51 protein-coding genes and 1 pseudogene (2 of these 52 cut by a window edge) are annotated in these 56,461 nt (G+C 73.0%); 21 read left to right on the forward strand and 31 right to left on the reverse strand.

Going from position 1 to position 56,461, the window contains the following annotated elements; genetic code table 11:
- The 5 genes from FHX78_RS30525 to FHX78_RS30545 form a co-directional block, all read right to left on the reverse strand.
- Positions 1-781: the 5' portion of a DUF6777 domain-containing protein gene (locus FHX78_RS30525; protein WP_308439678.1), read on the reverse strand. 593 nt of this gene lie to the left of the window's left edge; 781 of the gene's 1,374 nt are visible here — the first part of the coding sequence; its start codon is at positions 779-781; the stop codon falls past the left edge of the window.
- Between the two features lie 200 nt (positions 782-981).
- Positions 982-1,932, reverse strand: coding sequence for a cytochrome c oxidase assembly protein (locus FHX78_RS30530; RefSeq protein ID WP_145870612.1), 951 nt, complete (start codon positions 1,930-1,932; stop codon positions 982-984).
- Between the two features lie 145 nt (positions 1,933-2,077).
- Entirely contained in the window at positions 2,078-3,103 is a 1,026-nt protein-coding gene (locus FHX78_RS30535; protein ID WP_145870613.1) for a 6-phosphofructokinase, read from the reverse strand.
- A 200-nt stretch (positions 3,104-3,303) separates the two neighbouring features.
- On the reverse strand, positions 3,304-4,032 hold the full coding sequence (locus FHX78_RS30540) for a type 1 glutamine amidotransferase (RefSeq protein ID WP_145870614.1): 729 nt from the start codon (positions 4,030-4,032) through the stop codon (positions 3,304-3,306).
- A 23-nt stretch (positions 4,033-4,055) separates the two neighbouring features.
- Positions 4,056-5,294, reverse strand: coding sequence for a Mur ligase family protein (locus FHX78_RS30545; RefSeq protein WP_145870615.1), 1,239 nt, complete (start codon positions 5,292-5,294; stop codon positions 4,056-4,058).
- A gap of 147 nt (positions 5,295-5,441) precedes the next feature.
- Between FHX78_RS30545 and def the strand changes: the two genes are divergently transcribed.
- The gene (def, locus tag FHX78_RS30550; protein WP_145870616.1) at positions 5,442-5,987 is read left to right on the forward strand and encodes a peptide deformylase; all 546 of its coding nucleotides are present in this window, start codon (positions 5,442-5,444) and stop codon (positions 5,985-5,987) included.
- Between the two features lie 79 nt (positions 5,988-6,066).
- On the opposite strand, the gene FHX78_RS30555 is transcribed toward def, so the two are convergent.
- The gene (locus tag FHX78_RS30555; RefSeq protein ID WP_145870617.1) at positions 6,067-6,708 is read right to left on the reverse strand and encodes a TetR/AcrR family transcriptional regulator; all 642 of its coding nucleotides are present in this window, start codon (positions 6,706-6,708) and stop codon (positions 6,067-6,069) included.
- 172 nt (positions 6,709-6,880) lie between these two features.
- Here FHX78_RS30555 and FHX78_RS30560 point away from each other — a divergent pair, with 172 nt between their 5' ends.
- Together FHX78_RS30560 and FHX78_RS36935 are read left to right on the forward strand one after the other, a co-directional pair.
- Complete coding sequence (locus FHX78_RS30560) at positions 6,881-8,107, forward strand: acyl-CoA dehydrogenase family protein (RefSeq protein ID WP_145870618.1); 1,227 nt, start codon at positions 6,881-6,883, stop codon at positions 8,105-8,107.
- 103 nt (positions 8,108-8,210) lie between these two features.
- Complete coding sequence (locus tag FHX78_RS36935; RefSeq protein WP_167532003.1) at positions 8,211-8,873, forward strand: thiaminase II/PqqC family protein; 663 nt, start codon at positions 8,211-8,213, stop codon at positions 8,871-8,873.
- A gap of 45 nt (positions 8,874-8,918) precedes the next feature.
- Here FHX78_RS36935 and FHX78_RS30570 read toward each other — a convergent pair whose 3' ends face one another.
- From FHX78_RS30570 to FHX78_RS30590, 5 genes are all read right to left on the reverse strand, one after another.
- A complete protein-coding gene (locus FHX78_RS30570) occupies positions 8,919-9,155 on the reverse strand; it encodes a DUF6213 family protein (protein ID WP_142196766.1) in 237 nt (78 codons plus the stop codon).
- Positions 9,156-9,180: 25 nt separating this feature from the next.
- On the reverse strand, positions 9,181-10,566 hold the full coding sequence (locus FHX78_RS30575; RefSeq protein ID WP_145870619.1) for an NADP-dependent succinic semialdehyde dehydrogenase: 1,386 nt from the start codon (positions 10,564-10,566) through the stop codon (positions 9,181-9,183).
- A 77-nt stretch (positions 10,567-10,643) separates the two neighbouring features.
- Entirely contained in the window at positions 10,644-11,108 is a 465-nt protein-coding gene (locus FHX78_RS30580) for an NUDIX hydrolase (RefSeq protein ID WP_145870620.1), read from the reverse strand.
- Positions 11,105-12,643: an ATP-dependent DNA ligase gene (locus FHX78_RS30585; protein ID WP_145870621.1), complete on the reverse strand. Its 1,539-nt coding sequence runs from the start codon at positions 12,641-12,643 to the stop codon at positions 11,105-11,107. Before FHX78_RS30585 ends, FHX78_RS30580 begins: the two co-directional genes overlap by 4 nt.
- 49 nt (positions 12,644-12,692) lie before the next feature.
- The gene (locus FHX78_RS30590; RefSeq protein ID WP_145870622.1) at positions 12,693-13,661 is read right to left on the reverse strand and encodes an NAD(P)/FAD-dependent oxidoreductase; all 969 of its coding nucleotides are present in this window, start codon (positions 13,659-13,661) and stop codon (positions 12,693-12,695) included.
- A 77-nt stretch (positions 13,662-13,738) separates the two neighbouring features.
- Here FHX78_RS30590 and FHX78_RS30595 point away from each other — a divergent pair, with 77 nt between their 5' ends.
- The 6 genes from FHX78_RS30595 to FHX78_RS30620 all read left to right on the forward strand — a co-directional run bounded on the left by FHX78_RS30595 (position 13,739) and on the right by FHX78_RS30620 (position 19,023).
- The gene (locus tag FHX78_RS30595; protein WP_145870623.1) at positions 13,739-14,311 is read left to right on the forward strand and encodes a helix-turn-helix domain-containing protein; all 573 of its coding nucleotides are present in this window, start codon (positions 13,739-13,741) and stop codon (positions 14,309-14,311) included.
- Between the two features lie 117 nt (positions 14,312-14,428).
- Positions 14,429-15,406 (forward strand): NADPH:quinone oxidoreductase family protein, encoded by a 978-nt coding sequence (locus tag FHX78_RS30600; protein WP_145870624.1) that lies wholly within the window; start codon positions 14,429-14,431, stop codon positions 15,404-15,406.
- On the forward strand, positions 15,403-16,584 hold the full coding sequence (locus FHX78_RS30605) for an acyl-CoA dehydrogenase family protein (RefSeq protein ID WP_145870625.1): 1,182 nt from the start codon (positions 15,403-15,405) through the stop codon (positions 16,582-16,584). The genes FHX78_RS30600 and FHX78_RS30605 overlap by 4 nt, the downstream gene beginning before the upstream one ends.
- A complete protein-coding gene (locus FHX78_RS30610; RefSeq protein WP_145870626.1) occupies positions 16,581-17,666 on the forward strand; it encodes an acyl-CoA dehydrogenase family protein in 1,086 nt (361 codons plus the stop codon). Before FHX78_RS30605 ends, FHX78_RS30610 begins: the two co-directional genes overlap by 4 nt.
- A 196-nt stretch (positions 17,667-17,862) precedes the next feature.
- Positions 17,863-18,726, forward strand: coding sequence for a phosphatidylinositol-specific phospholipase C/glycerophosphodiester phosphodiesterase family protein (locus tag FHX78_RS30615; RefSeq protein WP_145870627.1), 864 nt, complete (start codon positions 17,863-17,865; stop codon positions 18,724-18,726).
- A 102-nt stretch (positions 18,727-18,828) separates the two neighbouring features.
- Entirely contained in the window at positions 18,829-19,023 is a 195-nt protein-coding gene (locus FHX78_RS30620; protein WP_145870628.1) for a hypothetical protein, read from the forward strand.
- 22 nt (positions 19,024-19,045) lie between these two features.
- Here FHX78_RS30620 and FHX78_RS30625 read toward each other — a convergent pair whose 3' ends face one another.
- The 3 genes from FHX78_RS30625 to xylB form a co-directional block, all read right to left on the reverse strand.
- Complete coding sequence (locus tag FHX78_RS30625) at positions 19,046-19,441, reverse strand: luciferase domain-containing protein (protein ID WP_145870629.1); 396 nt, start codon at positions 19,439-19,441, stop codon at positions 19,046-19,048.
- Positions 19,442-19,626: 185 nt separating this feature from the next.
- Positions 19,627-20,835 (reverse strand): ROK family transcriptional regulator, encoded by a 1,209-nt coding sequence (locus FHX78_RS30630; RefSeq protein ID WP_145870630.1) that lies wholly within the window; start codon positions 20,833-20,835, stop codon positions 19,627-19,629.
- 67 nt (positions 20,836-20,902) lie between these two features.
- Positions 20,903-22,348 (reverse strand): xylulokinase, encoded by a 1,446-nt coding sequence (gene xylB, locus FHX78_RS30635; RefSeq protein ID WP_145870631.1) that lies wholly within the window; start codon positions 22,346-22,348, stop codon positions 20,903-20,905.
- Positions 22,349-22,462: 114 nt separating this feature from the next.
- Here xylB and xylA point away from each other — a divergent pair, with 114 nt between their 5' ends.
- The gene (xylA, locus tag FHX78_RS30640; protein WP_145870632.1) at positions 22,463-23,629 is read left to right on the forward strand and encodes a xylose isomerase; all 1,167 of its coding nucleotides are present in this window, start codon (positions 22,463-22,465) and stop codon (positions 23,627-23,629) included.
- Between the two features lie 606 nt (positions 23,630-24,235).
- Positions 24,236-24,721 (forward strand): hypothetical protein, encoded by a 486-nt coding sequence (locus FHX78_RS30645; RefSeq protein ID WP_145870633.1) that lies wholly within the window; start codon positions 24,236-24,238, stop codon positions 24,719-24,721.
- A gap of 31 nt (positions 24,722-24,752) precedes the next feature.
- Here FHX78_RS30645 and FHX78_RS30650 read toward each other — a convergent pair whose 3' ends face one another.
- On the reverse strand, positions 24,753-26,027 hold the full coding sequence (locus FHX78_RS30650; RefSeq protein ID WP_145870634.1) for an SWF or SNF family helicase: 1,275 nt from the start codon (positions 26,025-26,027) through the stop codon (positions 24,753-24,755).
- Positions 26,024-28,858, reverse strand: a complete 2,835-nt coding sequence (locus FHX78_RS30655; protein ID WP_229924022.1) for a DEAD/DEAH box helicase — start codon at positions 28,856-28,858, stop codon at positions 26,024-26,026. Before FHX78_RS30655 ends, FHX78_RS30650 begins: the two co-directional genes overlap by 4 nt.
- A 335-nt stretch (positions 28,859-29,193) precedes the next feature.
- On the opposite strand from FHX78_RS30655, the gene FHX78_RS30660 reads away from it, so the two are divergent.
- Positions 29,194-29,376, forward strand: coding sequence for a hypothetical protein (locus FHX78_RS30660; protein ID WP_145870636.1), 183 nt, complete (start codon positions 29,194-29,196; stop codon positions 29,374-29,376).
- Positions 29,377-29,380: 4 nt separating this feature from the next.
- On the opposite strand, the gene FHX78_RS30665 is transcribed toward FHX78_RS30660, so the two are convergent.
- The 3 genes from FHX78_RS30665 to FHX78_RS30675 all read right to left on the reverse strand — a co-directional run bounded on the left by FHX78_RS30665 (position 29,381) and on the right by FHX78_RS30675 (position 32,244).
- Positions 29,381-30,766 (reverse strand): tannase/feruloyl esterase family alpha/beta hydrolase, encoded by a 1,386-nt coding sequence (locus FHX78_RS30665; RefSeq protein WP_145870637.1) that lies wholly within the window; start codon positions 30,764-30,766, stop codon positions 29,381-29,383.
- Between the two features lie 182 nt (positions 30,767-30,948).
- On the reverse strand, positions 30,949-31,812 hold the full coding sequence (locus FHX78_RS30670; protein ID WP_145870638.1) for a hypothetical protein: 864 nt from the start codon (positions 31,810-31,812) through the stop codon (positions 30,949-30,951).
- 135 nt (positions 31,813-31,947) lie between these two features.
- Complete coding sequence (locus tag FHX78_RS30675) at positions 31,948-32,244, reverse strand: hypothetical protein (protein WP_145870639.1); 297 nt, start codon at positions 32,242-32,244, stop codon at positions 31,948-31,950.
- Positions 32,245-32,342: 98 nt separating this feature from the next.
- On the opposite strand from FHX78_RS30675, the gene FHX78_RS30680 reads away from it, so the two are divergent.
- Positions 32,343-33,224, forward strand: a complete 882-nt coding sequence (locus tag FHX78_RS30680; protein ID WP_167531890.1) for an oxygenase MpaB family protein — start codon at positions 32,343-32,345, stop codon at positions 33,222-33,224.
- A gap of 75 nt (positions 33,225-33,299) precedes the next feature.
- On the opposite strand, the gene FHX78_RS30685 is transcribed toward FHX78_RS30680, so the two are convergent.
- Entirely contained in the window at positions 33,300-33,920 is a 621-nt protein-coding gene (locus FHX78_RS30685) for a class I SAM-dependent methyltransferase (protein WP_145870640.1), read from the reverse strand.
- Between the two features lie 298 nt (positions 33,921-34,218).
- Here FHX78_RS30685 and FHX78_RS30690 point away from each other — a divergent pair, with 298 nt between their 5' ends.
- Positions 34,219-34,626, forward strand: coding sequence for a roadblock/LC7 domain-containing protein (locus FHX78_RS30690; protein WP_145870641.1), 408 nt, complete (start codon positions 34,219-34,221; stop codon positions 34,624-34,626).
- A 126-nt stretch (positions 34,627-34,752) separates the two neighbouring features.
- Positions 34,753-35,736, forward strand: coding sequence for a DUF6397 family protein (locus tag FHX78_RS30695; RefSeq protein WP_229924023.1), 984 nt, complete (start codon positions 34,753-34,755; stop codon positions 35,734-35,736).
- 1 nt (position 35,737) lies between these two features.
- Here FHX78_RS30695 and FHX78_RS30700 read toward each other — a convergent pair whose 3' ends face one another.
- Complete coding sequence (locus tag FHX78_RS30700; protein WP_145870642.1) at positions 35,738-36,604, reverse strand: acyl-CoA thioesterase; 867 nt, start codon at positions 36,602-36,604, stop codon at positions 35,738-35,740.
- Positions 36,605-36,623: 19 nt separating this feature from the next.
- A complete protein-coding gene (locus FHX78_RS30705; protein WP_167531891.1) occupies positions 36,624-39,137 on the reverse strand; it encodes a DEAD/DEAH box helicase in 2,514 nt (837 codons plus the stop codon).
- Between the two features lie 145 nt (positions 39,138-39,282).
- Here FHX78_RS30705 and FHX78_RS30710 point away from each other — a divergent pair, with 145 nt between their 5' ends.
- Entirely contained in the window at positions 39,283-40,077 is a 795-nt protein-coding gene (locus FHX78_RS30710) for a metal-dependent hydrolase (RefSeq protein WP_145870644.1), read from the forward strand.
- Between the two features lie 20 nt (positions 40,078-40,097).
- Here FHX78_RS30710 and FHX78_RS30715 read toward each other — a convergent pair whose 3' ends face one another.
- From FHX78_RS30715 to FHX78_RS30735, 5 genes are all read right to left on the reverse strand, one after another.
- Positions 40,098-40,352 carry a type B 50S ribosomal protein L31 gene (locus FHX78_RS30715; RefSeq protein WP_145870645.1) on the reverse strand — a complete coding sequence of 85 codons (255 nt, stop codon included), beginning with the start codon at positions 40,350-40,352 and terminating at the stop codon, positions 40,098-40,100.
- Between the two features lie 51 nt (positions 40,353-40,403).
- Positions 40,404-40,874 (reverse strand): DUF5709 domain-containing protein, encoded by a 471-nt coding sequence (locus tag FHX78_RS30720; RefSeq protein ID WP_145870646.1) that lies wholly within the window; start codon positions 40,872-40,874, stop codon positions 40,404-40,406.
- 354 nt (positions 40,875-41,228) lie between these two features.
- Positions 41,229-43,010, reverse strand: a complete 1,782-nt coding sequence (locus tag FHX78_RS30725; protein ID WP_145870647.1) for an ABC transporter ATP-binding protein — start codon at positions 43,008-43,010, stop codon at positions 41,229-41,231.
- Positions 43,007-44,929: an ABC transporter ATP-binding protein gene (locus tag FHX78_RS30730; protein ID WP_145870648.1), complete on the reverse strand. Its 1,923-nt coding sequence runs from the start codon at positions 44,927-44,929 to the stop codon at positions 43,007-43,009. The genes FHX78_RS30725 and FHX78_RS30730 overlap by 4 nt, the downstream gene beginning before the upstream one ends.
- Positions 44,930-45,300: 371 nt before the next feature.
- Complete coding sequence (locus FHX78_RS30735) at positions 45,301-45,765, reverse strand: MarR family winged helix-turn-helix transcriptional regulator (RefSeq protein WP_145870649.1); 465 nt, start codon at positions 45,763-45,765, stop codon at positions 45,301-45,303.
- Positions 45,766-45,870: 105 nt separating this feature from the next.
- Between FHX78_RS30735 and FHX78_RS30740 the strand changes: the two genes are divergently transcribed.
- Positions 45,871-47,673, forward strand: coding sequence for an ABC transporter ATP-binding protein (locus FHX78_RS30740; protein ID WP_145870650.1), 1,803 nt, complete (start codon positions 45,871-45,873; stop codon positions 47,671-47,673).
- A gap of 43 nt (positions 47,674-47,716) precedes the next feature.
- Entirely contained in the window at positions 47,717-48,559 is an 843-nt protein-coding gene (gene mltG / locus FHX78_RS30745) for an endolytic transglycosylase MltG (protein WP_145870651.1), read from the forward strand.
- Between the two features lie 25 nt (positions 48,560-48,584).
- On the opposite strand, the gene FHX78_RS30750 is transcribed toward mltG, so the two are convergent.
- Positions 48,585-49,661, reverse strand: coding sequence for an NAD(P)-binding domain-containing protein (locus FHX78_RS30750; RefSeq protein WP_145870652.1), 1,077 nt, complete (start codon positions 49,659-49,661; stop codon positions 48,585-48,587).
- Between the two features lie 116 nt (positions 49,662-49,777).
- Here FHX78_RS30750 and FHX78_RS30755 point away from each other — a divergent pair, with 116 nt between their 5' ends.
- A complete protein-coding gene (locus FHX78_RS30755; protein ID WP_145870653.1) occupies positions 49,778-50,200 on the forward strand; it encodes a secondary thiamine-phosphate synthase enzyme YjbQ in 423 nt (140 codons plus the stop codon).
- Between the two features lie 20 nt (positions 50,201-50,220).
- On the opposite strand, the pseudogene FHX78_RS30760 reads toward FHX78_RS30755, so the two are convergent.
- Positions 50,221-50,337, reverse strand: a pseudogene (locus FHX78_RS30760) (IS5/IS1182 family transposase); the annotation flags it as partial.
- Between the two features lie 299 nt (positions 50,338-50,636).
- Positions 50,637-51,497 carry an enoyl-CoA hydratase/isomerase family protein gene (locus FHX78_RS30765; RefSeq protein WP_145870654.1) on the reverse strand — a complete coding sequence of 287 codons (861 nt, stop codon included), beginning with the start codon at positions 51,495-51,497 and terminating at the stop codon, positions 50,637-50,639.
- Between the two features lie 153 nt (positions 51,498-51,650).
- On the opposite strand from FHX78_RS30765, the gene FHX78_RS30770 reads away from it, so the two are divergent.
- Both FHX78_RS30770 and FHX78_RS30775 read left to right on the forward strand, forming a co-directional pair.
- A complete protein-coding gene (locus FHX78_RS30770) occupies positions 51,651-52,268 on the forward strand; it encodes a TetR family transcriptional regulator (protein ID WP_145870655.1) in 618 nt (205 codons plus the stop codon).
- A 634-nt stretch (positions 52,269-52,902) separates the two neighbouring features.
- Complete coding sequence (locus FHX78_RS30775; RefSeq protein ID WP_145870656.1) at positions 52,903-55,002, forward strand: TerD family protein; 2,100 nt, start codon at positions 52,903-52,905, stop codon at positions 55,000-55,002.
- Positions 55,003-55,075: 73 nt separating this feature from the next.
- Here the strand turns inward: FHX78_RS30775 and FHX78_RS30780 are convergent, their stop codons facing one another.
- On the reverse strand, positions 55,076-56,461 hold the 3' portion of the coding sequence (locus FHX78_RS30780; protein WP_229924024.1) for a helix-turn-helix transcriptional regulator. 1,284 nt of this gene lie beyond the right edge of the window; only the last 1,386 of its 2,670 coding nucleotides appear in the window; its start codon lies beyond the right edge, outside the window; the stop codon is at positions 55,076-55,078.

Below are 56,461 nucleotides of genomic sequence, written 5' to 3' on the forward strand. Positions count from 1 at the left end.
CGGACCCCGTGACCCGCGCACCGTCCGGTGGAAGGTCCTGCCCCTCGTGGGCGACCGCCAGTCCCCGCCCGGCCAGCCGCCGGCTCGCCTCACCGAACGTGGTCCCGGTGAGCTGTGGCACCGCCCGGCGCCGCCGTGTGTCGAAGGCGGAGTCCTCCTCGCCCGACGTGCCCACGGGCCGCTCGACACCCCGGCCGGGATCCTCCACGTCGACGAGGGCGATGCGCTCCAGTTTCCGGGACGCGGGCCGGACCACGACGACCTCGGAACGGTCGTAGCCCTTCCATTTCTCGTTCCCGTCGTCGAACGTGACGGAAATCCTGCTCTTGTCCCCCTCGAAGGGCCGCAGTGGATTCCCGCACGAACACTTCACCGCCGGCAGCCCCTGCTCATCGACCAGAATCGCGATTCCCGCCTGGAGCAGCGCATTGAAGGGAACAGCCTTTCCCTTTTTGTAGTCGTGATTCCTCACGAGCGTGTCGTGACGCAGGAGAACAGGAGTGAGCCGGTCGAGATACGCCGGTATCCCCGCGGTGCTCAGGTCCAGTGCCTCCGCCCACGCCCGCGCCTTGCGGTCGTTGCGCGGGTCGGTGAGATAGCGCTTCAGCCGCTCGACGTCGCAGACCGCGGCCTCCTCGGTGCCTCCGTACAGCCCCGGCGTGTCTCCCTGCTGCAGGCCTCCGCGGGCCGGCCGCGACCGCACGGCGGCGTCCCGTCCCAGTCCGCTGCTCTCGTCGAAGAAGGGCGCCAGGGAAGCGGTTCCCGCGGCGACCGCCTGCACATCGAACAAAGGTGTGGCCGATTCGCAACCGCTGACGACCAGAACCGACAACGACAGGACGGCGATCTTCCGAATTACCGTTTTCCCCGCCCTGCGCACAGATGAACGAACTTCCATCACCGCTCCCCCCGGCGGTCCCCTTGACGCATCATGCTACTGGAGGAAAATGCCCGTTCAAGGGGATACGGGAAACAGTGAATTCAGTTCCCGCGTGCGTGCAGTGAGGCCAGATAGGCGTTGTACGCCTCGAGTTCCCGGTCGCCGTCCCGCTCGGCGGCGCGATCCGTGCGTTTGGCCTGCCGCTGGTCCGAGGCGTACCACTGGAACAGCAGCGCGAGCAGCACCAGCACGGAGGGGACCTCGCTGAACGCCCAGGCGATCCCGCCCGCCGCGTTCTGGTCGGACAGCGCGTCGACGGCGAGTGAGGCGGGCGGGTTCTCGAACGTCGTGACCATCGGGGCCGACGCCATCATCAGCGCGATGCCGAAGAACGCGTGGAACGGCATGCCCGCGAACAGTTCCAGCATCCGCATCAGATACCCCGGCCGGTGCGGGCCCGGGTCCACGCCCATGATCGGCCAGAAGAAGACCAGGCCGACGGCGAGGAAGTGCACCATCATCGCGATGTGCCCGACCCCGGAGCCCATCAGGAAGTCGAACAGCGGGGTGAAGTACAGGCCGTACAGGCTCGCGATGAACAGCGGGATGGTGAACACCGGGTGGGTGACGATCCGCATGTAGCGGCTGTGCAGCAGCATCAGCAGCAGTTCGCGCGGCCCCTTGCGGCCCCTCCCGGCCGGCGGCAGCGCGCGCAGGGCCAGGGTGATCGGGGCGCCGAGCAGGATCAGGATGGGCGACACCATGCTGATCACCATGTGCTGCACCATGTGCACGCTGAACATGACCATGCCGTAGTCGTTCAGCTTGGTGCACATCATGAGCCCGATGCTCAGCACACCGGTGAAGAACGCGATGGTCCGGCCCACCGGCCACTTGTCGCCCCGCCGTACCAGGCGCGCCACGCCCCAGCCGTAGAGGGCCAGCCCCAGCAGGCAGGCGACGAGGAAGAACGGGTCCGTCGACCAGGCGAGCCCTCGCCCCAGCGTGAACGGCGGCAGATCCATGGTCATGCCGTGCCCGCTGTGATCCATCCGCCGGCTCCAATGTCGTGCAGTTCGTACGCGATCCGTGCGCCCTCAGCGTACGACCGACCCCGGTCACAGCGGTGACCGGGGTCGGGGAAGCACGGCCGTCGCGTGGACTGCCGGGAACCGGGCCCTCAGCGGCGCCGCGGGATCACAGCACGCACTCCGCCTCCGCGTACCGCGCGTCCGGCACCGTCTTCAGCGTCTCCACGGCCTCCGCGAGGGACACCATCACGATGTCCGTGCCCCGCAGCGCGGTCATCCGGCCGAACTCCCCCCGGTGCACCGCCTCCACCGCGTGCCACCCGAACCGCGTCGCCAGCACCCGGTCGTACGCCGTGGGCGTCCCGCCCCGCTGCACGTGCCCGAGGATCACCGGACGCGCCTCCTTGCCGAGCCGCGCCTCCAGCTCCAGGGAGAGCTGCCGGGCGATCCCGGCGAACCGCTCGTGGCCGTAGACGTCCTTGCCGCCCTCGTCGAAGTCCATCGTCCCGGGCTTGGGCTTGGCACCCTCCGCGGCCACCACGATCGCGAACCGCTTGCCGGCCGAGAACCGCTCGCCGACCTTCGCGGTCAGCTCGTCGATGTCGAAGGGGCGTTCGGGCACGACGACGGCGTGCGCGCCGGCCGCCATGCCGGAGTGCAGCGCGATCCAGCCGGTGTGACGGCCCATGACCTCCACGATCAGCACGCGCTGGTGGGACTCGGCGGTGGTCTTCAGCCGGTCCAGGGCCTCGGTCGCCACGCCGACGGCCGTGTCGAAACCGAAGGTGACGTCCGTGACCGCGATGTCGTTGTCGATGGTCTTCGGCACGCCCACTATCGGCAGGCCGTTGTCCGACAGCAGCCGGGCCGCCTTCAGCGTGCCCTCCCCGCCGATCGGGATGATCGCGTCGAGGCCCAGCTCCGCCACGTGGCCCCTGGCCCGCTCCACACCGTCCCGCAGGTGCTCGGGACGCACCCGGGAGGAGCCGAGGATGGTGCCGCCGCGGGCGAGGATGCCGCTCACCGCGTCGAGGTCGAGCTTGAGGTAGTCGCACTCCAGGAGGCCCTTCCACCCGTCCCGGAAGCCGATGACCTCGTCGCCGTGGTCGACGACGGCGCGGTGCACGACGGACCGGATGACGGCGTTCAGGCCGGGGCAGTCGCCGCCGGACGTGAGGACACCAATGCGCATAGCCCGAAACAACCTTCTCGATGTGGGCCGGGACCGGACCGCGCTGTCCGGCTCGATCCCCGCCACCCTAGCGGCATCCGGGGCCCGCAACGCACCCCGCGTCCGCCTGCTGGACGACCCCGCTCACCTGTGCGGAGCAGCCGTCAGACGGGCCGGTTACGCCCGTCCGACGGCCGGGTGTCCACAGGGCCGCGGGTGCCTCAGGCGGGCTGCTGCGCCGCCGCGATGCGCTCGTCGCGCAGCGCCTCGTACCAGCGGTCGTCGGTCGGCGGCAGCGCGTTGACGTCGAGCGCCAGCTTCAGCAGCAGGTCCGCGATCAGCGGGTTGCGGGCGAGCACGGGACCGTGCATGTACGTGCCGAAGACGGTGTCGTTGAACGCGCCCTCGGTGCCGTCCCCGGTGCCGTTGCCGTTGCCGAAGCGGACCTGGGCGAGCGGGCGGGCGGTGGGGCCCAGGTGGGTGACGCCCTGGTGGTTCTCGAACCCGGTCAGCGGGGGCAGGCCGAGCCGCGGGTCGATGTCGCCCAGCACGTCGCCCACGCACCGCTCGCCCTCACCGCGCACCGAGACCACGTCGAGCAGTCCGAGGCCGGGCTCGCGCTGGCCGAGGTCGTTGATGAACTCGTGGCCGAGGATCTGGTAGCCGGCGCACACGGAGAAGACGATCGCGCCGTTCTCCACCGCCCGGTGCAGACCGCCGTCGCGGCGCAGCCGCTCCGCGGCCAGCCGCTGCGGACGGTCCTCGCCGCCGCCGATCAGGTAGATGTCGCCGGAGGTCGGGATCGGCTGGTCGCTGCGCACGTCGAGCCGCGCCACGTCCAGACCGCGCTGCCGCGCGCGGCGCTCCACGACGAGCACGTTGCCCTGGTCGCCGTACGTGCTGAGCAGGTCCGGATAGATCCAGACGACCCGCAGCTGGTTGTCGCTCACTTCAAGTCCCCTGAGTGTCGTGGTCAGTTGCCGACGCGGCGGCGCAGGTCCTGGAACGCGGTGTAGTTGGCGATGACCTCGATCCGGCCCGGCGGGCACAGCTGCACCGCCTGGTCGAGGTTCTCGCACACCTGGAAGTGCTGGTTGGCGACCTCCAGGCGGACCGCGAGGTCCAGCTTCCGGTCCCCGACGACGCAGATCGGGTGGCCGGTCAGCCGCGTGTAGTCGACGTCCCACAGCCAGGAGGTGTCGGTGCCGTCGGCGGAGCGCGCGTTCACCGAGAGGATCACCGGGGTCGGCGGCGGGTCGATCAGCGAGAACGTCTCGAGCCAGCCCGCGGGGTTCTTGGCGAGCAGCAGCCGCAGGTCACGGCCCTCGAACTGGACGACGTCATAGCGGCCGGCCACGGCCTGCACCTGGTACATGCGCTCCAGGGCGACCTGCGGCGGCACGCCGAAGACGGCGGCGACGGCCGCGGAGCTCGCGGCGTTGGCCTTGTTGGCGCGGCCCGGCAGCTGGAGGTGGATCGGCCAGGCGGAGCCGTGCGGGTCGAGCACGTGGTCGCCGGAGAGCGCCCAGCTCGGGGTCGGCCGGCGGAAGCCGCACTCGCCGCAGAACCAGTCGTCGCCCGGGCGCTGCATCACACCGCCGCAGGACGGGCACGACCAGGCGTCGTCCTTCCACATCTGCCCGGCGGCGACCCAGATCACATTCGGCGAGGACGACGCGGCCCACACCACCAGCGGGTCGTCGGCGTTGGCGACGACGACCGCCTTGGAGCCGGCCAGTCCCTCGCGCCAGTTCTCCGCGAGCATGCGGGTCTCGGCGGCGCGGTCGAGCTGGTCGCGGGAGAGGTTCAGCAGCGCGATGCACTTGGGGTCGGTGTCGCGGGCCACACCGGCCAGGTACTTCTCGTCGACCTCGATGACGCCGAACTTGGCGTCGGAGCCCCCGGCGAGCGCCGAGGTGATGCCGGCCGGCATGTTGGCGCCGAGGGCGTTGGAGACGACGGGACCCGCGGCCCGCAGGGCCTCGGCGATGAGCCGCGTCGTGGTGGTCTTGCCGTTGGTCGCCGAGACCAGGACGCAGTCCAGGTTCTGCGCCAGCCTCGCCAGGAGATCGGGGTCGAGTTTGAGCGCCACCCGGCCGCCGATCACCGAACCGCTGCCGCGCCCGGCGGCGCGGGATGCCGCTGCGACCGCCTTGCCCGCGGTCACGGCCAGCTTGGCCCGCGGCGTGAGCGGGTCCGAGTTGCCTGCCATCAGTTCTCGATCCTCCTTGCGTACGCGCCGCGTCTGTGCCTGACGGCCACGTGGTGTGGACCTCAGCCTATCGAGATCCATTCGCACTCCTGAACCGCGGCACCACCGTGAGACGGGCGTTGCTGGAAGGACCGTACTCTTGCCGCCATGCGACACGGCTCCATCCCCGGCGTCCACGGACGTGTGCGGCCCCTCACTCTGCTCGGCGACCCGGTGCTGCACGCGCCCTGCCGGGAGGTCACCGACTTCGGTCCTGAACTGGCGCGACTGGTGGAGGACTTGTTCGCGACGATGTACGCGGCGCAGGGGGTGGGCCTGGCCGCGAACCAGGTGGGTGTGCCGCTCAGGGTCTTCGTGTACGACTGTCCGGACGACGAGGACGTCCGGCACCGGGGCCATGTGGTGAACCCGAGGCCGGCCGAGACGGACGGGGTGGTGGTGCGCGGCCCGGAGGGCTGTCTGTCGCTGCCGGGCCTGGAGGCGGGGACGGAGCGGTACGACCACGCCGTGGTCGAGGGCTTCACGGTGACCGGCGAACCGGTCACCGTCCACGGGACCGGTTTCTTCGCCCGGTGTTTGCAGCACGAGTGCGACCACCTGGAGGGGCGGATCTACGCCGACCGGCTGACGGGGTGGCGGCACCGCAGGCTCATGCGCCGGGCCGGCCGTGCTTCCTGGAACCGGCGGGACTGACCGGCGCGGAACCGTGCGGGCCGGGCTTTCCGGGCCGGTCCGGCGCGATCGGTCCGCGGGAGGAGGGAGCCGGCGGCTCTCAGAACCCCGGTCCGCCGACCTTGTCGCCCGCCGCCGCGAGCCGCCCCCACAGCAGGTCGGCCAGGCTGCGCACCAGCTCGGCGCGGGAGCAGGGCCGTTCGCCGAGCCACCAGTCGCCGGCCGCGTGCATCATGCCGACGATGCCGTGCCCCCACACCCGGGCCAGCTGCTGGCTGCCGGGGCCGAGGTCCAGCCGGTCCTCGATCACCTGGGCCAGCTCCTCGCCCATGCGGCGCAGCAGCGGTGCGGAGTGCTTGCCGACGTCGAAGCCCTGGTCGCTCTGCGACCCCTCCGCCGGGTGCATCAGGAACCGGTACACCTGCGGGCGGGCCTCGATCGCCGAGAGGTAGGTGTCCAGGGTGGCCTCCACCCGCTCGCGCCGCTCCGCCGGGGCGTCCAGCGCGGCGCGCAGCGAGTCCAGCAGCGCGTCGGTGTGCCTCTTGGCCAGAGCGGCGTAGAGTCCTCCCTTGTCACCGAAGTGCCGGTAGAGGATCGGCTTGGTGATGCCGGCCTCGGCGGCGATCGCGTTCATCGAGGCCTGCGGGCCGTCGCGCAGCACCACGCGGTCGGCGGCCTCCAGCAGTTCGCGCCGGCGTCGGTCGGCGGACCGCTGCTGATCGGTCCGCTGTGTGGTCTCCATGAGCTCTCCCCACCCGTGCTGATTCGGTGACGCCTGCGCAAACTAACACTGAAGTCGCCCCGGTCCTCGAACGGGATGCCGACCGGTCCTGGGGAGTTGACTTTTCCTACCCACCAGTAACAGACTCGTGTTACCGCAAGTAACATGCACGTGCGCCGCCGCTGGAGGGGACATGGCCGAGTTCACCATGGAGCTCAACGACGAGCAGAAGGAGGTCCGGGACTGGTTGCACGGCTTCGCCGCCGATGTGATCCGCCCCGCGGCCGCCGAATGGGACGAGCGCGAGGAGACTCCCTGGCCGGTCATCCAGGAGGCCGCCAAGGTCGGCATCTACTCCCTGGACTTCTACGCCCAGCAGTACTTCGACGCAAGCGGTCTCGGCATCCCCATGGCGATGGAGGAGCTGTTCTGGGGCGACGCGGGCATCGCCCTGTCGATCGTCGGCACCGGCCTCGCCGCCGTCGGCGTCCTCGCCAACGGCACCGAGGAGCAGATCGGCACCTGGATCCCCCAGATGTACGGCGACGCCACCGACGTCAAGGTCGCGGCGTTCTGCTCCTCCGAGCCCGACGCCGGCTCCGACGTGGCCTCCATGCGCACCCGCGCGGTGTACGACGAGGCCAAGGACGAGTGGGTGATCAACGGCACCAAGACCTGGGCGACCAACGGCGGCATCGCCAACGTCCACGTCGTGGTCGCGGTCGTCGACCCGGACCTCGGCTCCAAGGGCCACGCCTCCTTCATCATCCCGCCGGGCACCCCCGGCCTCGCCCAGGGCCAGAAGTTCAAGAAGCACGGCATCCGCGCCTCCCACACCGCCGAGGTCGTCCTCGACCACGTGCGCGTCCCCGGCTCCTGCCTGCTCGGCGGCAAGGAGAAGCTGGACGAGCGCCTCGCCCGCGCCCGCGAGAAGGCCAGGAAGGGCGGCGAGCGCGTGAAGAACGCCGCGATGGCCACCTTCGAGGCGTCCCGCCCCGCCGTCGGCGCCATGGCGGTGGGCACCGCCCGCGCGGCGTACGAGGTCGCCCTCGACTACGCGACCACGCGCGAGCAGTTCGGCCGCCCGATCATCGACAACCAGGGCGTCGCCTTCCAGCTCGCCGACATGCGCACCCAGATCGACGCCGCCCGCCTGCTGGTGTGGCGCGCCTCGTGGATGGCGATCAACGGCAAGCCGTTCACGGCGGCCGAGGGCTCGATGTCCAAGCTGTTCGCCAGCGAGACGGCCAAGAAGGTCACCGCCCAGGCGATACAGATCCTCGGCGGCAACGGCTACACCCGCGAATACCCGGTCGAGCGCATGCACCGCGACGCCGCCATCTACACCATCTTCGAGGGCACGAGCGAGATCCAGCGCCTGGTGATCGCCCGCACCCTGTCGGGCATGCCCATCCGCTGAGGCGGCCCCCGGAGACGACCCGGCGGTGCGGGCGGCACCGCCGGGTTATCCGCGCCCCGCTCCCGGGAAGCCCTCGTGTGTGACCGACGCGACGGAGGACCCGATGACCCGCACCGCCCGGGAACTGCTGGAGACGACCACGCGGGAACTCGCCCCCGACCCGCGTTCCAACCCCCTCGTCCCCCTGATCGCCCGGGGCGAGGCGGACCGGGCCACCCTGGCCGCGCTCGCCCTGGAACAGCGGTGGGTGATCCCGGCGGACCGGACCGCCTTCCTGCACCTGGCCGAACGGTCGGCGGCCGCACCGGAGACCGCCGCGTACTTCACCGCCCTCGCCGACGGCGAGGCCCTGGCGGCGGGACACCTGGAGGTGTTCGCGGCGGCGTGCGGCGTGGACGCGACCCGCGCGGAGGCCTACGACCCCCTGCCCGGCTGCCAGTCCTACCCCGCCTACGTCGCCTGGCTGGCGCTCAACGCCGAACCCGCCGACATCGTCCTCGCCCTGACCGCCAACTTCTCGGCCTGGGGCGGCTACTGCGCGACGATCGCCGGGGCCCTGCGCACCCACTACGGCTTCACGGACGAGGCCTGCGCGTTCTTCGACTTCTTCGCGGAACCGGCCCCCGGCCTGGACGACGCGGGCGTCAAGGCGGTGCGGGCGGCCCTGGACGAGGGACGCCTCGACGAGCACCGCGCCCAGCGGTACGCCCGCTTGCTCCAGCGCTACGAGGCGATGTTCTGGTCGGCGCTGCGGGAACACCCGTAGGGGCGCGGGGAACCGCGCGATCGACCACGACGGACCGGCAGCCCGTTACGGCGCGCCCCCGCTGCTGTGGGCGATGCACGCCACGTCGATCCGATCGGCGAGCTTCGCCAGCTCGATGGTCAGCGCGGCCACCGTGTCCTCGTCGAGCCCTTCCTCCCCGGCCTCGACGAGCCGCACCCACCGCCCGCCCACCGTGCGGAGCAGCTTGCTGACATCGGCCGCGGCCACTTGCAGGGTCCCGCGGTCGTCGACGATCAGGGGGAGAGTCACTTCGCGGTTCACAGTCGGGATCGTATCCGCGCGGGCCTCACGCACCCTGCCAAACCGTGGTGATGTTGCAGAACTCGCGGATTCCGTGCCCGGACAGCTCACGCCCGTACCCGGACCGCTTGACCCCGCCGAACGGGAAGGCCGGGTGGGACGCCGTCATCCCGTTCACGTACACGCTGCCCGCCTCCAGGTCCCGGACGAACCGTTCGACCTCGGCCTCCTCCCGCGTCCAGACGTTGGAACTGAGGCCGAAGGAGGTGTCGTTGGCGATCAGCACCGCCTCGTCCAGGTCCGCCGCGCGGTAGAGCGTGGCGACCGGGCCGAAGGCCTCCTCCCGGTGGATGCGCATCTCCCGGCCGATTCCGGCCAGGACGGTCGGCGGATAGAACCAGCCGGGCCCGTCGGGGCGCTCGCCGCCGCACAGCACGGTGGCGCCGGCCCGCACCGCGTCGTCGACCAGTTCCTCCAGGTCGGCCCGGCCCCGTTCGCTGGAGAGCGGGCCGACGTCCGTCTCCTCGTCCATCGGGTCGCCGACCTTCAGCGCCCTCATGCCCTCCGTGAAGCGTTCGGCGAAGGCGTCGTAGACGTCCGTGTGCACGATGAACCGCTTGGCGGCGATGCAGGACTGCCCCGTGTTCTGGACCCGCGCGGTCACCGCGACCTCGGCGGCCCGGTCCAGGTCGGCGGAGGGCATCACCACGTAGGGGTCGCTGCCGCCCAGTTCCAGCACCGTCTTCTTGACCATCTCACCGGCGGTGGAGGCGACCGCGCGCCCCGCGGGCTCGCTCCCGGTGAGGGTGGCCGCCTTCACCCGCTCGTCCCGCAGGATCTCGTCGACCGCGGCGGAACCGATGAGCAGTGTCTGGAAACAGCCCTCGGTGAAGCCCGCCCGGTGGAACAGGTCCTCCAGGTACAGGGCGGTCTGCGGCACGTTCGAGGCGTGCTTGAGCAGGCCCACGTTGCCCGCCATCAGCGCCGGCGCCGCGAACCGCACCACCTGCCACAGCGGGAAGTTCCACGGCATCACGGCGAGCACCGGGCCCAGCGGCCGGTAGCGCACCAGGACCCGGGAGGCGCCGGAGTCCTTCACGTCGGCGGCGTCGGGCTCCTCGTCGGCGAGGAGGTCCGCCGCGTGATCGGCGTACCAGTGCATCGCCTTGGCGCACTTCGCGGCCTCCGCGCGGGCCTGCTTGACCGGCTTGCCCATCTCCGTGGTGATCACCCGGCCGATGGTGTCCCGGTCCTCGTCGAGGATGTCGGCGGCCCGGTGCATCAGGCGGGCCCGCTCCTCGAAGGTCGTCGTCCGGTACGTGCGGAACGTGGCCTCCGCGAGCTGGATCCGGTGCCCGATCTCCTCCTCGTCCATGGGGTGGTACGTCTTGACGGTCTCGCCGGTCGCCGGATTCACCGTGGCGATGTGCATCGCTGACCTCCCTGGGGACGGGCTGTGCCTTCCGACCTTCCCGCGCGCCGGTGGGCGGCGCAACGCGGGAGGTCTCCTCAGGGCGAGTGCTCCGCCAGCCGGTCGAGAAACGCGGCCTGCGCGGAGACGATCACTTCCCGGGCCCGGTCCAGGGGGAACCACGCGACCCGGTCCAGTTCCGGGAACTCCTGGATCCGTCCCGACTTCGGCGGCCACTCCATCGCGAACGTGCCGGGGACCACCGTCGCCGGGTCGAGGTCCGCCTCGACCGCCCAGGCCGTCACGGTCTTCCCGCCGGACTGCCGGACCTCCCCGAGCGGCACCGCCTCCCCGTCCGGCGGCGCCAGCCCCAGCTCCTCCCGGAACTCGCGGCGCGCCGCCTCCCAGGCCGGCTCGCCGGGGTCGTACTCACCCTTGGGCACGGTCCACGCCCCGGTCTCCCGCCGCGCGAAGAACGGGCCGCCCATATGACCGAGCAACACCTCCACGCCCCGGCCGGTGTGCCGGAACAACAGCAGTCCCGCGCTCCGGGAGCCCCTCACGGCCGTACCTCGGGGTGCGCGGCGAGCAGGGTCTCCACCGTGTCCGCCTCCTCGGGGCGCTTGTCCTCGCGGTAGCGGATCACACGGGCGAAGCGCAGGGTGACACCGGCCGGGTAGCGGGTGGAGCGCTGGAGGCCGTCGTAGGCGATCTCCACCACGAGTTCGGGGCGCACGGTCACGACGTAGCCGCTCTCGTCGACCGCCAGGTCCCGCAGCCGTTCGGTCTGCCAGGCCAGCATCGCGTCGGTCATGCCCTTGAAGGTCTTGCCGAGCATGGCGAAACCGCCGTCGGCGGTGCGGGCGCCCAGATGCAGGTTGGAGAGCTTCCCGGTGCGGCGGCCGTGGCCCCACTCCGCGGCCAGCACCACCAGGTCGAGCGTGTGCACCGGCTTCACCTTCAGCCACGAGGCGCCGCGCCGGCCCGCGCTGTAGGGGGCGTCCAGGCCCTTGACCACGACGCCCTCGTGGCCGCGCGCCAGGGTCTCGGCGAGGAACTCCTCCGCCGCGCTCACGTCGCCGGGACCCGACACCACGGTGCGGCGCACCCGCATCGGCTCCGGCACCAGCCGGGCCAGTTCCGCGTGCCGCTCGGTGAACGGCAGGTCCAGCAGGTCGCGGCCGTCCACGGACAGCGCGTCGAAGAAGACCGGGGAGACGGGGACCTCCCGGGCGGCCGTCGCCACGTCCGCCCGCGAGCCGACCCGCCCGGCGGTCTCCTGGAAGGAGCGGGGACGGCCCTCCTCGTCGAAGGAGATGACCTCCCCGTCCAGGATGAACCGCTCGCCCCGCAGCCGGAGGGCCGCCGCCGTCACCTCCGGCAGCCGGCCGGTGATGTCGTCGAGGGTGCGGGTGTGCACGCGTACCGTGTCGCCGTCGCGGTGGACCTGGACGCGGATGCCGTCGAGTTTCTCCTCGACCGCGCAGCTCCCCAGCTTCTCGACCGCCTCCGCGACCGAGGAGGCGCTGTGCGCCAGCATCGGCAGCACCGGGCGGCCGACGGTCAGCCGGAACCGCTCCAGCGCCGCGGGACCGTCCGCGAGCAGCGCCCCGGCCACCGTCTGCAGGGAGCCGGCCAGCATCACCGCCCGCCGCACGTCGGCGGGCGGCGCCCCCGTGGCCTGCGCCAGCCCCTCCACGGCGACCGCGTCGAGGGCGCCCTGGCGGACCTCGCCGGTGAGCAGACCCGACAGGAACCGCTGCTCGTCCTCGGTGGCCGCGCCCAGCAGCTCGCCGACCAGCCGGGCCCGCTCGGCCTGGGACCCCGGACCGGACACCTTGCCGAGCGCGGTGAGCAGGGCGTCGACCTCGCGCACGGTCAGGGACGGCTCGGCGGCCGGGGCGACCGGACGGCTCAGCACCTTCCAGCCCACGCCGATCCGCCCCTGCGGCAGCCGGCCCGCCAGATACGGGATGACGACCGGCACGTCGTCCGCCTCCGCCTCCCGGAACAGTCCGGCGAGCAGCGCGATCTTCCGGGTGCGCGCCGAGGTGGCGGCGACCTCCTGGGACACACGGGCCAGCCGGGACAGCAGCATGCAGCCATGGTGCTACGGAGGCGGCCGCTCCACACCCCGGCCGGACGGCTCAGTCGCCGACCGCGGCGTCCAGACGGCTCATCAGCAGGTCGCCGACGATCGCGGTCGCGGCGCGGTAGCCGCCGCTCGCCGCGTGCACGACCTGCTCGGCGAAGCCGATCGCGTTGCCCGCCGCCCAGACGCCGGGCACCGTGGTCAGGCCCGTGGGGTCGACGACCGGGTACGCGCCGAACGGCGTCTCGTTCAGTTCGGCGCCCAGCCGTTCCAGCAGGCCCGTCTGCGGCACCGGGCGCGGCCCGACGAAGAGCACGGAACGGGCGTGCGTGGTGCCGTCGGCCAGCCGCACCCCGGTGAGCCGGTCGTCGTCGGTGACCAGCTCAGCGACCTCCCCGGGGACGACGCCGACGCCGGCGGCGGCCAGCCTGCGCAGGTCCTGGTCGGACAGCTCCTCCTCGGCGACCCGGTGCAGGAAGAGGGTGACGTCCTTCGACCACTGGGACACCATCAGCGCCTGGTGCACGCTCATCGCGCTCGACGCGAGCACGCCGAAGGGCTCGTCGCGCACCTCCCAGCCGTGGCAGAACGGGCAGTGCAGCACATCGCGCCCGAACCGCTCGGCGACCCCGGGGACCTCCGGCAGTTCGTCCTTCAGCCCGGTGGCGACGATCAGCCGCCGGGCGCGCACGGGCCGGCCCGCGTCCAGGACGACGGTGAAGTCCCCGTCCCCGGTGACCTCCGTGACCCGGTCCCGGACGAGCTCGACGCCGTAGCCCGCGATCTCCTCCCGGCCCAGCGCCAGGAACTCGGCCGGGGACATCCCGTCCCGGGAGAGATAGCCCTGCATGTGGGACGAGGGCGCGTTGCGCGGCTCGCCCGCGTCGACCACCAGGGTGCGCAGCCGGGCCCGGCCGAGCACCAGGGCGGCGGACAGGCCCGCCGCTCCGCCGCCGACGACCACCACGTCGTAGCTCTCGTCCCCGGTCCGCCCGAGGTCTTCGTTCCTGCCGGTCTCGTTCATCGTGACCACCTCCACCACGACGGTCGCCCAGGAGCTGCCGGATTGACAAACAACTTTGCCGGTTCTGCAATACCGGTATGACGACGGACGACGTTCTCGCGGAAGTGGGCCCCCGGCTGCGGCGGATCAGGAAGGAGCGGGAGGTGACCCTCGCCGCGCTGTCGGAGGCGACCGGCATCTCCGTCAGCACCCTCTCGCGGCTGGAGTCCGGACTGCGCAAGCCCAGCCTGGAGCTGCTGCTGCCGATCGCGCAGGCCCACCAGGTGCCCCTGGACGAACTGGTCGGCGCGCCGCCGGTCGGTGATCCGCGCGTACGGGCCGAGCCGGTCCAGCGCTACGGCCGCACCCACTGGCCGCTCACCCGGCAGCCCGGCGGGCTCCAGGCGTTCAAGGTGCTCGAACCCCAGCGCAAGCTGGAGCCGGAGCCGCGCGTCCACGAGGGGTACGAGTGGCTGTACGTGCTGGCCGGGAAGCTGCGCCTGGTGCTCGGTGAGCACGACGTGGTGCTGACGGCGGGGGAGGCCGCCGAGTTCGACACCCGCGTGCCGCACTGGTTCGGCTCGACGGGCGAGGGCCCCGTGGAGTTCCTCAGCCTGTTCGGCCCGCAGGGGGAGCGGATGCACGTGAGGGCGCGGCCCCGGCAGGGATGACCGGGGCGTCCGGCGGGCGTGACGTGCGCGACGGTTCCCCGATCAGCAAGCGACCGCTTAGTATGCGGTGGACCCGGTCAGGCGAACACGACGTTCACACCCCCGTGGAGGCCCCGCATGCAGGCATGGCAAGTGCACGAGCTCGGCGAGCCGGGCGAGGTGATGCGCCGCGCGGAGGTGGCACCGCCGACGCCCGGCGAGGGGCAGGTCCTGCTCAGGGTGCGCGCCGCCAACATCAACTTCCCGGACGCGCTGATGTGCCGGGGCCAGTACCAGGTCCGGCCGCCGCTGCCGTTCACGCCGGGCGTGGAGATCTGCGGCGAGACCGAGGACGGGCGCCGCGTGATCGCCAACCCGGTACTGCCGCACGGCGGTTTCGCCGAGTACGCCGTCGCCGACGCCGCCGCGCTGCTGCCCGCCCCGGACGCACTGGACGACGCCGAGGCCGCCGCCCTGCACATCGGCTACCAGACCGGCTGGTTCGGCCTGCACCGCCGGGCCGCTCTGGAGGCCGGCGAGACCCTGCTGGTGCACGCCGCCGCGGGCGGGGTCGGCAGCGCGGCCGTGCAGCTCGGCAAGGCCGCGGGCGCCACCGTCATCGGTGTGACCGGCGGCGCCGACAAGGCGGCCGTCGCCCGCGCACTGGGCTGCGACGTGGTGATCGACCGGCGCGAACAGGACGTCGTCGCCGCGGTGAAGGAGGCCACCGGCGGCCGGGGCGCCGACGTGATCTACGACCCCGTCGGCGGCCAGGCCTACGCCCAGTCCGCCAAGGCGGTCGCCTTCGAGGGCCGGATCGTCGTCGTCGGCTTCGCCAGCGGATCGATCCCCAGCCCGGCGCTGAACCACGCCCTGGTGAAGAACTACTCGATCCTCGGCCTGCACTGGGGCCTCTACAACACCAGGAACCCGAAGCTGGTCCAGCACTGCCACGAACAGCTCACCGGCCTCGCCGCCCGGGGCGCGATCAAACCGCTGGTGAGCGAGCGCGTCCCGCTCGCCGAAGCCGCGGCCGCCGTCCAGCGGGTCGCCGACGGGGCCACCACCGGGCGCGTCGCCGTGCTGCCCGGCCCGGAGAACGAAGCCGCCGCATGACCGACGCCGCCGAACTGCGCCGCCGCACCCAGGAGTTCCTGGCCGCGCACCCGCCCGCCGGCACCGCCCGCCCGGACTTCCTGAGCGCCCGCTTCGACGCCGGACTCGCCTGGGTGCACTTCCCCCCGGGGCTCGGCGGACTCGACGCGCCGCGCTCCCTCCAGGCTGTCGTGGACGCCGAGTTGGAGGCCGCCGACGCCCCCGACAACGACCCGCGGCGCATCGGCATCGGGCTGGGCATGGCCGCCCCCACCATCCTCCAGTACGGCACCGAGGAGCAGAAGCGGCGCTTCCTCAAGCCCCTATGGACCGGCGAGGAGGTCTGGTGCCAGCTGTTCAGCGAGCCGGGCGCCGGCTCCGACCTGGCCGCGCTCGGCACCCGCGCCGTACGCGAGGGCGACCACTGGGTGGTCAACGGGCAGAAGGTGTGGACCTCCAGCGCCCACCTCGCCCGCTGGGCCATCCTCATCGCCCGTACCGACCCGGACGTGCCCAAGCACCGGGGCATCACCTACTTCCTCTGCGACATGACCGACCCCGGGGTCGAGGTGCGGCCCCTGCGCCAGATCACCGGCGAGGCCGAGTTCAACGAGGTCTTCCTCACCGACGTCCGCATCCCCGACTCCCGCCGCCTCGGCGAGGTCGGCGACGGCTGGCGGGTCGCCCAGACCACGCTCAACAACGAACGCGTCGCCATCGGCGGCATGCGGCTGCCCCGCGAGGGCGGCATGATCGGCCCGGTCTCCAGGACCTGGCGCGAACGCCCGGAACTGCGCACCCACCACCTGCACCAGCGGCTCCTGAAGCTCTGGGTCGAGGCGGAGGTCGCCCGGCTCACCGGCGAACGCCTGCGCCAGCAGCTCGTCGCCGGACAGCCCGGCCCCGAGGGCGCCGGCATGAAGCTCGCCTTCGCCCGCCTCAACCAGGAGATCAGCGGCCTGGAAGTGGAACTCCGCAGCGAGGAGGGCCTGTTGTACGACGACTGGACCATGCGCCGCCCCGAACTGGTCGACTTCACCGGGCGCGACGCCGGCTACCGGTACCTGCGTTCCAAGGGCAACAGCATCGAGGGCGGGACCAGCGAGGTCCTGCTGAACATCGTCGCCGAGCGCGTCCTGGGCCTCCCGGCCGAGCCGCGCACCGACAAGGACGTCGCCTGGAAGGACCTGGCCCGATGAGCACACAGCCCGACCTGCTGTACTCGGAGGAGGAAGAGGCGCTGCGCGCCGCCGTCCGGGACCTGCTCACCGACCACTGCGACGCGGCCGGGGTGATCGCCCGCACCGAGACGGACACCCCGCACGACCGCTCCCTGTGGAAGGCGCTCACCGACGGCATGGGCCTGGCCGGCCTGCTGGTCCCCGAGGACCGGGGCGGCCAGGGCGCGACCCACCGCGAAGCCGCCGTCGTCCTGGAGGAACTGGGACGCGCCGTCGCCCCGGTGCCGTATCTCACCAGTGCCGTGGTGGCCACCGAGGCGCTGCTGGCCTTCGAGGACGCCGGTGAGCTGGTCGACGCGCTGGCCTCCGGGCGCACCGTCGGGGCGCTCGCCGTCGGGCTGCACACCGCTCCCGGCGCCGCGTTCACCACCGTACGGCTGGAGGACGGGGCGCTGCACGGGGAGCTGACCGGCATCGCGGACGCCGCCGCGGCCGACGTCCTGCTGGTGCCGGCCGACGACGGCGGGCTGTACGCCGTCGAGGCCGGAGCGGTCACCGTCACCCCGCAGACGTCCCTCGACCTCACCCGGCCCCTGGCCCGGGTCGCCCTCGACGGCGCACCGGGACGCCGTCTGGGCGACGCCGGACCGGCCGTGCGGCGCGCCCTGCGGGCCGGCGCCGGACTCCTCGCCTCCGAACAGCTCGGCGTGGCCGACTGGTGCCTGACCGGGACCGTCCGCCACCTCAAGGACCGCAAGCAGTTCAACCGCCCCGTCGGCGGCTTCCAGGCGCTCAAGCACCGGCTCGCCCAACTGTGGCTGGAGGTCGTCCATCTGCGCGCCGCCGCGCGGGCCGCCGCCGACGCACTGGCGACCGGGGAGGACACCGACGTGACGGTGACCGTCGCGCAGGCCTACGCCGCGTCCGTGGCGGTCCGCGCCGCCGAGGAGGCCCTGCAACTGCACGGCGGCACCGGCATGACCTGGGAACACCCGGTGCACCTCTACCTCAAGCGCGCCAAGGCCGACTCGATCGCCTACGGCACGGCGGGCGCGCACCGGGAGGCGCTGGCCGCGCTGGTGGACCTGCGGGCCCCCTGACGCGGCGCCCCGGCACACCGGACCGAACAGCCGGAGAAGCCCGCCCCTCCGGGGGCGGGCCTTTTCGTGCCGGCACGCGACGGGAAGTGAACGCCCGACGGCGGATCGGCCAACTCACCGCACGGCCCCGCTCCTTCGGCGCCCGTGGACCCCATACTCACTGGGGTCCCGTACGGCACATCCAGGGAGGCAGAGCATGGCCCTCACCACCCGTCGCAGAGCCCTCACCACCCTCGGCGCCGCCCTCGCCGGCTCCGTCGCCCTGCCCACGGCCCAGGCGCTGGCCGGCGAACAGAGGCACCGCCCCCGCCCGTTGTGGCGCGCCCACGCCCACAACGACTACGAGCACCCCCGCCCCCTCCTCGACGCCCTCGACCACCGCTTCGGCAGCGTCGAGGCGGACATCTTCCTGGTCGGCGACCAACTCCTCGTCGCCCACGACCCCGAGGACCTCGACCCGTCCCGCACCCTGGAGTCGCTGTACCTCGACCCGCTCGCCGCCCGGGTCCGCGCCCACCACGGCTCCGTCCACCGCGGGGACCGCAGGCCGCTCCAGCTGCTGGTCGACCTCAAGACCGAGGGCGCGTCCACCTACCTCGAACTCGACCGCCACCTGCGCCGGTACCGGGGCCTGTTCACCACCTACGCGCACGGCAGGGTGCTGCCCGGCCCGGTCACCGTCGTCGTCTCCGGCGACCGCGCGGCCCGCGTGCCCATGGAGGCCCAGCGGGTGCGCCGCGCCTTCTACGACGGCCGCCTCGCCGACCTCGGCGGCCCCGCGCCGGCCGCGTTCATCCCGCTGATCAGCGACAACTGGACGCTCAACTTCACCTGGCGGGGCGCCGGCGCCTTCCCCGACGCCGAGCGCCGCAAGCTGCGCGGCATCGTCGACGGCGCGCACGCTCGCGGGCAGCGCGTACGGTTCTGGGCCACCCCGGACCAGCCGGGCCCCGAGCGCGACGCCCTGTGGGCCGAACTCGTCGCGGCGGACGTCGACCACCTCAACACCGACGACCTCGCGGGACTCGAATCCTTCCTCGACTCCCATCGGCGGGCGTGACACCACACGTTCGGCGGACAGCTCAGCAGCCCGGACGGACCCTCCGCTGCGCCACACTTGCGGCCGAACGCCGCGAAACGGATGTGGCGGAGGAGGACGACGATGGCGATTTCCATCTCTGTGGTGCTGCTACTGGCGCTCCTGGCGGTGATCTTCCTGCGCAACGGCGGGCTGAAGATCTCCCACGCGCTGGTCTGTCTGCTGCTCGGCTTCTACCTGGCCAGCACCAGCATCGCGCCCACGATCCACAGCGGCCTCACGGCGACCGCCGAGATCGTCGGCAGTCTGCGGCCGTGAGGCCACCGCGGTGACCGAGGGGTCAGCGGTCGGTCACCGCGTCGCGCGGCAGCACCGTGACGCGGTGGAAGTTGCACCCGGCCGGTGCGGACAGGGCGGACGGGAGCCGGTTCTGGTGGGCCTTGAGGGCGACGCTCACCAGGCTCAGCAACAGGTCCACGTCGGTGGCGCAGTCCAGATGCACCGTCACCCAGCACGACCCCGGCACCAGCTGGATCGCACTCGACCCGCCCAGGTCGTAGTGGAAACGCTGGATCGCGCGGTGGGTGAGGTGGAGGTCCACGTCCCGCGGTGAGTGGAAGTGGACGATCTCGTCACGGCTGCTGCGGAGCGCCTGCCCCGTACCGCAACCGGCCGGACAGGCCGTGAGATCGGGCCATGTGAGCAGTCGCTCCATGGCTCGCTGCGCCGGTGTCATGCACTCATCGTCGCCTGCTTACCGTGCGGCCACCAGGAGTTGGACGATTTGTAATCGACCGGTGAGGTTCCGTCGGGGATTCGTCGCCGTCGCCCCCGCCGCAGCACGATCATGTCACGGCGGCCGGCGCGGCGACGGCCTCGAACGGCGGCGGGATCCGCGCGACACCGCCCGGCCGGTCCCGCTCAGTCCCGCTCGGCCACCGCCGCCGGGTCGTCCAGCACGCCCCGCACCACCGAGTGCGCCGCACCCAGCAGCGGGCCCTCGGGGCCCAGCGCCGACACGGACACCGGACAGGCCGGCCCCGCCGTACGCCGGGCCAGTTCGGACCGCAGCGAGGGCAGCAGCCAGGGCGCGAGCCCGGACAGGGCGCCGCCCAGCACCACGCCCTCCGGGTCCAGCAGGTTCACCGCCCCGGTCAGGGCGATCCCCAGCGCCGTCCCCGCGTCGTGCAGGGCGCGTCGCACCTCGGCGTCGCCCTGCTCCGCGCGGCCCGCGAGGAGACCGACGCGGTCCTCGCCCGGCTCCAGTCCGGCCGCGCGCAGCACCGCCTCCTCACCGGCGTACTGCTCCAGGCAGCCCCGTCCGCCGCAGGCGCAGGGGGGCCCGTCGGGGTGGACCGGGACATGGCCCAGCTCGCCCGCGAAGCCGCGGTTGCCGTGCAGCAGCCGCCCGTCCACGACGACCGCGGCACCGATGCCGATCTCGGCCGACACATGGAGGAAGTCACGGGGCGTGTCCTCACCGAGCCACAGTTCGGCCAGGGCGCCGAAGTTGGCCTCGTTGGCCACGGTGAGCGGGAACCGCGCCGGGAGCAGCTCCCCGAGGTCGGTGTCCTGCCAGCCGAGGTTCGGGGCGCGTACGACGGTCCGGGCGTCGCGCGCCACCAGACCCGGTACGGCCACGGCGAGTCCGGCGGGCCACAGGCCCTCGCCCTCCGCCTCGGCGACGACCCGGTGGGTCAGCTCGGTGAGTTCGCCGAGCACCGGTGCGGGGGAGCGGTCCCGGTTGGGCACGTGCCGTACCGCCCGGGCCCGGACCCGGCCGCGCAGGTCGACCGCGCAGACCGCGAGGTGGTCGACGCCGACCTCGGCGCCGATCCCCGCCGGGCCGCGCCCGCTGACGGCCAGCGCCGAACCGGGACGGCCCACCCGTCCGGGCCGCTCGGGCCCCAGCTCCTCCAGCAGACCCGAGCGGATGAGCTCGTCCACCAGCGTGGAGACCGCCGCCCGGGTCAGTCCGATGCGCGAGGCGACGGCGGCCCGGGACAGCGGCCCCTCGGCGCTGACGGTGTGCATCACCCGCGAGAGGTTGCGGCGTCGCATGCCCTGCTGGGTGTCGGGCAGTGCGCGCCCCGGGCCGGCCGGGCGGGCCTTGTGCGGCGGTGCGCTCATTCCTCCGTCATTCCTCGGTCTCGGCCGGTCTCACGTGTCCGCGTCACCGCGGCCACGTGTCCCGCCGTCAGTCGGTGTCCGTGCCGCGCTCCAGCAGCGGGGCCGCGTCGGAGAGTACCCCGGCGAGCCTGGCCAGCGTCTCCTCGTCCCGCTCCACCGCGTCCAGCACCGGACCGGCCGCCGTGTCCCAGCGCCGGGCGACCGCCGCCGGGTCCTCCCCGGTGAGCAGCCCGGCCGCCTGCGCCGCCGCGCCGAGCGCCACCAACTCCCTGGCCTCCGGCACCTGTACGGGCCGGCCCGACAGCCGCCGCACGGTCTGCTGCCAGGCCGTGCCGCGGGCGCCGCCGCCGATCAGCAGCAGGGGCGCCGCCGGGTCGGCGTCCGCGTCGACGACGAGGTCGAGCGCGGCCAGCAGGGAGTACACGGCGCCGTCGTAGGCGGCCTGGAGCAGCTGGCCGCCGGTGGTGTCGTGGCGCAGTCCGTGCAGCAGGCCGGAGGAGCGGGGGAGGTTCGGGGTGCGCTCGCCGTCCAGGAAGGGCAGCAGCGTGACGCCCCGGCCGGGCTCGACGGCCTCGCGGTCCAGCCCGAGCAGGGTCGCCACCCGGTCGACGGCGAGGGTGCAGTTGAGGGTGCAGGCCAGCGGCAGCCAGTCGCCGCGCGCGTCGGCGAAGCCGGCCACCGTGCCGGTCGGGTCGGCCGGCCTGTGCCGCGACACCGCGTACACGGTGCCCGAGGTGCCGAGGCTCATCACCGGCGTGCCGGGACGCACTCCGAGGCCCAGCGCGGCGGCGGCGTTGTCACCCGTGCCGCACGCCACCAGGGTGCCCTTGGAGAACGGCAGGTCGTGGCTGTCGCGCACGGTCCCGGCCACCTCGCCGGGCCGTACCACGCGGGGCAGCAGCGCCGGGTCGAGTCCCACGTGCGCCAGCGTCTCCTCGTCGTACGACTCCGTCCCCGACGCCCACCAGCCGGTGCCGGAGGCGTCGCCGCGGTCGGTCGTGCCCTGCCCGGTGAGGCGTTCGGTGAGGTAGTCGTGGGGGAGGCGGACGGCCCTGGTGGCGCGGACCGCCTCCGGCTCGTGCTCGGCCAGCCAGGCCCACTTGGTGACCGTGAAGGACGCGGCGGGCACACTGCCGGTGCGCTCGGCCCAGGCCTTGGCGCCGCCCAGTTCCTCGATCAGCCGGCGGGACTGGGGCGCCGAGCGCACGTCGTTCCACAGCAGGGCCGGGCGGACCGGCTCGCCGTGCCCGTCCAGCGTGACCAGGCCGTGCTGCTGGCCGCCGATTGACACGGCGGCGGCCTCGTGCGCCGGCTCGCCGCACTGGCGCAGCGCCTCGCACAGGGCGTCCCACCACTGGCGCGGATCGCTCTCCCGGCCCGCCCCCGAGGTCACCGTGTGCGGCGCCTGGCCGCTCGCGACGATCCTGCCGGTGGCCACGTCGACGACCAGCGCCTTGGTGGACTGGGTGGATGTGTCCACGCCGACGACGAGCGGACCCTCGGCTGCTGACATCGGTTTCTCCCTTTTCCGCGGCTCAGCGGGGTGTGTCTCTTCCCTGGAATGCTCCTGCATACTAATTTGTAAAGCGCAATGACGAAATAGTCTCAGCGAGCAAGGAGCCGCGGCATGAACTATCAGCCCACCCCCGAGGACAAGTTCACCTTCGGACTGTGGACCGTCGGCTGGCAGGGACGGGACCCCTTCGGTGACGCCACCCGGCGCGCCCTCGACCCGGTCGAGTCGGTGCGGCGCCTGGCCGAGCTGGGCGCCCACGGCGTCACCTTCCACGACGACGACCTCATCCCCTTCGGCTCGAGCGACAGCGAGCGCGAGGAGCACGTCAAGCGGTTCCGGCAGGCGCTGGACGACACCGGCATGAAGGTGCCGATGGCCACCACCAACCTGTTCACGCACCCGGTGTTCAAGGACGGCGGCTTCACCGCCAACGACCGCGACGTGCGCCGCTACGCGCTGCGCAAGACCATCCGCAACATCGACCTCGCGGTCGAGCTCGGCGCGGAGACCTACGTGGCCTGGGGCGGCCGCGAGGGTGCCGAGTCCGGCGGCGCCAAGGACGTGCGGGACGCCCTCGACCGCATGAAGGAGGCCTTCGACCTGCTCGGCGAGTACGTCACCTCCCAGGGCTACGACATCCGCTTCGCCATCGAGCCCAAGCCGAACGAGCCGCGCGGCGACATCCTCCTGCCGACCGTCGGCCACGCCCTGGCCTTCATCGAGCGGCTGGAGCGCCCCGAGCTGTACGGCGTGAACCCCGAGGTCGGCCACGAGCAGATGGCCGGGCTGAACTTCCCGCACGGCATCGCCCAGGCGCTGTGGGCGGGCAAGCTGTTCCACATCGACCTCAACGGCCAGAACGGCATCAAGTACGACCAGGACCTCCGCTTCGGCGCGGGCGACCTGCGCGCCGCGTTCTGGCTGGTGGACCTGCTGGAGTCGGCCGGCTACGAGGGCCCGCGGCACTTCGACTTCAAGCCGCCGCGGACCGAGGACTTCGACGGCGTGTGGGCCTCGGCGGCCGGCTGCATGCGCAACTACCTGATCCTCAAGGAGCGCGCGGCCGCCTTCCGCGCGGACCCGGAGGTGCAGGAGGCGCTGCGCGCCGCCCGTCTGGACCAGCTGGCCCAGCCCACGGCGGCCGACGGTCTCCAGGCGCTGCTCGACGACCGGTCCGCGTTCGAGGACTTCGACGTCGACGCGGCCGCCGCGCGGGGCATGGCCTTCGAGCACCTCGACCAGCTGGCGATGGACCACCTGCTGGGCGCCCGCGGCTGAACCCCCACCGCGCGGAGCACGGCCGACCGGCGGGAACACCGGTCCGGCCGTGCCGCGTGGGGGCGGGGGGCGTCAGGGGTGCGGCGTCCGTTCCGCTGCGTTCGCCGCGCCGCGCCGCCACCTCGCAGGCGTCGGGCTCGCCGGGCCGTGCCGGGGCCCGGTCCCGGGCCGGGCTGCGCGGTGGCCGGAGCCGGTGAGGTGAGGTGACCGCAGCCGGTCCGGTGGGGGGCCGGACGGCGCACCACGACTGGCCTGCGGCTGCCGGCATGGCGACCCGCGCGGCGCTCGTGCGGGTCTCGTGCGGGTCTCGTCCGGTGGGCGCCGGTGCCGTGAGCCGCGCTTGCGCGCTTCCCGCTTCCCGCTCGTGCGCTTCCCGCTCGTGCGCTTCCCGCTCGTGCGCTTCCCGCTCGTGCGCTTCCGCGCGTGCTGTCGTGTTGTCGCGCGGCGGGCGTGTCTGCGCGCGGAGTGGGGCGGCGGCGTCTCTGCGCGCCGAGTGACGCGATGGACGTGCTCCGCGTGGAGTGCTGCGGAATCGTGGCGTCCGTGCGCCGGCTCCGTACCAAGCCCCGCGCGGCGCCCTCGCGTCGGGCCGGGGACGCGGTGACCATGGCCATGCCACCCGTACCGCCTCCGCCCCCGGCCGGCCCGCCGGGCGACACGCCGCCCCCGGGCGGCCACTCAGGACCGCCCTCCTACGGCGACGCTCCGCCGCCCCCGCCCTCGGGCCCGCCGGGCGACCGAGGCGGCCCGGGAGGGGGCCCCGGCAGGCGCAGGCTCCTGCTCGTCCTGCTCGCCGTGATCGCGGCCGTCGTCGCCGTCTCCCTCGTCGTGCTGAGGGCGACGGGCGACGACGACCCGGACAGGGAACCCACCGAGACCGGCACCAGCAGGGGATCCCCGGACCCGTCGCTGGGCATCCCCTCCGAGCTGCCCAGCGGTCTGCCGAGCAGGCTGCCGTCCGGCCTCCCGACGGAACTCCCGTCCGAACTGCCGTCCGGTTTCCCCACCGAGCTGCCGAGCGGGCTGCCCAGCAACCTGCCGAGCGGCCTCGAATCGCTCCTGCCGTCCCTCGGGGACGTCGACCTGCCCTGACGAGCAGGCCGCCCGGCGCGCCCCGGTCCGCCTACTCCCCGGAGGCGCGCTCGGCGGACGCGAGGGCCGTCGCCGGATCCTGGGCGGGGCCACCCGCCGGGAGCCAGCGGCCGCGCTCCTTGCGGTACGGCCACCAGCGGCCGTCGCGGTCCAGCCGCAACTGAACGGGCGCGGCGACGGCCGTCCAGCGGTTGGCCCGGGACCGCAGCACCGGTCGTTCGTCCTCGGCCCAGGCCGATCCCAGGGCGGCACGCGCGCGTGCCAGGTCCTCGCCCCGCACCGTCCACTCCTCGTCGAGCACGTCCAGCGCCGCCGCACCACCGTGCCGCCAGGCCCGTACGGCCACGGCCAAGCCCTCCCGGCCACGTCCCGACCCCTCGGCGAGCCGGTCCGCCACCGCGCGCCCGGGTTCCCCGGCGGCCAGTCGCACCGCGTCCCGCGCCACCGTCGGCTCCGGCTCCACGGGGTGGTGCTCGTGTCCCTCCCGCAGCGCCTCCGCCAGGAGGAGGCGGGCCCGCGCGGCGGTGCGCGCCGTCAGGAACTCCAGCGCCGGCGGATCGACCCCGGCGGCCGGCTCCGCTTCCGTGTCCAGCGACGGCGCGACGCCCGGCGCCCCCGGGAGCGCCGGGGCGGCGGGCAGCGACGGCAGGATGTCGCCCGCCGCGTACGCCTCGGCCGCGTCCACGCCCTCGGCGTCCCCCGCTCCGGGCCGCCCGTGCGGCCCGTCACCGTGCGTCTGCAGCGCTTCCAGCAGGTCGCGCTCCCCGCGCCCCCGCATCAGCAGCAGGACGAACGGATCCTGGTCCAGCAGCCGGGCCACCTGATAGCAGAGCGCCGCCGTGTGACCGCAGTGGTCCCAGACCCCGCAGTCGCACTCGGGCTCCAGGTCGCCCAAACCCGGCAGCAGTTCCACACCGGCCAGTTCCGCGTCCTCGACCAGATGCGTCGGCATCTCGCGGTCGAGCAACGCCGCGACGTGCCCGGCCCGTTCCACGGCCATCGACAGGAACCGGTCCCACTGCTCCCCGGACAGCTCCTGCAGCAGCACATCCGCGCGGTGGGCCGTGCCGTCCCGGTCCTGTACGACCGCCGTGATCCGCCCCGGCCGCACCGACACCGCTCCCACCGCTCCCGCGCGGGCGAGCCTGCGGCCCGCCTTGAGCTGGCCCGAGTCCAGCGCCGTGCCCTCCAGGGCCGTCAGCCAGGCCCGTCCCCACCAGGTCGCGGCGAAACCGCGTCCCCGCGCGGGGGGCAGCGCGGCGAAGGTGCGCTCCGCTCCGGCCCTGTCACCGTCGTGGCGTGTCATCGCAGTCCTCCTCGCAGTTCGACCAGGTCCGCCAGTTCCGTGTCGGTCAGCTCCGTGAACGCGGACTCACCCGCGCCCAGCACCGCGTCGGCCAGCTTCCGCTTGCGGACCAGCAGTTCGGCGATGCGGTCCTCGACGGTCCCCTCGGCGACGATGCGGTGCACCTGCACCGGCCGGGTCTGACCGATCCGGTACGCGCGGTCCGTCGCCTGTGCCTCGACGGCGGGGTTCCACCAGCGGTCGTAGTGCACGACGTGCTCCGCGCGGGTGAGGTTCAACCCGGTGCCCGCCGCCTTCAGCGACAGCAGGAACACCGGAACCTCCCCGTCCTGGAAGCGCCGCACCATCGCCTCGCGTTCGGCGACCGGGGTGCCGCCGTGCAGGAACTGCGACGGTACGCCCCGCGCGGTCAGATGCCGCTCCAGCAGCCGGGCCATCCGCACGTACTGCGTGAACACCAGCACACCGGCCTGCTCGGTGAGCACCGTGTCGAGCAGTTCGTCCAGCAGCTCCAGCTTCCCGGACCGCCCCGCGACCACCGGCCGCTCCTCCTTGAGGTACTGCGCCGGGTGGTTGCAGATCTGCTTCAGGCCGGTCAGCAGCTTCACGATCAGTCCGCGCCGCGCCATGCTGTCCGCGCCGGAGATCTCCTCCAGCGCCTCGCGCACCACCGCCTCGTACAGCGCCGTCTGCTCCGCGGTGAGCGACACGGCGTGGTCGGTCTCCGTCTTCGGCGGCAGCTCGGGCGCGATGCCCGGGTCGGACTTGCGGCGGCGCAGCAGGAACGGCCGGACCAGCCGGGCCAGGCGCTCCGCGGCGGCCGGGTCCTGTCCGCCCTCGACGGCGTCCGCGTACCGCCTGCGGAAGGTGCCCAGCCCGCCCAGCAGACCGGGAGTCGTCCAGTCGAGGATCGCCCACAGCTCCGACAGGTTGTTCTCGACCGGCGTGCCGGTGAGCGCCACGCGCGCGCGGGCGCCGATGGACCGCAGCTGCCGCGCGGTCGACGAGTACGGGTTCTTCACGTGCTGGGCCTCGTCGGTGACGACCATGCCCCAGGGGACCTCGGCGAGCCGGGCGGCGTCCAGCCGCATGGTGCCGTACGTGGTGAGCACGACCTCGCCGTCGGCGAGGTCGTCCAGCGAGCGCCGTCCGCCGTGGAAGCGGCGCACCGGGGTGCCGGGCGCGAACCGTTCGATCTCCCGCTGCCAGTTGCCCATCAGTGACGTCGGGCAGACCACGAGGGTGGGTCCCGCCGACGCGGGATCGGTCCGGCGGTGCAGATGCAGGGCGATCAGGGTGATGGTCTTGCCGAGTCCCATGTCGTCGGCGAGACAGCAGCCGAGGCCCAGGGAGGTCATCCGGGCCAGCCAGTTCAGGCCGCGCCGCTGGTAGTCCCGCAGTGTGGCGGCGAGGGCGGCGGGCTGTTCGACCGGCTCCTGCTCCTCGGGGTCCGCGAGCCGGTCCCGCAGGGTCGCCAGCCATCCGGTGGGCCGCACCTCGATCCGGCTTCCGTCGACCTCCACGGAGCCGGTCAGGGCCGCACCGAGCGCGTCCACGGGCGTGATTTTGTGATCCTGGCGGGCGCGGGCCCGGGCCAGTTCACGAGGATCGACCAGGACCCACTGGTCGCGCAGCCGCACGAGGGGGCGGTTCGCCTCGGCCAGCCGGTCCAGCTCCTCGCGGGTGAGGCGTCCCTCGCCCAGGGCGAACCACCAGTCGAAGGCGAGCAGCGCGTCGGCGGACAGGAACGACGGTCCCTGGGCGAAGCCGGCCCGCCCGGATCCCGGCTCGTCGTCGGCCGGACCGACCTCCGCGCGGGTGGTGAGTTCGCGGATCAGCTCCTTGGGCCAGTGGACGTCGACGCCCGCGCCGGCGAGCACCCGGCCGGCATCGCCGAGGAGTTCGGCGACCTCCTCCTCCGCCAGGTCGACCGCGTCCGGCACGGCCGCCGACAACAGCGGGGCGAGCGGCGCCCAGGCCCGCGCCGCGCGGCGCAGCACGAGCAGGGCGTCCATCCGCGCGGCGGAGCCGAAGTCCGTCTCCGAGGCCCCGGACCACACGTCGGCGGCGTCCGCGACGAGGGCGGTGTCGTGCACGCCGTGCATCTGGAGCACGGCCCGGAACGACACGTCGGCGCCGTCGGACATGCCGTCGGATGTGCCGTCGGATGTGCCTGACGCCGCGTCCGTCAGGCCGTGCACCTCGATCCGCAGCGACAGCCGTACTCCCGCGTCGTGGCCCGCAGCGATGTCGGCGGCCCAGGGCCGCAGTCCGGGCAGCCGGTGCGGCTCCGGCACCGCGAAGGCCGGGCCCCCGGTGACCAGGTGGGCGGCGGGGGAGCGCGGGAGGGTGTCGGCCACCGCGTCGAGGAAGGCGCGCAGCAGCCGTTCGGGGTCGGGCAGACGGGGTGGTCCGGTGCCGTCCAGCGGTACGGCGTGCGCTTCCGGCGGCATGGCGGCGGCCAGCCGGCGGACCGCCTCGATGTCCTCCGCGTCCAGCGGGCCGATGCGCCAGGCGTCGTGGTCGGCGGGGGACAGACCGGGCAGCAGCAGCCCTCGCGCCACCAGGTGCAGGGCCTGCACGGCGGCGGCGCCCCAGAACCGTGCCGCGCGATGCCCGGCACCGTCCGCCCGCGCACGCGTGAGGACCGGCAGCGCGGCGTGCACCGGCAGCAGGGCGGCGGGCACGCGCACCGCCTCGACCCCCTCGTCGCCGGGCACCACGACGGCCAGGTGGCCGGCCGTCGCCGTGTCGGTGAGGGGCGGAGCGGAACCGTCGGGCCGCCAGAAGGCGACCCGGCCGGTGCGGGCGGGGTCACCGGGGACGAACACCGCCGGACAGCGGGCCAGTTCGGAGTGGGCTCGGGAGGACGCCGGGGGAGGGATCTGCTCAGCGATGACAAGTCCTCAAACTTGACTAGTGAAGCCGGAGTCGCCGAGAGTACCGCATGACCGGCGCCGCCGGGTGTGCCATCGCTGTGAGCTGCGTCACTATGGAGGCGCATCCCTGAGCCCTGCCCCGGAGGGTCCGACGGGCGGACGGACTCCGCCGGACACCTTAGGGGTCACACCTCAGGGACGGCTCAGGGTCGCGGTCCGGAACCGCCGCGAGCGCGGGCCCGTTTCCACGACAGAGAGCGGCAGTGGCCGCGAAGGAGGCGACACCGATGTCGAAGAAAGCCAAGATCGCCGCGGGGGGTGTGGCGGCCGGACTCGTCCTGCTCATCTGGCTGCCCTGGTGGGCCGCGCTGCTGATAGTCCTGGGAGTCCCGGCCGCCGCGTACCTCGCCCTGGACCCCGCACAGCGGCGCAGGCTGCGCCGCGTCTCGCGCAAGGAGCTGGGCCGCTGAGGCGCTACCGCGTCACTGCCTCACCCGCGTCCAGCGCGCAGGAGTTGACCACATCGCCTTCCGCGGGCCGGCCGATCGTCCGGTCCGCGGGCGGCGCCTCTCCGCGCTCCACCCACGTGACCAGGGCGTCGAAGGCCGAGCGGTAGCAGGGCAGGATCGGCCGCAGGTGCTCCGGATAGGCGTCGTACAGCCCGTCGACGTGCGTGCCGTCCTGCACCGTGTAGTAGCGGTGCAGCGCCCCGCGCCCGCTCGCCTCGATCATGCGGTCGTACACGTCGGAGTCGGTGGCCTTGGGCAGCAGCGCGTCCAGATCACCGTGCAGGGTGATCATCGGCCGCCCGATGCGGCCGGTGAGCGCCACCCGTTCCACCGCCCGGTGCACGGACGCGGGGCGCGAGGCGTAGTCGTAGGAGGCGTCGGAGGGACAGGGCGCCAGGATCTGTTCCGTCGTCGAGCCCGCGGACGGACCGGGGCAAGCGGGGTCGTGGGCCGGGTCGAACTCGGCGCGGTAGATCTTCTGCGTGACGCCCCAGTACGCCCTCTCGTGGTACGGCCACAGGAACTCGGATCCGCGCGCGAAGCCCGCCGCGTACATGTCCTCGTCGGTCGCCGCACCGAACATGCGGGCCACCGCCACCGGCAGGGAGGTGAGCGGCTGGCGTCCGTCGGCGGCCCACAGGGTGCCCTCCCAGTCCACGCCGCCGTCGTACAGGTCGGGACGGTTCTCCAGCTGCCAGCGCGTGAGGTAACCGCCGTTGGACACGCCGGTCATGTAGGTGCGGCGCGGGGTGTGTCCGTAGCGGAGGGCCACCGCACGCTGGGCGGCCTCGGTGAGCTGCGTGGTCCGGGTGTGCCACTCGGCGACCGCGTCACCGGGGCGGTTCCCGTCACGGTAGAAGTCGACGCCGTTGTTGCCCTTGTCGGTCGCCGCGTAGGCGTAACCGAGCGCCAGCACCTGGTCGGAGATCGCCTTGTCGGTCGCGTACTGCTTGCGGTTGCCGGGCGCGCCGGTGACGACCAGCCCGCCGTTCCAGCGGTCCGGCAGGCGGATCACGAACTGGGCGTCATGCCGCCAGCCATGGGTGTCGTTGAAGCCGGAGGAGTCCGGGAAGTAGCCGTCGACCTGCATCCCGGGCACACCGGACGGCGACCGGGTGGCCGCGGCGGTCAGCCCCGTCTGGTCGGACAGGTCGGTGTACGGGGTCCCGGCCAGCCCCGTGGTGGTCAGATCGTCCAGGCAGACACTGCGCTGATGGGCGGCGCCGGGCACACGCACCCGGTCCTGGCGCGCGCAGTGGCCGTCCCCGGCCGCGCCGGCCGGAGTCGGAGCGGAGAGGACGGCCGCGGCGAGGACGGCGACGAGCAGGGGAACGCCACGGGAGGGGCGCATGACGGCCTCCGGAAGGACGGACGGCGGACAACGGGCAGGGGTCGAGCGTGGAGCTGCCCCATGGTGAGGGCCCGACCTTGCCGTCATCGATGGGCTGGCGCCATATGGATCAGTGCCCCCACGTGGAGTCACAGCACACGCTAATGACCATTACCCCTGCCCCCGCCGGAGGCCGCGCGTGCTCAGAGCGGCCGTACGGCCATCCGGGCGAGCGCCTCGAGCAGACCGGGCAGCTCCGGCCCACGCCCCACCGGGAGGACTTCGCCGGGCTCCTCGTCGAGCAGCACGAACGCGATGTCGTCCGTCCGGGCGACCAGCGACCAGCCCGGACCGTCGGCCCGCAGGGTGCGCGCGCCGCCGGGAGCGAAGGACGAGCGGACCCGGCCGAGCGGCGGCGGGGACGCCACGTAGGCGCGTGCCTCCGCCAGCGCCCGCCGGATGCCGCTGTGGCCGCCCGGCGCCCCGCCTTCCCGCCTCTCGCCGTCCCCCTCCGCGCGGTCCCCGGTGCCGCCCGGCTCCCCGGCGGCACCGCGCGGCGCCGGGAACGTCGAGTCGTCGACCCGCTCCCGCCAGACCGCCCACTGCAGGGCTATCTCGTCGGCCCCCAGACGGCGCTGCGCCGGACCCCACACACCGGTGTCGGGCGGTGTCAGCGGGGGCCCGGCCGCGGCCTCGGGGCCGGGATCGTGCGGCGCGGGCACGTTCGGCGCCGCGACGGCCACCGACAGGGGCCAGCCGGGCAGCGCGGCGACGACCGTACGCTCGTCCGGCGACAGATCGTGCTCCATGCCGCAGTCCCAGGACGCGATCGCGACGGCGACCAGCGAGACGTCGTCGACGACGACCGTCCACCGTGCGCCCTCGCCGTCCTGGCCGAGCACCAGTCCGTACCCGTCGGCCGTGGGCGGAAGACCGAGCGCCGAGCACGCCTCCGCGTAGTCGTCGCCCAGCACGCTCGGAAACTGCGCCGGCGTCAGCAGCGCCGCCGTGAGCACATAGAGCGCATCGTCCGCGGCGGCGACGGCCTCCTCATCCGTCCCGGCCATCCCAGCCTCCCCATCGGTTCGTCCAACGGCGCGCACCCTATGCCGACCCCGAGCCCCTTGTCACGACCCCCAGGCCGCACCCGGAGCTGCGGCTTTCCGGCCGGAGGGGGCGAACCGGCCCCGTCGGCGGACGGTTCAGGCGGCCGGCAGCCCCAGCAGGGCCCGCGCGACCGCCCCCGGGGACTCGTCCCGCTCCCGCGCGAGCGCGACGACCGCCCGGCACGCCAGCTCGTTCACCCCGAACGACAGCGCCTCCGGCGACACCCAGCCGGTCACCTCCTCGATCCGGTCCTGATCGTCCTCCGCGCAGGCCGAGACGTAGGCCGCCGCGGCCTCGAACAGATTGTGCGGACGCTCCCGCGGCCCGGCCCCCTTCCCCGTGCGCAGACTGCCGAGCACCGCGCTCCCGATCCCCCGAACCCTTCCCCACATACGGTCCACCTTCCCCCTGGGCGATCGACGTCGCCGACCGTTCATCTCCTGCCGCACAACGTAGAGTTGTGTCCTCGGCGGCAGAAGGGGGCGGCACGGTGCGGCGCTTCGAACGGCTGGAACGGATCCGGAGCATGGACCCCTACCGGCAGGCCACGGAGATCTACCGGCTCAGCTCCGCCTACGAGTTCCCCTGGGACTTCACGCGCTCCCTCGAACTGGCCCTCTACCGCACCTACGCCGTGCCCCGGATCGGCCGGCTGCTCGCCGAGACGGCCGAGCTCACCGACCGGTCCCAGAAGCGCTACGACGACACCTCCCTGCTCCTGGACGCCGTCGTCGAGCACGGATTCGGCAGTGATCAGGGCCGGACCGCGATCCGCCGCATCAACCGCATGCACCACGCCTACGACATCCCCGACGACGACATGCGCTACGTCCTGTGCACGTTCGTGGTGATGCCCAGGCGGTGGATCGACGCCTACGGGTGGCGCAGGCTGTCACGTCACGAGATCGTCGCCAGTGTCGTGCACTACCAGTCCCTCGGGCGGCACATGGGCATCAAGGACATCCCCCGGACCTACGAAGAGTTCGAAAGCTGCCTGGACGCCTACGAAGAGGCCCACTTCGACTGGGACGAGGGCGCGCGGCGGGTGTCGGACGCGACGCTCGACCTCATGGCCTCCTGGTATCCGCGCCCGCTCGCCCCCCTGCTGCGCACCGCCACGCTCGCCCTGCTCGACGAACCCCTGCTGCGCGCCTTCCGCTACACCTCGCCGGGCGCGGGCACGCGCGCGTGGGTCCGCGGCGCGGTACGCCTGCGGGGGCGCGCCGTCCGTCTGCTGCCGCCCCGCCGCTCCCCGCACTTCGCCCGGCAGAACCGGGAGATCAAGAGCTACCCGAACGGCTACCGGATCGGCGACCTGGGCACCCACCCCGTCCCGGGACTGCGGGGCTGCCCGGTGCGGCACACGGACTGAGACCCCGGACCCCGGACCGTCCGGCGCCGGACGCCGGGGACCCGGCGCGCGTGTCCGGCGGGCCCTCCGGGCGGCTCAGCCCTCGTGCACGGCCAGCGCCAGGAAACGGTCCTGCTCGTCGGTGTAAGACGTCATCCGCCACCCCGAGCGGGTCAGCAGCGCACGGAGGTTCGGCTCCGCGCGGAGGTCGTCCGGCGTGAGCGTGCGGCCCTGCCGGGCGGCGAGCGCCGCCCGCCCGATCGGATGGAACAGCGCGAGGACGCCGCCGGGCCGCACCACCCGCGCGATCTCCCGGAGATCGCCGGCCGGATCGGGCAGATGCGCGATCAGGCCCGCCGCGAACACGGCGTCCAGCGAGGACGAGCGCAGCGGCAGCGCGGCGACATCGGCCAGCAGCAGCGCACCGTCTCGGTCCCGTCCGGCCCGTGCCGCCTCCTCCAGCATGGCCGGGGTGAGATCGGCGCCCAGGACCACGCCCGAGGGGCCGACGGCCGCGCGCAGCGCGGGCAGCGCCCGCCCCGTCCCGCACCCCGCGTCGAGCACCCGGTCACCCTCGCGCAGCCCGAGCTCGGCGACCGCGGCCGCGTAGGCCGGGCCGTCGTCGGGGAAACGGCGGTCCCAGTCGGCGGCACGCGCGGTGAAGAACTCCCGGACGTGGGTGTGGTCGTCTGTGCGGTCGTCGCTCATGCTCCGCATGATCCCTCACCGGCACGGGGTACGCCGCCGTGCGCGCTTCCGGACCGGCGCGCCGAGCGAACCGCCCGCCCGCCCGCACGCACGCCGCCCGCCCGCACGCCGCCCGGCGTGCGCGACGCCGTGGAATGAGCGCGGGAGGGCCACTCGCACCCTCTTCCTCGGTCATCTTCCGTGCCATGGCCCCCATCCTCCTTGCCCGGCGCCCGGTCGTGGGGAAGGCTGACGCGGGGGGCCCTCCCGCCAGGAGGGGACACCACACGGGGCACACCACGGGGAAGACCAGGGGGAGATTCACGACATGGCGCAGAAGCAGGGACTCGACTGGCTGCTGGACGACCTGACCCAGCGCGTCGAACACGTACGGCATGCGCTGGTCCTGTCCAACGACGGACTGGTGACGGGCGCGAGTACGGGACTGCGCCGCGAGGACGCGGAACACCTCGCCGCCGTGTCGTCCGGACTGCACAGCCTGGCCAAGGGATCGGGGCGGCACTTCGGCGCGGGCGGGGTCCGCCAGACCATGATCGAATTCGATGACGCGGTGCTCTTCGTCACCGCCGCCGGCGCCGGCAGTTGCCTGTGCGTGCTCAGCGGCGCCGAGGCCGACATCGGCCGGATCGCGTACGAGATGACGCTCCTGGTCAACCGGGTCGGCGAGCACCTGGACGTGGACGCCCGCAGAGCGAAGTCCGACACGGAGCTCTGACCTGCGTTTTCACCCTCTCCCGAGGAGTTGTCCACAGGCTCGCCATGGACGGTGACCAAGCGGCTACGGTCTTGTTCCAGCGGGCGCAACCGGCGCCGCCGCCCACACTCCACGGGGGAGACGAGCATGCCCGGACACCGGACCACCACGCACCAGACCACCACGGACCAGACCACCACGCACCACACCGAAACGCACCACACCGGCACGTACGACGCCACCGTCACGGTTCCCGCCGAGGGTGCCGCGGCGGACCGTGACACCTGGGTCACGACGGGCCGCGCGGCCCGCGAACTGGGTCTGAAGCGCACGGAGTTCGACCTCGCCGTGCAGCTCGGACGCATCCGCGCGGCCCCCGACGGGGGAGGAGGCCGGCGGGTGGAGCGAGCCGAGATCGAGCGGCTCCGCGCCGGACCGGGCTTCCCCGAATCGCTGCGCCGGAGCGTGCGGGCCCTGGGCACCACGGAGGGCGCGGCCCTCATGGAGGTGACGAAGACCCGGTTCACCCGCCTGGCGCGGCTGGGCCTGCTCGTGCCCGTGACGTTCTACCCGAACCGCTACCGCGCCGTGGTCTGGCTCTATCTCGCCGAGGAGCTACGGCTGTTCGCGGCCGACGACAGGAACGCCCCGTTGCTGACCGGGCGTACGCCCGAGGGGCTCCGCAGCCAGCTCGACGCCGGCGTCGACCTGCGTCCGCGCAACTGGCGTGCCCGGCACCTGGGTTTCCTGCTCCGCCAGGCCGAAGACCCCTGGGCGCGTGCCGGGGCCGTGGCGTCGCTGCTCGACCCGCTCCATGTGTCGCAGGTCGTCCAGGACCCCTACGACCGCTCCCACCTGAACAGGTTCCGCCGGCCGGCGCCCTCCCACGGGGCCCCGGGGTCACCGGCCGCCCACATCGCGGAAGAGCTGACGACGGCGCGGGACGCGGACGAGATCGCCTGGTTGCAGGCGGATCTGACCCGGCTGACGGACGAGGCACGGCACCACCGGCCGGCACCCCGCCCCGCCCCTCGCCGCCCCGCCCCGGCTCATCGCACGCCCCGGGCCGCCGAGCCCGCCCGCCGGACGTCCCGTGGCCTGCTCGGCCGGTGGCGCCGCAGAGACCGGTGACCTACAGCGCCCGGAACAACCCCTCCTGGACGACGGACACCAGCATCCGCCCCTCCAGGTCGTAGATCCGGCCCCGGGCCAGGCCCCGGCCACCCGTGGCGATCGGCGACTCCTGGTCGTACAGGAACCACTCGTCCGCCCGGAACGGGCGGTGGAACCACATGGCGTGGTCCAGCGACGCCATGTCGAAGCCGCGCGGACCCCACAGCGGTTCCACCGGGATCCGCACGGCGTCCAGGAGGGTCATGTCACTGGCGTAGGTCAGGGCGCAGGTGTGGACGAGCGGATCGTCACCGAGCGGGCCGACCGCGCGCATCCACACCGCGCTGCGCGGCTCGGCGCCCTCGACCTCCGCGGGATCCCAGCGCAGCCGGTCCACATAGCGGATGTCGAAGGGCTGGCGGCGCGCCATCCGCTCCAACTGCTCCGGCAGCGCGCCCAGGTGCTCACGGATCTCCTCCGTGACCGTCGGCAGCGACTCCGGGTCCGGGACCTCGCGGGCCGGCGGCAGCTGGTGTTCGAAACTCCCCTGTTCAGGCTGGTGGAAGGAGGCGGTGAGATTGAAGATCGTGCGGCCCTGCTGCACCGCGGTGACCCGCCGGGTCGTGAACGACCGGCCGTCCCGCACCCGTTCGACCTGGTACACGATCGGCACCCCGGGCCTGCCGGGGCGCAGGAAGTACGCGTGCAGCGAGTGCACGGGGCGGTCGCCCTCCGTGGTGCGGCCGGCGGCGACCAGGGCCTGGCCGGCGACCTGGCCGCCGAAGACCCGCTGGAGGGATTCCTGCGGGCTGCGGCCACGGAAGATGTTGACCTCGATCTGCTCCAGGTCGAGCAGGTCGACGAGGCTCTCGGCCGGGTTCGTCATGGGTGGCGTTCTCCTGTGCTCACAACTGGCCGACGTCGGTGACACGGACGACCGCGCGGCCCTCCGCGTCGGAGGCGGTGAGATCGACTTCGGCGCTGATGCCCCAGTCGTGGTCGCCGTTCGGGTCGTCGAAGATCTGCCGGACCCGCCACAGCCCGTTGTCCGGCTGCTCCTCGATCAGCAGCAGCTTCGGCCCGCGGGCGTCGGGGCCGGTACCGAGCTCCTCGTACTCGTCCCAGTACCTGTCCATTGCCTCGCCCCAGGCACCGGCGTCCCAGCCGGCCTCGGCGTCCAGTTCGCCCAGCTCCTCCACCTGGTCCAGGGCGGCGAGCTCGACCCGGCGGAACATGGCGTTGCGGACCAGCACCCGGAAGGCGCGCGCGTTGGCGGTGACCGGCTTGACCTGGTCGGCCTTCTCCTGCGCCTCCTCGGCGGTCATCTCCTCCGGATTGGCCAGCTGCTCCCACTCGTCGAGGAGGCTGGAGTCGACCTGGCGCACCATCTCGCCCAGCCAGGCGATCAGATCCTCCAGGTCCTCCGACTTCAGGTCGTCCGGGATGGTGTGTTCCAGCGCCTTGTAGGCGCTGGCGAGGTACCGCAGCACGATGCCCTCGGTGCGGGCCAGCTCGTAGTGGGACACCAGCTCCGTGAAGGACATCGCCCGCTCGTACATGTCCCGCACCACGGACTTCGGCGACAGCGGATGATCACCGACCCAGGGGTGGCTCTTGCGGTAGGTGTCGTACGCGTGGAAGAGCAGCTCCTCCAGCGGCTTGGGGTAGGTGACGTCCTGGAGGCGCTCCATGCGCTCCTCGTACTCCACGCCGTCGGCCTTCATCGCGGCGACGGCCTCACCACGCGCCTTGTTCTGCTGGGCGGCGAGGATCTGGCGCGGGTCGTCCAGCGTGGACTCCACGACGGACACCATGTCCAGCGCGTACGACGGCGACTCGGGCTCCAGCAGTTCGAACGCGGCGAGCGCGAACGTGGACAGCGGCTGGTTCAGCGCGAAGTCCTGCTGGAGGTCCACGGTGAGGCGGACGATGCGGCCCTCGGCGTCCGGCCGGTCGAGCTTCTCGACGATGCCGCCGTCCAGCAGCGAGCGGTAGATGGCGATCGCCCGCCGGATGTGCCGCAGCTGCTGCTTGCGCGGCTCGTGGTTGTCCTCCAGCAGCCGTCGCATCGCCTCGAAGGCGTTGCCGGGCCGGGCGATCACCGACAGCAGCATGGTGTGTGTGACCCGGAAACGGGAGGTCAGCGGCTCCGGCTCGGAGACGATGAGCTTCTCGAAGGTCTGCTCGGTCCAGCCGACGAAGCCCTCGGGCGCCTTCTTGCGCACGACCTTGCGGCGCTTCTTCGGGTCGTCGCCGGCCTTGGCGAGCGCCTTCTCGTTCTCGATGACGTGCTCGGGGGCCTGGGCCACCACGAAGCCCTCGGTGTCGAAGCCGGCGCGTCCGGCGCGGCCCGCGATCTGGTGGAACTCACGGGCCCGCAGGGTGCGCACGCGGTTGCCGTCGTACTTGGTCAGGGCCGTGAACAGCACCGTGCGGATGGGCACGTTGACGCCCACGCCGAGGGTGTCGGTGCCGCAGATGACCTTCAGCAGACCCGCCTGCGCGAGCTTCTCCACCAGCCGCCGGTACTTCGGCAGCATGCCGGCGTGGTGCACACCGATGCCGTGCCGGACGTAGCGGGACAGGTTGCGGCCGAACTTGGTGGTGAAGCGGAAGTTGCCGATGAGTTCGGCGATCCTGTCCTTCTCCTCGCGCGTGCACATGTTGATGCTCATCAGCGCCTGCGCCCGCTCCACCGCCTGCGCCTGCGTGAAGTGCACGATGTAGACGGGGGCCTGGCGGGCGCCCAGCAGTTCGGTGAGCGTCTCGGTGAGCGGTGTGTACCGGTACTCGTAGGACAGCGGAACGGGCCGGGTCGCCGAGCGGACCACGGCGGTGGGGCGGCCGGTGCGGCGGGCCAGGTCCTTCTCGAAGAACGAGACGTCGCCGAGCGTCGCCGACATCAGCACGAACTGCGCCTGCGGCAGCTCCAGCAGGGGGATCTGCCAGGCCCAGCCGCGGTCCCCTTCCGCGTAGAAGTGGAACTCGTCCATCACGACCTGGCCCACGTCGGCGTCCTTGCCGTCGCGCAGCGCGATCGACGCCAGCACCTCGGCGGTGCAGCAGATGACCGGGGCGTCGGCGTTGACGGACGCGTCGCCGGTGAGCATGCCGACGTTCTCGGTGCCGAAGATCTTGCACAGCTCGAAGAACTTCTCCGAGACCAGGGCCTTGATCGGTGCCGTGTAGAAGGTGACCTCGTCGCGCGCGAGGGCGGCGAAGTGGGCGCCCGCCGCGATCATGCTCTTGCCGGAGCCCGTGGGCGTCGACACGATCACGTTCGCCCCCGAGACCGCCTCGATCAGCGCCTCCTCCTGGTGGGGATAGAGCGTGAGACCGCGTTCCCGGGCCCACGACTCGAAGGCTTCGTACAGGGCGTCGGGGTCGGCGGTCGGCGGCAGCTGATCGATGAGGGTCACGCCCCCATCTTGCCTGTCCGCCCGCCCGATGCGGGAATCGGCTGCGGGCACGAAGATCGTGAACGCTACGCTGTGTCGCCGGCGGAGCGCCAACGCGCCCGGTCAACTGGACAGCGGCGAACGAGGAATGGGGCGGGCAACGGCCATGATGGGACCAGCACACTCACTGTCGGGCGCCGCGGCCTGGCTCGGGGTCGGTGCGGCGACGGCCGCGGCCGGGCACCCGATGCCCTGGCCGGTCCTCGTGGCCGGCGCCCTGATCTGCGCGGGCGCAGCCCTCGCCCCGGACCTGGACCACAAGGCGGCCACGATCTCGCGGGCCTTCGGGCCGTTGTCCCGCTGGCTGTGCGAGATCGTCGACAAGCTGTCCTACGCCGTCTACAAGGCCACCAGGAAGCAGGGCGACCCGCGCCGCTCCGGCGGGCACCGCACGCTCACCCACACCTGGCTGTGGGCCGTCCTGATCGGCGCCGGCACCGCGGCCCTGGCGATCTCCGGCGGCCGCTGGGCGGTGCTGGCCATCCTCTTCGTACACATGGTGCTGGCCATCGAGGGCTTGCTGTGGCGTGCCACCCGCGGCTCCAGCAGCGACGTCCTGGTGTGGCTGCTGGCGGCGGCCAGCGCCTGGATCCTCGCGGGGGTGCTGGACAAGCCGGGCAACGGCTCGGACTGGCTGTTCACGGCGCCGGGCCAGGAGTACCTGTGGCTGGGGCTGCCGGTCGTGCTGGGCGCGCTGGTCCACGACATCGGGGACGCGCTGACCGTCTCGGGCTGCCCGATCCTGTGGCCGATACCGGTGGGCCGCAAGCGCTGGTACCCGATCGGCCCGCCGAAGGGGATGCGGTTCCGGGCGGGCAGCTGGGTGGAGCTGAAGGTGCTGATGCCCGCGTTCATGCTGCTGGGCGGGGTGGGCTGCGCGGCGGCGCTCAACGTGATCTGAGGGACGCGCGCGCCGGGGACTCAGCCGGAGCCCTCGCCGCCGTACCGGCGCTCGAAGCGGGCCACGCGGCCTTCCGTGTCCACGGTCCGGGCCTTGCCCGTGTAGAAGGGGTGGCTCTCCGAGGAGATCTCCACGTCCACCACCGGGTAGGTCTCGCCGTCGTCCCACTCGATGGTCCGGTCACTGCTCGCGGTGGACCGGGTGAGGAAGGCGTAACCGGCGGCGCGGTCGCGGAAGACGACCGGGTGGTACTCGGGGTGCTTGTCCTGCTGCATGGGTGCTCCTCGGGCGGCTCGGTCCGGCGCTCAGCGGGGGAAGCGGCGGGGTCAGCCGGGCAGGGTGTCCTCGTCGACGACGTGCATCGCGGCCTCCTCGGCGGAGGCGGCCCCGCCGTCGATGCCGACGTCCGTGGCGACCAGGGCCTCCTCCTCGTCCTCGTGCGCCCCCTCGTCGGGTGCGACCAGCCGTCCGGAGCGTGCGGCGCCGACCTCGTTGTCCAGGAGTTCCCCGTCGGTGCCGGAGGAATCGCCGAGACCGTCACCGTCGGAGGCGGCGGCGTCCGGAAGCTCCTCGGCGAGCCGCTGGTCCAGCGTTTCGCCCTCGTGACGCTCCGCCGCCGTCACGCCGTAGTGCTCCACGGCCCAGGGCCGCTCGGGAGGGGACCAGCCCCGGTCCAGGGGGTCGGCGACGCCGTCGTTCTCGAGGGTGTCCTCGGCGTCGAGCAGTCCGGCGTCGTCCTGGATCTCGGACGCGTCGGGCTGGTAGACGTCGTCTCCCCAACCGTCGGCGCTGTTCACGGGTACCTCCAGAGGGTGGGGCCGGGCCCGTTCCCGGCGCGGCCCGTGCCGGGCCGTCCGCACGGGGCACTGGCGCCGCCCGTACCCGATACGGCGGGATCCCGGGCGTTCCCCGAGCCGGTGCCTGACTCCAGCCTTCCACCCGATCTCCCCACCGCGCAACGGCACGACTCGGCGGGTGCTCCCACGCCCCACCGCACCCCGGTCGGCGCCCCGCACCCCGATCGGGCGGCAGCCGGCGGGGCCGCGCAGGGGCGGCGCGGGGGCCGCGCGGGGGCGACGTGCCCGACGGGGGAGCGGCCGACCGCCCCCGCCTCCCGAACGGCGGCGGGAACGGCCGGACCCACCCCGGGCTCACCCGTGCCAGGACCGCCACAGTGCCGCGTACGCCCCGCCCGCCGCGACCAGCTCGTCATGGCTGCCGAGTTCGCTGATGCGGCCGTTCTCCACGACGGCGATGACGTCCGCGTCGTGGGCGGTGTGCAGACGGTGGGCGATGGCGACGACGGTCCGGCCGTCCAGGACACGCGCCAGGGAGCGTTCCAGGTGACGGGCCGCACGCGGGTCGAGCAGCGAGGTCGCTTCGTCCAGGACCAGCGTGTGCGGGTCGGCCAGCACCAGCCGGGCCAGCGCGATCTGCTGCGCCTGGGCCGGGGTGAGGGCGAACCCGCCGGACCCGACCTCGGTGTCGAGGCCGTCGTCGAGTGCGCGGGCCCAGCCGTCCGCGTCGACCGCCCCGAGCGCCGCCCACAGCTCCGCGTCCTCGGCGTTCGTCCGGGCGAGCCGCAGATTGTCGCGCAGGGAGCCCACGAAGACGTGGTGCTCCTGGTTGACCAGGGCCACGTGCGACCGGACCCGTTCCGCCGTCATCCGCGACAGCTCGGCGTCGCCGAGGGTGACGCGGCCGTCCCGGGGCGCGTAGATCCCGGCGAGCAGCCGGCCCAGGGTGGACTTGCCCGCGCCCGAGGGGCCGACCAGCGCCAGCCGGGTCCCGGGGGCGACCTCGAGGGACACCTTGCGCAGGACGTCGACGCCCTCCTGGTAGCCGAAGTGCACCTGGTCCGCGTGCACCCGACGCCCGTCGGGGGTCAGACCGGCGTCTCCGGCGTCGGGCTCGATGTCCCGGACCCCGACCAGCCGGGCCAGCGACACCTGCGCCACCTGCAACTCGTCGTACCAGCGCAGGATCAGTCCCACCGGGTCGACGAGCATCTGGGCGATCAGCGCACCCGTCGTCAGCTGGCCGACTCCGATCCAGCCCTCCAGGACGAACACACCGCCGATCATCAGCACCGAGCCGAGCACGGTGACGTGGGTGATGTCCACGACGGGGATGAGGACCGACCGCAGCCAGAGCGTGTAGCGCTCCCAGGCCGTCCACTCCCTGACCCGCTGGTCCGACAGGGCCACGCGACGCGCGCCGAGGCGGTGTGCCTCCACGGTCCGCCCCGCGTCCACCGTCTCGGCGAGCGCGGCGGCCACGGCGGCGTACCCGGCGGCCTCCGAGCGGTAGGCGGAGGGCGCCCGCCGGAAGTACCAGCGGCAGCCGACGACCAGCAGCGGCACCGCTACCAGCACGGCCGCCGCCAGCTCCGGCGCCGTGACGACCAGCCCGCCCATCAGCAGCACCACCCACACCATGCCGATGGCCAGCTGCGGCACGGCCTCGCGCATCGCGTTGCCGAGCCGGTCGATGTCGGTGGTGATCCGCGACAGCAGGTCGCCCGTGCCCGCCCGCTCCAGGACGCCCGGCGGCAGCCCGACCGACCGCACCAGGAAGTCCTCGCGCAGATCGGCCAGCATCCGCTCGCCGAGCATCGCCCCGCGCAGCCGCACCTGCCGGACGAACGCCGCCTGGACGCCCAGCGCGAGCAGGAACAGTACGGCGGTGAGCCCCAGGTGCAGCTCACGCTCCTTCTCCGAGACCCGTTCCACCAGCCCGCCCAGCAGGTGCGGGCCCACCATCGAGGCGACCACGGCGATGGTGTTCACCGTGATCAGCAGCAGGAAGGCCCGGCGGTGCCGCCGCAGCAGCTCCCCCACGTAGGCACGCACGGTCGCGGGCGCGCCCACGGGCAGGGTGCTGGCCGCGGTCGGGGCCGCCGGGTCGTACGCCGGTGGCGCCACGCCGATCATGCTGTCTCCTCGATCTCTTCCAGCTCTTCCAGGTCTTCCAACTCGTCCAGGCGGTGCAGGACCTCGTCGTCGCGCAGTGCGCCGTCGTCCAGGGCCTTGCTCGCGCGCAGTGCGCCGTCGTCGTTCAGGGTCTTGCTTCCGCGCAGTGCGCCGTCCGCGTCCGGTACCTCGGTCGGCGACGCCGCCTCGTCCTCGGTCTCGCGTGTCACCACGGCCCGGTACCGGGGCTCGGTGCGCACCAGTTCGCGATGGCCGCCGACCGCCGCGACGGTGTCGCCGTCCAGGAACACCACCCGGTCGGCGCGGTCCAGCAGCAGGGGCGAGGAGGTGAACACCACCGTGGTGCGCCGTGCCCGCAACGCGCGCACGCCCCCGGCGACACGGGCCTCGGTGTGCGAGTCGACGGCGGAGGTCGGCTCGTCCAGGACGAGCACCTCGGGATCGGTGACCAGCGACCGGGCCAGCGCGAGCCGCTGGCGCTGGCCGCCGGACAGGGACCGCCCGCGTTCGGTGATCCGGGCGTCCATCGGGTCGTCGGTGTCCAGTGCGACCTGTACCAGTGCCGCCAGTACGTCCCCGCACTGTGCCGCGTCCAGCGCGTCGCGCGGGTCGACCGCTCCGGAGGCGGGCACGTCGAGCAGTTCGCGCAGGGTGCCCGAGAGCAACACCGGATCCTTGTCCTGCACGAGGACGGCGCCGCGGGCGGAGTCCAGGGGCAGTTCGTCCAGGGGCACCCCGCCGAGCAGCACCGAGGGGCCCTCGTGCGCGGCGTGCCCGCCGAGCCGTTCGGCCAGCCGCCCCGCCGCGTCCGGATCACCGCAGACCACGGCGGTGAGCAGGCCCGCGGGGGCGAGCAGACCCGTCGCCGGGTCGTACAGGTCACCGGTCGGGGCCTCGGCGTCACGTGCGCCAGCGGCGTCGGTGTTCCGGTCCAGCGACAGCACGCGCGCGGCCCGTTTGGCGGACGGGCGCGAGAAGGAGTACGCCATGGCGATCTCCTCGAAGTGACGCAGGGGGTACCCCAGCACCATCACCGAGCTGTAGACGGTGACCAGTTCACCGACGGTGATCCGGCCCTCGCGGGCGAGGTGGACGCCGTACCAGACCACCGTGATCAGCAGGAGGCCCGGCAGCAGCACCTGGATGGCGGCGATCAGGGCCCACATCCGCGCGCTGCGCACGGCGGCGTGGCGGACCTCCTGGGAGGCGCGGCGGTAGCGGTCGAGGAACAGCTCCTCGCCACCGATGCCGCGCAGCACGCGCAGTCCGGCGACGGTGTCCGAGGCGAGTTCGGTGGCCCGTCCGGCCTTCTCGCGCTGCGTGTCGGCCCGCCGGGTGGCCCGGGGCAGCAGGGGCAGCACCGCGATGGCGAGCACGGGCAGGCCCGTGGCGACGACGACCCCGAGCGCGGGCTGGTAGACGACCAGGCCGACGCAGACCAGCACGATGGTGATCGCGGCGGCGGTGAACCGCGACAGGGCCTCGACGAACCAGCCGATCTTCTCGACGTCTCCGGTGGAGACGGCCACGACCTCGCCGGCGGCCACCCGCCGGGTCAGCGCGGAGCCCAGCGTCGCGGCCTTGCGGGCCAGCAGTTGCTGGACGCGGGCGGCGGCGGTGATCCAGTTGGTGACGGCGGCGCGGTGCAGGAAGCCGTCGCCGACCGCGTTGCCGACGCAGGCCAGCGCCAGCAGGCCGCCGGCCAGTGCGAGCCGGCCGCCGGAGCGGTCGACGGCGGCCTGGACGGCGACACCGACGCAGAACGGCAGTGAGGCGACGGAGGCGAAGTGCAGCAGGCCCCACGCCAACGACTTGAGCTGTCCGGACAGTTGGTTGCGGAAGAGCCACCACAGGAAGCGGGGACCCGAGCGGGCGTCGGGCACGCCCGGGTCGGGGTACGGAAGGTCTTGAATCTGCATGGCGTCCCAGTGGCTCGGATCAGCGGATCAGCGGATCAGGGATGGCGGACGGGCGGACCAGGGAGGCTGCGGCGAGAGCGCGGGAGAAGGGGGGAGGAGGGGACTGAGGGCATGCCTGCGGGCCGTCCGCGGACGGAATCAGCAAACCGTGACAGGTTGACGCCGCCACGCAGAGGGAGGCAAACGGTTTTCCCCGGCACCGAACGAAACCGGCGGCACCGGCCACCGGTACGTCACCTCACACGAGTCACCCGGAACCCCGCACCGGTGACCGGAAGCCTCAGGCATGTCCCCCGGAGCCCCGGACCGGTTCCCGCAACCTCACTCCGGCCCCTCGTCACTCACACCGGCCCCTCGTCACCTCACACCGGTCACCCGGGATTCTCACCGCACGGTGTGGCGGCCGCCCCGTCGACCAGGCTGTTCAGCAAATCGCCCAGGACCGCGCGCTGTTCGTCCCCCAGCGGGGCCAGGATCTCCTCCGCGGCGGAGCGGCGCGCGGTGCGCAGTTCCCGCAGGGCCGCGCGTCCGTCGTCGGTGAGCTCGATCCGGATGACCCGCCGATTGGCGGGATCCGGCACCCGCCGCACCTTGCCGTTCGCCTCCAGCCCGTCGACCAGGGTGGTCACGGCCCGGGGGACCACCTCGAGCCGCTCCGCCAGATCGGCCATCCGGGGCGGCGAGCCGTAGTGCGTCAGCGTGCGCAGCAGCCGTGACTGAGCGGGCGTGATACCGAGCTCGCGCCGCTCCAGATGGCGCTTCTGGATGCGATGCACCCGGCGCGTGAGCCGAAGCAACTGCTCGGCCAGCAGGCCGTCGGGATCGGGGGCGGTCATACGGGAACAATATCAGGATGCCGTTCATTGTGAGTATAGGTAACAATGAGCTAGGCTCCGCTCGCCCTCGGGTCACCGCCCGGGGTATCCGTTCCGAAGGAGACCATGCACCCGTACCACCAACCCGACTGGATCCCGCCCACCCCCGCGAAGGAACAACCGCGGCAGGTGCGGCGCATCCTGAAGCTCTTCCGCCCCTACCGCGGCCGCCTCGCGATCGTCGGCCTGCTCGTCGGAGCCGCGTCGCTGGTCTCGGTCGCCACACCGTTCCTGCTGAAGGCGATCCTCGACGTCGCGATCCCCGAGGGCCGCACCGGGCTGCTCAGCCTGCTCGCGCTCGGCATGATCCTCAGCGCCGTCCTCACCAGTGTCTTCGGTGTGCTGCAGACCCTGATCTCGACGACCGTCGGCCAGCGCGTCATGCACGACCTGCGCACCGCCGTCTACGGTCGGCTCCAGCGCATGTCGCTCGCCTTCTTCACCCGCACCCGCACCGGCGAGGTCCAGTCCCGCATCGCCAACGACATCGGCGGCATGCAGGCCACCGTGACCTCGACGGCGACCTCCCTGGTCTCCAACCTCACGAGCGTGGTCGCCACTGTCGTGGCGATGCTCGCGCTCGACTGGCGGCTGACCGTCGTGTCGCTGGTCCTGCTGCCCGTGTTCGTCTGGGTCAGCCGCCGCGTGGGCAACGAGCGCAAGAAGATCACCACCCAGCGCCAGAAGCAGATGGCCGCCATGGCCGCCACCGTCACCGAGTCGCTCTCGGTCAGCGGCATCCTGCTCGGCCGCACCATGGGCCGCTCCGACTCCCTGACCGGCGCCTTCGCCGACGAGTCCGAGCGTCTGGTCGACCTGGAGGTGCGCTCGAACATGGCGGGCCGCTGGCGCATGGCGGTCATCACGATCGTCATGGCCGCCATGCCGGCCGTCATCTACTGGACGGCCGGCATGGCCCTGCAGACGGGCGGTCCCGAGGTCTCCATCGGCACCATCGTCGCCTTCGTCTCGCTCCAGCAGGGCCTGTTCCGCCCGGCCGTGAGCCTGCTGTCCACCGGCGTCCAGATCCAGACCTCGCTCGCGCTCTTCCAGCGCATCTTCGAGTACCTGGACCTGCCGATCGACATCACCGAACGCGCGGACCCGGTGCGCCTGGACCGGATCAAGGGCGAGGTCCGCTTCGAGAACGTGACCTTCGGCTACGACGCCAAGAGCGGCCCCGTCCTCGACGGCATCGACATCACCGTCCCGCCGGGCGGCAGCCTCGCCGTCGTCGGACCCACCGGAGCCGGGAAGTCCACCCTGGGCCACCTGGTTCCGCGCCTCTACGACGTCACCGGCGGCCGGGTCACCCTCGACGGGGTCGACGTCCGCGACCTCGACTTCGACACGCTGGCCCGTGCGATCGGCGTCGTCTCCCAGGAGACGTACCTCTTCCACGCCACGGTCGCCGACAACCTGCGCTTCGCCAAGCCCGACGCCACCGACGAGGAGCTGCACGCGGCGGCGCGGGCGGCGCAGATCCACGACCACATCGCCGCCCTGCCCGACGGGTACGACACGGTGGTCGGCGAGCGCGGCCACCGCTTCTCCGGCGGTGAGAAGCAGCGGCTGGCGATCGCCCGCACCATCCTGCGCGACCCGCCGGTCCTGGTGCTCGACGAGGCCACCAGTGCCCTGGACACCCGGACCGAGGCCGCCGTCCAGGAGGCCATCGACGCGCTCTCGGCCGACCGCACCACGGTCACCATCGCCCACCGGCTGTCCACCGTTCGGAGTGCCGACCAGATCGTGGTCCTCGACGCCGGCCGCGCGGTCGAACGGGGCACCCACGAGGAGCTGTTGGGGCGCGGCGGGCGCTACGCCTCCCTGGTGCGACGGGACGCCCGACTGGAGCCGACAAAATGAAGATATGCCGGGTTTGTGACGGTATGCGGGTTACCGTGCCCGCATGCAGACGAACATTCCGTCACGGAGCACGATCCGACTGACCCGCCGGGGCCGCTTCGCCCTCGCGGCGCTCGGGGCCGTCGTGGCCGGCACCGCCGTGGCGGTGCCGCTGCTGATCATGGGCGGCGACGGCGAGGACCGCCCCTCCACCCTGGTGGTACCGGAGGGGTGGCGGGCGAGCCAGGTGTACGCCGCCGTCGACAAGGTCCTCGCGCTGCCCGCCGGCACCGCGAAGAAGTCCCTGGGCAAGGCGAACCTGAAACTGCCGAACGAGGCCGGGGGCAACCCGGAGGGCTACCTCTTCCCGACGACGTATCCCCTGGACGAGAAGGCCACCCCCGAGCAACTGCTGTCCCGGATGGTCGACACCGCCAACCAGAAGTTCAACGGGGCCCCCATCGCCGCCGGCGCGCAGCGCAACGCGATGAACGTCTACCAGGCGGTCACCGTCGCGAGCATCGTCCAGGCGGAGGCGTCCACCAGGACCGACATGGGCAAGGTGGCCCGGGTGATCTTCAACCGGCTGGAGCGCGGCATGCCGCTCCAGATGGATTCCACCGTCCACTACGCCCTGGGCCGCACACCGCGCACGACCGAGGCCGGCACCGAGTCCGACAGCCCGTACAACTCCTACGCGCGCATGGGACTGCCGCCGACCCCGATCGACAATCCCGGCGAGGACGCGGTGCGCGCCGCGATCACCCCGACCCCGGGCGACTGGCTGTACTTCGTCACGGTGAAGCCGGGCGACACCCGCTTCACGGCCGACTACGCGGAACACCAGCGCAACGTCGCCGAGGCCGACACCCGGCGGAAGCAGACGGCCGGAGAGCCGAAGAAGTGAGCGAGCCGGCGGTTCCGGCCCCGGGTCAGGCCGCTACCGGCTCGCCCGCCAGCAGCCGCCTGATGTCCCGCACCGCCGCACGACCCGCCCGGTTGGCGCCGATGGTGCTGGCGGAGGGGCCGTAACCGACGAGGTGGACGCGGGGGTCGGCGACCGCCCGCGTGCCCTCGACCCGGATGCCGCCCCCCGGCTCCCGCAGCCGCAGCGGTGCGAGGTGCTCGACGGCGGGCCGGAAACCGGTGGCCCACAGGATGACGTCGGCCCGCACCCTCCGCCCGTCCGCCCACTCCACACCGTCGGGCGTGATCCGGTCGAACATGGGCTGCCGGTCGAGCACGCCGTCCGCCAGCCCCTGCCGGACCGCGTCGTTCAGCGGCAGCCCGGTCACCGAGACCACACTGCGCGGCGGCAGCCCCTGCCGCACCCGCTCCTCCACGAGCGCCACGGCCTCCCGCCCCGCCTCCTCGTCGAAGGGCCCCTCACGGAACACCGGGGGCCGCCGGGTCACCCAGGTCGTGGCCGCCGCGTACGGAGCGATCTCCAGCAGGTGCTGGGTGCCCGAGGCGCCGCCGCCCACCACGACCACCCGCTGCCCGGCGAACGCCTCGGGCCCCGGGTACCGCGCGGTGTGGATCTGCCGCCCCCGGAAGGTCTCCTGGCCCGGATAGCGCGGCCAGAACGGCCGGTCCCAGGTGCCGGTGGCGTTGATCAGCGCCCGGGTCGCCCAGGTGCCGTCCGAGGTCTCCACCAGGAGCCGCCCGTCGGTCCCCTCCCGCACGGCCCGCACGTCCACCGGACGCCGTACCCGCAGGTCGAAGGTCCGCTCGTAGCGGTCGAAGTACTCGCTGATCACCTCGGAGGAGGCCCGCGCCGGATCGGCGCCGGTGAGTTCCATGCCGGGCAGCGCGTGCATCCCGTGCACCTTGCCGTACGTCAGCGAGGGCCACCGGAACTGCCAGGCGCCGCCGGGGCCGGGGGAGTGGTCCAGCACCACGAAGTCGCTCTCCGGCTCGAACCCGGTCCGCCGCAGGTGATGGGCGGCGGACAGTCCGGCCTGCCCGGCGCCTATGACGACCACCTCGACCTCGCGCATGTTGTTCACGCTTCTACCAACAGGGCGGGAGTGAGGGATCTTCCCGGCCGTGGATCTCCCCCCGTTGCGGCCATTCCCGCCCGTGCTCCCGTACGAAGCACGGCCGATGGGCCAGGATGGAACCCATGTCCGATGCCTTCACCACCCGAGTCCTCACCGTCACCACCGGCTCCGACGAGAGGGTCGTCGACATCACCGGCGACTGCGAGTCCTTCCTCCGTCAGGCCGCGGGCGGCCGCGACGGCCTGCTGAACGTCTTCGTGCCGCACGCCACGGCCGGAATCGCCGTCATCGAGACCGGCGCGGGCAGCGACGACGACCTGCTGTCCGCCCTGCACACGATGCTGCCCGCCGACGACCGCTGGCAGCACCGGCACGGCAGCCCGGGCCACGGCCGCGACCACGTCCTGCCCGCCTTCGTCCCGCCCCACGCGACCCTCCCGGTCGTGGCCGGACGGCTGGAACTGGGCACCTGGCAGTCGGTCTGCCTGGTCGACACGAACAAGGACAACCCCGACCGCCGGGTGCGGTTGTCGTTCCTCGGATAGTGCCGGGTCCGACGTCACTGTATGCGTCGGCGGTGGCGGCCAAGTGGATGGTCCGGGTGGTGTTCCGGCCGCTCGGGCAGCAGGACTGCGCATCGGTCCCGTAGCGGCTCGGTCAGCCATGATGGAAGCGCAGGCACAGGTCTGTTCGGTGATCACAGAGCGTTGGCAACTCCATGATCAACGGGACCTGTGCCCGCTCGGCCGCCTACCTTCCCCACCGCGCCTGTCCACGCGGCCAAACAGCGTTGTCGAGCTCACGGCTCCTTGCGCCGTCCACTCCCCTGCCCGCCGTTTCCGGCGCTTCAGCCGGTCGTGTTCCCGACAGGCCCGGCGAACCAGGGTGGTCGAACTGACCACTCGACAACACGCGTGCCGGCAATGGCTGAGGAACTCTTCCCACGGAGTCTCTGCGCACGGATGGCGAGAGCTTGGGCACTCAGATGCTGTTGGCGATGCGCTCGTGGTCCCGTTCGCCCTCGCGGGTCTGGATACCAGCGGCGAGCAGCCTTTGGGCGAGCTCGGTGACCTCATCGCCGAACGCCGCGAACAGGCCCTCGTTCTCAACGGCGTACGCCGCACGCGGAATCGGCTGCGCGACCGCGTCGACCGCAGCCTTCGTAATGGGGATCACCTCCGGCCGGAGGCCGGCGATCCGTCGGGCGAGGGTGTCGACGAAGGAATCGAGTTCTGCGGCGGGCAGGGCACGGTTGATCAGGCCGTACCGTTCCGCGAGCTCCGCGCCCACGAGTTCGGCGCCGAGGATGAGCTCCAGTGTGCGGGCCCTGCCTGCCAGGCGCGTCATGTTCACCGTGCCGCCGCCTCCGGGCAGGATCCCCATCAAGGACTCCGGCTGCCCCTGTCCCGACTTGCCGATCGCCGCGAATCGCATGTCCAGGCACATGAAGAACTCGTTGCCCGCGCCGCGCGCGAAGCCCGCCAGCTTGCCGATGGTGACCTGCGGCAGCGAGCGGACCTCTTCGCTCATCGCCTGGAGGATGTTCAGGCCTTCCGGGACGGTCGAGCCCGGCACGGCCGCGATCGCAGCGCGAGTGGCCGCAGGCAGCGCGTCAGGGTCGGTGAGGTAGGCCATGTCACCGTGCGCAACGAAGAACTCCGGGTCAGCGCTCTCGAAGACAATGACGCGGACGTCGGCGTCGTCCCGCACACGCGCGACGAATGCCCGGAGTGACGGCAGGAGGACCGCGTCCATCAGATTGAGCGGCGGGTGATCGATTGTCACCGTCGCGACCCCGTCCGAGACGTCGATCGTCAGGGCGGGAAGGTCGTCGTAGCTCATGAGGTGGCTCATTTCGCGGTAAGGGACGGCCCACGACCGGGCCGCCGACTGGGGACAGCGTCGCGAATCTCGGCGTCGTGTCTGACACTGAGTATCAAGTTAGAATCTTGTATCCAAAGAAGCAAACGAGTGTGTCGGAGTACACTCGTCCCCATGAGCGCAGCGCCAGTCGGTACCCGTGAGATCAGCCGCCACGCGGTGCGAGCAGAACTGGCCCGCGTGGCGTTCAACCGGTTCTGCCTCACCGGCTTCGACCAGGTCACCTTCGCCGACCTCTCCGAAGCCGCCGGAGTGTCGCGGAGCACCTTCCTGCGCTACTTCGGCACCAAGGAAGACGTGGTCCTGTTCGTCTTCGACCCTGTCGGTGACGTCATCGCTGACGCGCTCGATGCCGACCGGGCCAACCAGGACGACTGGAGCAGGCTGCGCAACGCCCTGGAGTCAGCCGTGACGTTCCTCGTGCGCGACGTCCAGGAACTCGTGACGATCCTCGACCTCATCGAGCAGACCCCGGCCCTGTGTGCACGCCTCCGCGAGAAGCAGGCTGAATGGCGACCAGGGATCGTCGCCCGACTGCAGAAGACAACCTCTTCGACCGACGGGTCATCGCTCATCGCCAACGTTCGCGTAGCGGCGGCGCTCGAATGCCTGTGGATCGTCCTCGGGCAATGGAGTGCGAGCGGCGGCGTAGAGGACCTCGGCGAACTGCTCGACGCTGCGTTCGCCGCCTTCTCGGCCCCGGCACGCCGGCAGACGGACGCTCCGTCGTAAAGGGCCGAGGCAGCCGAAAGGAGTGGTGCGCGGCCGACGAGGCCCCCACAGCGCCTATCTGCGCGACCTCTTGACGGAGTTCGGCGGACACGGACAAGGACAACCCCGACCGCCGGGTGCGGTTGAGCTTCCTGGACTGACCGGGACCGCCGAGGCACGCCCCGGCCCCGGGCGTCGGCGGACGGCGTCGGGATAACTCGATCGGGTGAATCGGGTCGTTTCCTACAACCACACTCACCGCGCGGAAGTCGTACCCCCGACACACAGCTCTGGCCCCGGGAGGCCCGCCGCGACAGGCGGCTCTCCCGGGTGCCGCGGCACTCGGGGAGCAGATCCGCATGACGTACCGCCTCAATCCACCGCCCGCCCGGCCGACGCCCACCCCGGGACGGGTCCCTGTGGAGCACTCGGCCGAGCGGGCCGCGCAGTCGCCGGTCGACGTGCGCGGCCCGGCACGGTGTCGGACCGACCGGCGGAGCAGGCCCGTTGGCAGGACTCCCATGGCGCGGTGACGCGCGCCGCGCTGCTCGTGACGGTTTCGCACTCCTGACGTGGGTCGGCTGTGGCGAGAACTGCCGCGCGGTGCGGCGAAGGGACTTCGGGACACCACCGCCAGGAATATGTGGGGGAATGCATGTACGAGATGGTCAAAGGCGCCAACGTCGCGTTGGCGGCCCTGAGCGAGAACACCGGCTCCGTGATCGTGAGCCTCCAGTGGGCGAGCCAGTCCGGTGAGGGCGATGCGGACGTGTCCGTGCTGTTGCTGGGCGAGAACGGACGTGTCCGCTCGGACGGCGACTTCTACTTCTACAACAACCCGGTGGCCGCCGACGGAAGCGTCGAACTGCTCGGGAAGAAGCCGACGGGCGAGGGCAGCGAGGACCGCATCGTCTTCGACCTGACCGCCGTACCGCCCGGCGTCGAACGCATCGTGGTGGCCGCCAGCCGGTACGGGGACGCCCGCTTCGACGAACTGGACGGACTACGGGTCGAACTGGCCGATGCCGGGGGAGACGACCTGCTGCGCTTCACCATCGACGACGCCGGTTCGGTGAGCGCCTTCATCTTCGGCGAGCTCTACCGGCGCCAGGAGGACTGGAAGTTCCGGGCGGTCGGCCAGGGCTACGCCACGGGACTGGCCGGTCTGGCCACGGACTTCGGCGTGGACATCGACGACGACGCCCCCGTCCCCGAGGGCGGCGAGGACCTCGGTGACGGCGACGACGCCAGGCCCGCGGGCACCGGCGAAGCACCGGCCGCCCCCGACGCGTCCGCACCGCGCGGAGCCGGCGGGCCGGCCGAGGCGTCGGCCCCCGCGCCGGCCGGCACGGCGCCCGGGCAGGCCGTGCCGCCAGCGGTACCCGCGCCGCGGGAACCCAGCGGCCCGCCGGCACCGGCGACCCGGGCACCGCGCCCCCGTACCGCCAAGAAGAAGATCACGCTTCCCCGGACGGTCAGGAAGACTTTGGCGGAGAACGACTCCTGGAACGAGGCGCGGCTCTTCCCCGTCTCGGCGGTCAAGAGCGACCGTGACCGCGAGATGCGCGCCACCTCCGTGCTGCTGTCGGTGATGGCCCAGGTTCCCGAGCTGGGCCGCCGGCTCACCGCCGCCTTCGGCGCGCCGGCCGGCCGCATGGAGACCTTCACCGAGGTCGCGCTCCCGCACGGCGACTCCCCCCGACGGCCCGACGGCGTCATCCGGGTCGAGCGGGCCGGCAAGCTGTGGACGGCCCTGGTCGAGACGAAGACCAACGGCAACGCGCTGAAGTCCGAGCAGGTCCAGGCGTACATGGACATCGCGGCCCGGCGCGGCTACGAGGCCGTCATCACCCTGTCCAACGACGTGGCCCTCGAAGGCAGCCCCCTCGTCGACGTCAAGATCGACAAGCGGCGCAAGCACAAGGTCGCCCTGTGGCACCTGTCCTGGGCCGAGGTCGCCCACCAGGCCCAGATGCTCATCCGCCACGAAGGTGTCGGCAACAGCGCCCACGCATGGCTGCTGCAGGAGCTGCTGCACTACATCCAGCACGACAACTCCGGCTGCCACGGCTTCCAGAACATGGGAGCGGCCTGGGTCCCCGTCCGCAAGGGCATCGACGACGAAACCCTGTGCCAGGGCGACGGCCGCGCCCTGGAGGTGGTCGAGAGCTGGGAACGCCTCATCCGTCAGGTCTGCCTCGGTCTCGGCGGCGAACTCGGCCAGAAGGTCCTCCCCGTGCGGCGGGCCGCACGGGGATCCGATCCCGGCCTGCGCCGCGCACTCATGGCCGACCAGCTCTGCCTGGAGGGCCGCCTCCAGGCGGACCTGCGCATCGACGGCACCCCGGGCGTCCTGACCCTCGGCGCCGACCTGCGGACCGGCAAGCTGCGCACGTCCGTCGAGATCGCCGCACCGGACCAGGGCTACCCCCTGACCTGGGCCAAACGACTCATCCGGAAGCTGGCCGACGCCCCGGCCGACCTGCACATCGAGACGCTGACCGACGCGGAGACCGGGGGCCCGCGCGGGACGCTGGAGCGCCTGCGCCCCGAGCCCGGCGACCTGATCCCCAAGGGCGGCGCGCAGATCACCGGCTTCCGCCTCTCCCTGCTCAAGAGCATGGGCAGCAGCCGTGGGAACGCCGAGTCCGGCTTCATCCGCAGCGTCGACGACGCCGTCCACCGCTTCTACGCGACCGTGGTCGTCCACCTGGACCACCCGGTGTCCCGCAAGGGCGAGCCGGTGGCCGCCTGAAGGAGCCCGCCGGACACGGAGCGCCCCGCCCGCCTCCGTACCACCGTCGGGCGCGGGCGGCGCGGACGCGCGGTCAGCCCGGAGCCGCCCCCAGGGCCCGGCCGAGTTGCTGGCGGGAGTGGACCCCGGTCTTCTGCAGTGCCCTAGCGACGTGCTGTTCCACCGTGCGCGGTGACAGGTGCAGGGTCGCGGCGATCTCGCGGTTGGACATGCCCGCCGCGGCGAGTTCCGCCACCTCCTCCTCGCGCGGGGAGAGCACGTCGCCGTACCGGGGGCGGCCCGGTGGCCGGCGTTCGCCCGAGGGCCGGTGGTCGCGCAGGTCGGCGCGGGTGCGCGCGGCGTCCCAGGTCGCGCCGAGGGCGTCGAAGGCCGTGGCGCAGTCGGCGAGGGCGGCGAGCGCGGGCCCGCTGTCCGCGCCGAGGGCGAGGGTGCGGCGGGCGGCGGCCGCCGTGGTGAGGGCCGCGTGGTAGGGCCGGGGGAGCGCCCGGTAGGCGGCGGCGCTGCGCTCGTAGTGCGCGGCGGCCCGGTCCGCCCCGCCGGTGTGCTCGGCGAGGACACCCCGGGTCCATTCGAGGGCGGCCTCGGCCGACGGCGCGTCACGGCTGTCCAGCCCGGCGGCGAACTCATCCGTCATCGCGGCCGCGGTGGGCGCGTCCCCGGCCCGCAGGGTCGCCTCCACCGCCCAGGGGGCGAGTTCGGCGCCCCAGGCCCAGATGCCCTTGGCGCGCAGCCGCTTCCAGGCGGTGGCGGCCTCGGCCGCCGCACCGGCGATGTCGTCGTGGGCGAGGGCGAGCCTGACCAGGGCTCCGGACGCGGTCGCCGAGATCGGCACCGGCCCGGTGTCGAGGTCGGCCGCGTCGGGCCCGGTCAGATGGTCGAGGGTGTCGGCCCATTCGCCGCGGGCCAGGGCCAGCAGACCGAGCACCATCCGGGCGTCGGAGGCGAGGTAGGGCATGTCGCCGGACTCGTCGACGAAGGCCCGGCACCGCTCGGCGAGGCCGGTCCAGCGGCCGGTCGCCCAGTCGACGACGAGCGCGCAGCCCCGGCCGGTCTGCTCGGCGTACGCGGCACCGCTGCGCGCGGCCAGTTCCACCCCCTCGGCCAGCAGGGCGCGGGAGGTGTCGTAGTGGCCGAGCCACACCGCCGCGTCCGCCGCGTTGCACAGGCCCCGGGAGGTCTGCTGCCGGCAGCCGACGAGGTCGCTGTCGCGGGGCAGGCGCTCGATCAGCGGCCAGGCCGCCGGGTCACCGCCGTTGAGCAGGACACTCACCCGGTTCGCCGCCACGGCCGCCTGGACCACGGGGTCGCCCGACTCCTCGGCCACCGTCACCGCCCGCTCGATCCAGGCGACGTTCTCCGCGAACGACGCGTCCGGCCCGTACGGCATCGCCAGCGCCGACATCGCGCGGGCCAGCGGAACCGGCCGCCCGGCCAGGTCGTCCACCGCGCGGGCGAGCTC

It is taken from the genome of Streptomyces capillispiralis (genome assembly GCF_007829875.1).
Lineage (GTDB): Bacteria > Actinomycetota > Actinomycetes > Streptomycetales > Streptomycetaceae > Streptomyces > Streptomyces capillispiralis.

Coding starts and splice junctions, on each gene's coding strand:
- FHX78_RS30770 (WP_145870655.1), top strand. CDS start 51,651: ATGAGCGCAGCGCCAGTCGGTACCCGTGAGATCAGCCGCCACGCGGTG.
- FHX78_RS30695 (WP_229924023.1), top strand. CDS start 34,753: ATGCCCGGACACCGGACCACCACGCACCAGACCACCACGGACCAGACC.
- FHX78_RS30670 (WP_145870638.1), bottom strand. CDS start 31,812: ATGGCCGGGACGGATGAGGAGGCCGTCGCCGCCGCGGACGATGCGCTC.
- FHX78_RS30690 (WP_145870641.1), top strand. CDS start 34,219: ATGGCGCAGAAGCAGGGACTCGACTGGCTGCTGGACGACCTGACCCAG.
- FHX78_RS30595 (WP_145870623.1), top strand. CDS start 13,739: ATGACGACGGACGACGTTCTCGCGGAAGTGGGCCCCCGGCTGCGGCGG.
- FHX78_RS30735 (WP_145870649.1), bottom strand. CDS start 45,765: ATGACCGCCCCCGATCCCGACGGCCTGCTGGCCGAGCAGTTGCTTCGG.
- FHX78_RS30650 (WP_145870634.1), bottom strand. CDS start 26,027: ATGACACGCCACGACGGTGACAGGGCCGGAGCGGAGCGCACCTTCGCC.
- FHX78_RS30715 (WP_145870645.1), bottom strand. CDS start 40,352: ATGCAGCAGGACAAGCACCCCGAGTACCACCCGGTCGTCTTCCGCGAC.
- FHX78_RS30575 (WP_145870619.1), bottom strand. CDS start 10,566: ATGCACATCGCCACGGTGAATCCGGCGACCGGCGAGACCGTCAAGACG.
- FHX78_RS30730 (WP_145870648.1), bottom strand. CDS start 44,929: ATGCAGATTCAAGACCTTCCGTACCCCGACCCGGGCGTGCCCGACGCC.
- FHX78_RS30700 (WP_145870642.1), bottom strand. CDS start 36,604: ATGACGAACCCGGCCGAGAGCCTCGTCGACCTGCTCGACCTGGAGCAG.
- FHX78_RS30685 (WP_145870640.1), bottom strand. CDS start 33,920: ATGCGGAGCATGAGCGACGACCGCACAGACGACCACACCCACGTCCGG.
- FHX78_RS30615 (WP_145870627.1), top strand. CDS start 17,863: ATGGCCCTCACCACCCGTCGCAGAGCCCTCACCACCCTCGGCGCCGCC.
- FHX78_RS30725 (WP_145870647.1), bottom strand. CDS start 43,010: ATGATCGGCGTGGCGCCACCGGCGTACGACCCGGCGGCCCCGACCGCG.
- FHX78_RS30545 (WP_145870615.1), bottom strand. CDS start 5,294: ATGGCAGGCAACTCGGACCCGCTCACGCCGCGGGCCAAGCTGGCCGTG.
- FHX78_RS30625 (WP_145870629.1), bottom strand. CDS start 19,441: ATGACACCGGCGCAGCGAGCCATGGAGCGACTGCTCACATGGCCCGAT.
- FHX78_RS30660 (WP_145870636.1), top strand. CDS start 29,194: ATGTCGAAGAAAGCCAAGATCGCCGCGGGGGGTGTGGCGGCCGGACTC.
- FHX78_RS30645 (WP_145870633.1), top strand. CDS start 24,236: ATGGCCATGCCACCCGTACCGCCTCCGCCCCCGGCCGGCCCGCCGGGC.
- FHX78_RS30590 (WP_145870622.1), bottom strand. CDS start 13,661: ATGAACGAGACCGGCAGGAACGAAGACCTCGGGCGGACCGGGGACGAG.
- FHX78_RS30775 (WP_145870656.1), top strand. CDS start 52,903: ATGTACGAGATGGTCAAAGGCGCCAACGTCGCGTTGGCGGCCCTGAGC.
- FHX78_RS30665 (WP_145870637.1), bottom strand. CDS start 30,766: ATGCGCCCCTCCCGTGGCGTTCCCCTGCTCGTCGCCGTCCTCGCCGCG.
- def (WP_145870616.1), top strand. CDS start 5,442: ATGCGACACGGCTCCATCCCCGGCGTCCACGGACGTGTGCGGCCCCTC.
- FHX78_RS30605 (WP_145870625.1), top strand. CDS start 15,403: ATGACCGACGCCGCCGAACTGCGCCGCCGCACCCAGGAGTTCCTGGCC.
- mltG (WP_145870651.1), top strand. CDS start 47,717: ATGCAGACGAACATTCCGTCACGGAGCACGATCCGACTGACCCGCCGG.
- FHX78_RS30555 (WP_145870617.1), bottom strand. CDS start 6,708: ATGGAGACCACACAGCGGACCGATCAGCAGCGGTCCGCCGACCGACGC.
- FHX78_RS30765 (WP_145870654.1), bottom strand. CDS start 51,497: ATGAGCTACGACGACCTTCCCGCCCTGACGATCGACGTCTCGGACGGG.
- FHX78_RS30630 (WP_145870630.1), bottom strand. CDS start 20,835: ATGAGCGCACCGCCGCACAAGGCCCGCCCGGCCGGCCCGGGGCGCGCA.
- FHX78_RS30740 (WP_145870650.1), top strand. CDS start 45,871: ATGCACCCGTACCACCAACCCGACTGGATCCCGCCCACCCCCGCGAAG.
- FHX78_RS30610 (WP_145870626.1), top strand. CDS start 16,581: ATGAGCACACAGCCCGACCTGCTGTACTCGGAGGAGGAAGAGGCGCTG.
- FHX78_RS30755 (WP_145870653.1), top strand. CDS start 49,778: ATGTCCGATGCCTTCACCACCCGAGTCCTCACCGTCACCACCGGCTCC.
- FHX78_RS30620 (WP_145870628.1), top strand. CDS start 18,829: ATGGCGATTTCCATCTCTGTGGTGCTGCTACTGGCGCTCCTGGCGGTG.
- FHX78_RS30710 (WP_145870644.1), top strand. CDS start 39,283: ATGATGGGACCAGCACACTCACTGTCGGGCGCCGCGGCCTGGCTCGGG.
- FHX78_RS30675 (WP_145870639.1), bottom strand. CDS start 32,244: ATGTGGGGAAGGGTTCGGGGGATCGGGAGCGCGGTGCTCGGCAGTCTG.
- xylB (WP_145870631.1), bottom strand. CDS start 22,348: ATGTCAGCAGCCGAGGGTCCGCTCGTCGTCGGCGTGGACACATCCACC.
- FHX78_RS30560 (WP_145870618.1), top strand. CDS start 6,881: ATGGCCGAGTTCACCATGGAGCTCAACGACGAGCAGAAGGAGGTCCGG.
- xylA (WP_145870632.1), top strand. CDS start 22,463: ATGAACTATCAGCCCACCCCCGAGGACAAGTTCACCTTCGGACTGTGG.
- FHX78_RS30535 (WP_145870613.1), bottom strand. CDS start 3,103: ATGCGCATTGGTGTCCTCACGTCCGGCGGCGACTGCCCCGGCCTGAAC.
- FHX78_RS30585 (WP_145870621.1), bottom strand. CDS start 12,643: ATGCTGCTGTCCCGGCTGGCCCGTGTGTCCCAGGAGGTCGCCGCCACC.
- FHX78_RS30530 (WP_145870612.1), bottom strand. CDS start 1,932: ATGGATCACAGCGGGCACGGCATGACCATGGATCTGCCGCCGTTCACG.
- FHX78_RS30600 (WP_145870624.1), top strand. CDS start 14,429: ATGCAGGCATGGCAAGTGCACGAGCTCGGCGAGCCGGGCGAGGTGATG.
- FHX78_RS36935 (WP_167532003.1), top strand. CDS start 8,211: ATGACCCGCACCGCCCGGGAACTGCTGGAGACGACCACGCGGGAACTC.